At 31.7% G+C, this 57,671-nt stretch carries 43 protein-coding genes and 1 tRNA gene (1 of these 44 running past the window's edge); 21 read left to right on the forward strand and 23 right to left on the reverse strand.

Going from position 1 to position 57,671, the window contains the following annotated elements; genetic code table 11:
• From ABW636_RS17945 to ABW636_RS17985, 9 genes are all read right to left on the reverse strand, one after another.
• A partial coding sequence (locus tag ABW636_RS17945) for a hypothetical protein (protein ID WP_367591450.1) occupies positions 1-1,558 on the reverse strand: 1,558 nt, incomplete at its 3' end.
• A 625-nt stretch (positions 1,559-2,183) separates the two neighbouring features.
• Complete coding sequence (locus ABW636_RS17950) at positions 2,184-4,253, reverse strand: T9SS type B sorting domain-containing protein (RefSeq protein ID WP_367591451.1); 2,070 nt, start codon at positions 4,251-4,253, stop codon at positions 2,184-2,186.
• 721 nt (positions 4,254-4,974) lie between these two features.
• A complete protein-coding gene (locus tag ABW636_RS17955) occupies positions 4,975-5,508 on the reverse strand; it encodes an OmpH/Skp family outer membrane protein (RefSeq protein ID WP_367591452.1) in 534 nt (177 codons plus the stop codon).
• Between the two features lie 229 nt (positions 5,509-5,737).
• Complete coding sequence (locus ABW636_RS17960) at positions 5,738-6,589, reverse strand: class I SAM-dependent methyltransferase (RefSeq protein WP_367591453.1); 852 nt, start codon at positions 6,587-6,589, stop codon at positions 5,738-5,740.
• Positions 6,589-7,098, reverse strand: a complete 510-nt coding sequence (locus tag ABW636_RS17965) for a hypothetical protein (protein WP_367591454.1) — start codon at positions 7,096-7,098, stop codon at positions 6,589-6,591. Before ABW636_RS17965 ends, ABW636_RS17960 begins: the two co-directional genes overlap by 1 nt.
• Positions 7,099-7,160: 62 nt before the next feature.
• Complete coding sequence (locus ABW636_RS17970) at positions 7,161-7,640, reverse strand: hypothetical protein (protein ID WP_367591455.1); 480 nt, start codon at positions 7,638-7,640, stop codon at positions 7,161-7,163.
• The gene (gene mnmG / locus ABW636_RS17975) at positions 7,640-9,511 is read right to left on the reverse strand and encodes a tRNA uridine-5-carboxymethylaminomethyl(34) synthesis enzyme MnmG (RefSeq protein ID WP_367591456.1); all 1,872 of its coding nucleotides are present in this window, start codon (positions 9,509-9,511) and stop codon (positions 7,640-7,642) included. Before mnmG ends, ABW636_RS17970 begins: the two co-directional genes overlap by 1 nt.
• Before the next feature lie 49 nt (positions 9,512-9,560).
• Positions 9,561-9,980 (reverse strand): rRNA maturation RNase YbeY, encoded by a 420-nt coding sequence (gene ybeY, locus ABW636_RS17980; protein WP_367591457.1) that lies wholly within the window; start codon positions 9,978-9,980, stop codon positions 9,561-9,563.
• A complete protein-coding gene (locus ABW636_RS17985; protein ID WP_367591458.1) occupies positions 9,973-13,230 on the reverse strand; it encodes a coiled-coil domain-containing protein in 3,258 nt (1,085 codons plus the stop codon). The genes ybeY and ABW636_RS17985 overlap by 8 nt, the downstream gene beginning before the upstream one ends.
• A gap of 257 nt (positions 13,231-13,487) precedes the next feature.
• On the opposite strand from ABW636_RS17985, the gene ABW636_RS17990 reads away from it, so the two are divergent.
• Positions 13,488-14,537: an alkane 1-monooxygenase gene (locus tag ABW636_RS17990; RefSeq protein WP_367591459.1), complete on the forward strand. Its 1,050-nt coding sequence runs from the start codon at positions 13,488-13,490 to the stop codon at positions 14,535-14,537.
• A 93-nt stretch (positions 14,538-14,630) separates the two neighbouring features.
• Complete coding sequence (gene gltX / locus ABW636_RS17995; protein ID WP_367591460.1) at positions 14,631-16,142, forward strand: glutamate--tRNA ligase; 1,512 nt, start codon at positions 14,631-14,633, stop codon at positions 16,140-16,142.
• A 60-nt stretch (positions 16,143-16,202) separates the two neighbouring features.
• On the opposite strand, the gene ABW636_RS18000 is transcribed toward gltX, so the two are convergent.
• Entirely contained in the window at positions 16,203-17,735 is a 1,533-nt protein-coding gene (locus ABW636_RS18000) for a S1C family serine protease (RefSeq protein ID WP_367591461.1), read from the reverse strand.
• A 384-nt stretch (positions 17,736-18,119) separates the two neighbouring features.
• Here ABW636_RS18000 and ABW636_RS18005 point away from each other — a divergent pair, with 384 nt between their 5' ends.
• The gene (locus ABW636_RS18005) at positions 18,120-19,064 is read left to right on the forward strand and encodes an SPFH domain-containing protein (protein ID WP_367591462.1); all 945 of its coding nucleotides are present in this window, start codon (positions 18,120-18,122) and stop codon (positions 19,062-19,064) included.
• Positions 19,065-19,313: 249 nt separating this feature from the next.
• On the forward strand, positions 19,314-19,823 hold the full coding sequence (locus ABW636_RS18010; protein WP_367591463.1) for a hypothetical protein: 510 nt from the start codon (positions 19,314-19,316) through the stop codon (positions 19,821-19,823).
• Between the two features lie 59 nt (positions 19,824-19,882).
• On the opposite strand, the gene ABW636_RS18015 is transcribed toward ABW636_RS18010, so the two are convergent.
• A complete protein-coding gene (locus tag ABW636_RS18015) occupies positions 19,883-21,922 on the reverse strand; it encodes a glutamine--tRNA ligase/YqeY domain fusion protein (RefSeq protein WP_367591464.1) in 2,040 nt (679 codons plus the stop codon).
• A gap of 161 nt (positions 21,923-22,083) precedes the next feature.
• On the opposite strand from ABW636_RS18015, the gene folB reads away from it, so the two are divergent.
• Positions 22,084-22,440 carry a dihydroneopterin aldolase gene (gene folB, locus ABW636_RS18020; protein WP_367591465.1) on the forward strand — a complete coding sequence of 119 codons (357 nt, stop codon included), beginning with the start codon at positions 22,084-22,086 and terminating at the stop codon, positions 22,438-22,440.
• A gap of 86 nt (positions 22,441-22,526) precedes the next feature.
• Positions 22,527-22,597: transfer RNA gene (locus tag ABW636_RS18025), tRNA-Cys, on the forward strand.
• 48 nt (positions 22,598-22,645) lie between these two features.
• Here the strand turns inward: ABW636_RS18025 and ABW636_RS18030 are convergent.
• From ABW636_RS18030 to rnr, 3 genes are all read right to left on the reverse strand, one after another.
• On the reverse strand, positions 22,646-23,347 hold the full coding sequence (locus ABW636_RS18030; RefSeq protein ID WP_367591466.1) for a LysE family translocator: 702 nt from the start codon (positions 23,345-23,347) through the stop codon (positions 22,646-22,648).
• Positions 23,348-23,430: 83 nt separating this feature from the next.
• A complete protein-coding gene (locus ABW636_RS18035) occupies positions 23,431-24,105 on the reverse strand; it encodes a head GIN domain-containing protein (protein ID WP_367591467.1) in 675 nt (224 codons plus the stop codon).
• A gap of 84 nt (positions 24,106-24,189) precedes the next feature.
• Entirely contained in the window at positions 24,190-26,388 is a 2,199-nt protein-coding gene (gene rnr, locus ABW636_RS18040) for a ribonuclease R (protein WP_367591468.1), read from the reverse strand.
• 991 nt (positions 26,389-27,379) lie between these two features.
• On the opposite strand from rnr, the gene rpiB reads away from it, so the two are divergent.
• From rpiB to ABW636_RS18055, 3 genes are all read left to right on the forward strand, one after another.
• The gene (gene rpiB, locus ABW636_RS18045) at positions 27,380-27,814 is read left to right on the forward strand and encodes a ribose 5-phosphate isomerase B (protein ID WP_367591469.1); all 435 of its coding nucleotides are present in this window, start codon (positions 27,380-27,382) and stop codon (positions 27,812-27,814) included.
• Between the two features lie 51 nt (positions 27,815-27,865).
• Positions 27,866-28,312: a GNAT family N-acetyltransferase gene (locus tag ABW636_RS18050; RefSeq protein ID WP_367591470.1), complete on the forward strand. Its 447-nt coding sequence runs from the start codon at positions 27,866-27,868 to the stop codon at positions 28,310-28,312.
• 669 nt (positions 28,313-28,981) lie between these two features.
• Positions 28,982-29,152: a hypothetical protein gene (locus ABW636_RS18055; protein WP_367591471.1), complete on the forward strand. Its 171-nt coding sequence runs from the start codon at positions 28,982-28,984 to the stop codon at positions 29,150-29,152.
• A 90-nt stretch (positions 29,153-29,242) separates the two neighbouring features.
• Here the strand turns inward: ABW636_RS18055 and ABW636_RS18060 are convergent, their stop codons facing one another.
• The 7 genes from ABW636_RS18060 to ABW636_RS18090 form a co-directional block, all read right to left on the reverse strand.
• Positions 29,243-30,865, reverse strand: coding sequence for a S41 family peptidase (locus tag ABW636_RS18060; RefSeq protein ID WP_367591472.1), 1,623 nt, complete (start codon positions 30,863-30,865; stop codon positions 29,243-29,245).
• Between the two features lie 46 nt (positions 30,866-30,911).
• Positions 30,912-31,289 carry a ribonuclease P protein component gene (gene rnpA, locus ABW636_RS18065; RefSeq protein ID WP_367591473.1) on the reverse strand — a complete coding sequence of 126 codons (378 nt, stop codon included), beginning with the start codon at positions 31,287-31,289 and terminating at the stop codon, positions 30,912-30,914.
• 184 nt (positions 31,290-31,473) lie between these two features.
• Positions 31,474-33,303, reverse strand: a complete 1,830-nt coding sequence (locus tag ABW636_RS18070; protein ID WP_367591474.1) for a M1 family metallopeptidase — start codon at positions 33,301-33,303, stop codon at positions 31,474-31,476.
• An 11-nt stretch (positions 33,304-33,314) separates the two neighbouring features.
• Positions 33,315-34,991 carry a S8 family peptidase gene (locus tag ABW636_RS18075; RefSeq protein WP_367591475.1) on the reverse strand — a complete coding sequence of 559 codons (1,677 nt, stop codon included), beginning with the start codon at positions 34,989-34,991 and terminating at the stop codon, positions 33,315-33,317.
• A 13-nt stretch (positions 34,992-35,004) separates the two neighbouring features.
• Positions 35,005-35,865 (reverse strand): MBL fold metallo-hydrolase, encoded by an 861-nt coding sequence (locus tag ABW636_RS18080; protein WP_367591476.1) that lies wholly within the window; start codon positions 35,863-35,865, stop codon positions 35,005-35,007.
• A 156-nt stretch (positions 35,866-36,021) separates the two neighbouring features.
• Positions 36,022-38,286 carry a SulP family inorganic anion transporter gene (locus tag ABW636_RS18085; RefSeq protein WP_367591477.1) on the reverse strand — a complete coding sequence of 755 codons (2,265 nt, stop codon included), beginning with the start codon at positions 38,284-38,286 and terminating at the stop codon, positions 36,022-36,024.
• A gap of 92 nt (positions 38,287-38,378) precedes the next feature.
• Complete coding sequence (locus ABW636_RS18090) at positions 38,379-39,236, reverse strand: universal stress protein (protein WP_367591478.1); 858 nt, start codon at positions 39,234-39,236, stop codon at positions 38,379-38,381.
• 251 nt (positions 39,237-39,487) lie between these two features.
• On the opposite strand from ABW636_RS18090, the gene ABW636_RS18095 reads away from it, so the two are divergent.
• Both ABW636_RS18095 and ABW636_RS18100 read left to right on the forward strand, forming a co-directional pair.
• Complete coding sequence (locus tag ABW636_RS18095) at positions 39,488-39,898, forward strand: hypothetical protein (RefSeq protein WP_367591479.1); 411 nt, start codon at positions 39,488-39,490, stop codon at positions 39,896-39,898.
• A 179-nt stretch (positions 39,899-40,077) separates the two neighbouring features.
• Positions 40,078-40,338: a hypothetical protein gene (locus tag ABW636_RS18100; protein ID WP_367591480.1), complete on the forward strand. Its 261-nt coding sequence runs from the start codon at positions 40,078-40,080 to the stop codon at positions 40,336-40,338.
• A 79-nt stretch (positions 40,339-40,417) separates the two neighbouring features.
• Here the strand turns inward: ABW636_RS18100 and ABW636_RS18105 are convergent, their stop codons facing one another.
• Positions 40,418-41,464: an endonuclease/exonuclease/phosphatase family protein gene (locus ABW636_RS18105; protein WP_367591481.1), complete on the reverse strand. Its 1,047-nt coding sequence runs from the start codon at positions 41,462-41,464 to the stop codon at positions 40,418-40,420.
• A 135-nt stretch (positions 41,465-41,599) separates the two neighbouring features.
• On the opposite strand from ABW636_RS18105, the gene ABW636_RS18110 reads away from it, so the two are divergent.
• The 5 genes from ABW636_RS18110 (at position 41,600) to ABW636_RS18130 (ending at position 48,062) form a co-directional block, all read left to right on the forward strand.
• Positions 41,600-44,479 carry a TonB-dependent receptor gene (locus ABW636_RS18110; protein WP_367591482.1) on the forward strand — a complete coding sequence of 960 codons (2,880 nt, stop codon included), beginning with the start codon at positions 41,600-41,602 and terminating at the stop codon, positions 44,477-44,479.
• 35 nt (positions 44,480-44,514) lie between these two features.
• Positions 44,515-45,909: a DUF5689 domain-containing protein gene (locus ABW636_RS18115; protein ID WP_367591483.1), complete on the forward strand. Its 1,395-nt coding sequence runs from the start codon at positions 44,515-44,517 to the stop codon at positions 45,907-45,909.
• A gap of 76 nt (positions 45,910-45,985) precedes the next feature.
• Positions 45,986-46,555 carry a transposase gene (locus tag ABW636_RS18120; protein WP_367591484.1) on the forward strand — a complete coding sequence of 190 codons (570 nt, stop codon included), beginning with the start codon at positions 45,986-45,988 and terminating at the stop codon, positions 46,553-46,555.
• Between the two features lie 154 nt (positions 46,556-46,709).
• Positions 46,710-47,474: an enoyl-CoA hydratase/isomerase family protein gene (locus ABW636_RS18125; protein ID WP_367591485.1), complete on the forward strand. Its 765-nt coding sequence runs from the start codon at positions 46,710-46,712 to the stop codon at positions 47,472-47,474.
• Between the two features lie 138 nt (positions 47,475-47,612).
• On the forward strand, positions 47,613-48,062 hold the full coding sequence (locus tag ABW636_RS18130; RefSeq protein ID WP_367591486.1) for a 6-pyruvoyl trahydropterin synthase family protein: 450 nt from the start codon (positions 47,613-47,615) through the stop codon (positions 48,060-48,062).
• A gap of 297 nt (positions 48,063-48,359) precedes the next feature.
• Here ABW636_RS18130 and ABW636_RS18135 read toward each other — a convergent pair whose 3' ends face one another.
• Positions 48,360-48,545: a hypothetical protein gene (locus tag ABW636_RS18135; RefSeq protein ID WP_367591487.1), complete on the reverse strand. Its 186-nt coding sequence runs from the start codon at positions 48,543-48,545 to the stop codon at positions 48,360-48,362.
• 143 nt (positions 48,546-48,688) lie between these two features.
• On the opposite strand from ABW636_RS18135, the gene ABW636_RS18140 reads away from it, so the two are divergent.
• From ABW636_RS18140 to ABW636_RS18160, 5 genes are all read left to right on the forward strand, one after another.
• Entirely contained in the window at positions 48,689-51,568 is a 2,880-nt protein-coding gene (locus tag ABW636_RS18140) for a ligand-binding sensor domain-containing protein (protein WP_367591488.1), read from the forward strand.
• A 106-nt stretch (positions 51,569-51,674) separates the two neighbouring features.
• Positions 51,675-52,283, forward strand: coding sequence for a response regulator (locus ABW636_RS18145; protein WP_367591489.1), 609 nt, complete (start codon positions 51,675-51,677; stop codon positions 52,281-52,283).
• A gap of 528 nt (positions 52,284-52,811) precedes the next feature.
• Positions 52,812-53,567 carry a UDP-2,3-diacylglucosamine diphosphatase gene (locus ABW636_RS18150; RefSeq protein ID WP_367591497.1) on the forward strand — a complete coding sequence of 252 codons (756 nt, stop codon included), beginning with the start codon at positions 52,812-52,814 and terminating at the stop codon, positions 53,565-53,567.
• A gap of 502 nt (positions 53,568-54,069) precedes the next feature.
• Entirely contained in the window at positions 54,070-54,411 is a 342-nt protein-coding gene (locus ABW636_RS18155; protein WP_367591490.1) for a GIY-YIG nuclease family protein, read from the forward strand.
• A gap of 577 nt (positions 54,412-54,988) precedes the next feature.
• A protein-coding gene (locus ABW636_RS18160; RefSeq protein WP_367591491.1) for a CHAT domain-containing protein crosses the window boundary here: on the forward strand, positions 54,989-57,671 show its 5' portion. Its footprint extends 779 nt past the window's final position; only the first 2,683 of its 3,462 coding nucleotides appear in the window; its start codon is at positions 54,989-54,991; its stop codon lies beyond the right edge, outside the window.

Consider the following 57,671-nt stretch of genomic DNA (forward strand, 5'->3'; position numbering starts at 1 on the left):
CACTTGCTTCTATTACAATATCATCTGGAATAAATGCTACTGTGATAGGATCTGAAGAAATATTGGTAAACTCACCCGTTCTTAGATCGGCTCTGAGTACATAAGAAGCATCCTCATCTGATTGGCTAATGTCTATAGAGGTTGTTGTCTCGCCAGTGCTAATACCATCTTTAAACCATTCGAAATCAAAAAATGCCCATTGTTCTTGTAATAACGGAACTTTTAATCCAGTAATGGTTTCGCCAATCATTTCTGTCAATTCTAAGGTAAATGTATCACCATCACAAGCATTTTGATCATTGGTGCCTATTTCTATTTCAAAACCGGTAGGTGCAAAAATCTCTGTTTCAGAAAATAACATACTGTTACATGCATCTGTAGCGTCTACTTCTACTCTATATTGACCCACAAAAGTCGCATCAAAAGTACTGATACCTCCTGATAATGGGCCTTGGCTTTGCAAATTAGTATCTACAAACCATCTTACATCACTACCGTCGGGAGCATCTGTTTCTATCTGCAATGTAATAATTTGAGTAGGTAGAATAATAAGATTTTCTGGTAAGGGATTTGTAATCGATGATCCCTCATTTACAACAGTTACAGGGTTGGTGGTTAACGTACAGTCCTCACTAAACATAATAGTTAGGGTATACTCTCCACCAAAATTATTATCTGGTAAGGTATATGATGGATTTACGGCTCCTTCAACAGGTTCTCCGTCTTTAATCCATTGGTAGGTATATCTAGTATCTTGTATACTAGAATTAAGTATTTTAGATTCGTTGGGACAAAAAGAAAAATCGGGAGAAGGAGTCTCTATAAACACCGTAGAGACGTCTATAATAGAGACGTCTACACGATTAGTTTCTTCAAATGTAAAAAAGTTTTGACACCCACCGAGGGGGATTCTTGCAAAATATTTTCCTACTTGCGATATCTCGATACTAGATCCCGATTCTCCAGGGATAAGTACATCATCTTTAAACCAATCCCAAGAAAAATCATCGGGATTTACGGCACTTCCATCATCAATATCTTCTAACCGAATCGTAAGAGTTCTTGTAAAAGAAGTGACATTACAAAAAATAACATCTTGTCTTTCATTCAAAAATAATTCTAGATCATTTCTAAAAAAATGCATAGAAGTATCATCTGATAATTCACTAATACTTTCTGGTACGGCAGTAGTTGTTCTAACACGCATCTTAAAAGTATCGCTAGTCGCATCTGTAGGGATGGCAAAGTTTTCGAATCGTATTTCTAATTCACTAGCTGACCCATTATTAGGTCCATTTACTGTACTAAGTTGTTGTACTAAGTCTTCATCAGCAAAACTACCACTGGGATCCGATAGTTCTAAAATAAATTGATTGTCTGATGGAAGTGCAGCTCCCGGAGAAAGCGGAGCAATTACTGTAAAACTATTAAAACTATTATCTGCACAGGCCGCAAAACTTTGTAATACTGGTTTACCAATTGGGCGTTGCGCAAAAAGGCTATTAGTACAAACGACTAATAGCGTACATAATAATATACGGTTAAGTTCTCTTTTCATGACATCACACTTATTAAAGTAAGGTGAATATATAATATATTAACACTGCGATTTGGGGCGCTTGTTAATAATATTGTTAATATATTTTTTACCAAGACATAAAATTATAAATTAAATATTTATATCAAACTAAAATTTATTATTTTTTTGTAATAATTTTCTTACTTGTTAATACTTGCTTTACTAAATTAAATTCAAATATAGCCCCGAAACATCTCTCAATATACATAAAATTATGTTAATCAAGTAATTGTACCCATCAAAAAAAATCATATTAGTTTCTAAATAAAACTATAATTTCCCCATATTTTTCATAATACTTTGTGCTAACTTCTTAAAAAAAATAGCAAATCATACGTTTTTTGACGTGATTATGAAGCTCATATCGCCTTAAAAAAATCAATTTTTACCGACGAAATGTATAAAACCATGATGAAAGACTGTTGATTTTTTTAGAATTTCAAACTTTTTAAATTTTAAATTTTCGTAAAAAACTACTGACTTATTAACAGATAAACATCCTATCATTTAGTAAAGAATTTACTCTTTAATTTTTAGTAAAATCAATTTCCTAATTTACTTAGTTTATAAGGATAAATATTAAAAGTAATTTTCTGATCATATATTATCTCATTACCGTTATTGAACCTTTTCTAACTACGGAATTATTTTTTGTGATTATAAAGTAATAAATAGGGTCTTTACCCTGTGATTTTGAATTCTCCATTGGCCAGTTATTTTGATAACTTGTCGATGTAAAGTCAACCTGACCCCTGATATTATATATAGTAACCTCTACTTCTTGTTGATTAAAAAGTGATTCTGGCAACAACCAAGTATCATTCATGCCATCATTATTTAAGGTGATTATATTAGGAATAATCTCCGTTTCACCAACAACACCGCCAATATTAATCTCGGGTATGGTTGCCTGACATATTGCAGATGATATAATTACAAAATAAATCCCATTTTCTGTTACTTCTAAAGTATTAGCGGTTTGACCCTCTAGCAGTACATCCTGGTCATCTACTTTTCTATACCATTGGTAGGTATATGAAGCATTTTGAGGAACTGTAAGTGTTATGGAACCGCCTTCTTCTAAAACCAATGCACTTGCTTCTATTACAATATCATCTGGAATAAATGCTACTGTGATAGGATCTGAAGAAATATTGGTAAACTCACCCGTTCTTAGATCGGCTCTGAGTACATAAGAAGCATCCTCATCTGATCGACTAATGTCTATAGAGGTTGTTGTCTCGCCAGTGCTAATACCATCTTTAAACCATTCGAAATCAAAAAATGCCCATTGTTCTTGTAATAACGGAACTTTTAAACCAGTAATGGTTTCGCCAATCATTTCTGTCAATTCTAAGGTAACTATATCACCATCACAAGCATTTTGATCATTGGTACCAATTTCTATTTCGAAACCGGTGGGTGCAAAAATCTCTGTGTCTGAAAACAACATACTATTACAATCATCTGCTGCTTCTAGTTCTACCCAATATTCTCCAACAAAAGTAGCTTCAAAAGTACTGATACCCCCAGATAGTGGGCCTTGATTTTGCAAGGTCGTATCAACGAACCATTTTACAATACTACCGTCGGGAGCATCTGTTTCTATCTGCAATGTAATAATTTGAGTAGGTAGAATAATAAGATTTTCTGGTAAGGGATTTGTAATCGAAGATCCCTCATTTACAACAGTTACAGGGTTGGTGGTTAACGTACAGTCCTCACTAAACATAATAGTTAGGGTATACTCTCCACCAAAATTATTATCTGGTAAGGTATATGATGGATTTACGGCTCCTTCAACAGGTTCTCCGTCTTTAATCCATTGGTAGGTATATCTAGTATCTTGTATACTAGAATTAAGTATTTTAGATTCGTTAGGACAAAAAGAAAAATCGGGAGAAGGGGTTTCTATAAACACTGTAGAGACATCTATTATAGAAACATTCACATGGTTAATGGTTTCAGTAAATGTAAAAATATGTTGACAAAGCCCATAAGGTATTCTTGCTTTATATTTTCCAATTTCTGATACTTCTAGACTAGACCCCGAGGCTCCAGGAATAACTATACCATCCTTAGTCCATTCAAATTGATAATCGTCAGGATTTAGTTCTGGACCATCTTCGAGGGAACCAGGAATATATTCAAATACCTGAACGTTAAGTGTTCTAGTAAATGAAGTAACATTACATAGGATAATGTCTTGTACATCATTCAATTTCAATGTAATATCATTAGCAAAATAATAAATAGCCTCATCATCCGAAAGCAGACTGATAATTTCTGGTATCGCTGTTGTGGTTCTAACCCGTAATTTATAGGTATCACTGCCAACATTTGTTGGTATAGCAAAATTTTCGAATCGTATTTTTAATTCTCTAGAAGAAGCATTGTTAGGGCCATTTGTAATACTTAATTGTTGTACCTGACTAGCATCATCAAAACTACCACTTGGATCCGACAATTCTAAAATAAATTCATTATCCGATGGTAGCGCAACTCCTGGAAAAAGAGGGGCGATTACCGTATGGCTATTTTCACCATCACCTCTTTGACAAATTTGTTGTCCTTTTTCAAAATCTGGTTTACCAATGGATCGTTGCGCAAAAAGACCATGGGAACAAATGGCCAATAACACACATACTACTATAAGGCTAAGTTCTTTTTTCATGACATCTCTATAAATTATAGTAAAGAGAGTATATAAGAAGTAAAATCTCAATTTGGGGTACTTGTTACTAGCTTTACTCTTTTACATAAATCCAAAAACATGTTTTTGTTTGACCACTAATTTTGGAATCATTATATCTTTAAAAAAGGCAAACCTACTTCAATAAACATGTATGATTCAAGTTTTTATTAATCATATTATAGAGTTATAGTCTTAATTCCAGAATTTCGTGTATACAGACCTTAACAAAATAACATAGCACATAAATATTCTTTATTTCTATGAGAAAACTCTGTTGATTTTATCCTATAAGCACCTATAGAAGAAAGATAAAAACGGGTACTTATAAAATTTACAGACGATAGCATAAATAATAGTTAGGATACTTAATACTCAATTCTTCTGCTAAGTCAATACATCTTTTTTGTTAATTATTACAAGTATTATTGGACATACAATCATACTTTAACATTAAAATTTTTTTTGAGAAGATCAACAAAACACGAATCATAAACCATTGGTATTAAAATAATTAATCCAATAAAAATAAAAGAGGATATTGGGAATGGCAGAGCATTAAAAAAGAACTTAAATCATTTAAATCCATACTTTATTATCTAGAACTAATCAATAACCCCAGTTAACATTATGAATATCATAAAAGAAAAAGACCGTCTAAGTTATTTTAGACGGTCTCTCTTATAATTTTTTCAAAGAAACTTTATTCCTTTGTTTTGGTAGAATCTGCTTCTGCCCCATTTAATTCTTTTAGAATTTTATCGGTCAAATCAAGTTCTTTTTTACCATATAAAATGTTACTGGTTTCGGTATCTCCATAGATGTAAGTATACCCATTTTTCTCACCATATGATTCAATAAAATCTTTTACTTTATTGATAATAGAATCTATTTCTTTTTGACTTCCTTGCTGGATTTCCTGCATTTTTTGTTGTTGTTCTCTCTGCAGTTCCTGCTGTTTGGTCATTAATTCCTTTTCTTTCTTTTCTCTGTTTGAAGCTGTCATGGATTTCATGATCGTTTGATACCCTTGTACTTCAATTTGAAATTGTTTTGCTTTACCTTCCAGCTCAGCTCTTACTTCATTATTTCGCTTTGTCCATTTTTCCTGAGCCGTTTTCATTTCTTTAAAGTCAGAAACAACTTTTGTGTTGTTTACATAACCCGTTTTTTCTATTTGCTGATTACAAGAAGCCAATAAAAGTAGAGCTCCTGCAACACATAAAATTTTTTTCATTTCTTTATAATTAAGTTCTGCGCAAAAATATCAAAGTTAAGTCGATGTTTTTGATATAATATATCAAAAAAACAAACTATAAATAAAAACAATATAAAAAATAAAAACAATATAAAAAAGCTATAAAAAATAAATTGTTTTCAAGCGTTTTAAGGCCTTTAAAAATAAAAAAGACCCCATCACAAAGCACGTGTAATAGAATGGGTTTAAATACCCTTTAAAACAATAATTAATGGTTTTTTAAGACATAAATATGCGAAGAATACTCTCCAGTTGCTCTTCCCTTTATATTTGAGAAGAATCCCACACAAAAAGCCTTCAAAAAATTCATATTATTGGTTTTATATTTTTCTGAAAGCAGTGCAACATAATATGAATCAAATCTCATTGGCAACACTTTTTGAAGTGCTAGATTTTTTTCATTAAAAAGTTTTTGAATGCTTGCTTTTGAAAAATGAGTAAGATGTCTGGGCACATCGTATGCAGCCCAAAATGATTTATAATAATTAGCATCATAGGATTTAAAGTTTGGAACCGCTATGATTACATATCCGTTTGGTTTTAAAAGACGTTTTAATTCTCTTATTTGTTCTTTTACATTTGGCACGTGTTCTAAAACATGCCACATTGTAATAATATCAAATGATTCATCGGGAATGTTCTTTGTGGTATCTTTTAAAAAAACACTTTTTTGCTTTGCCAACTCTCTTGCAGATTCATTAGGTTCTATCCCCGTTACATTCCAACCTTTACTTTTTGCTTTACTTAAAAAATCACCTGTTCCCGCACCAATATCCAAAAGATCTCCTGTTTTTTGATCTAATGAATAAAGTAGCTCAACTTTTTTACGAATGGCATATGTTTTTACACTATGGTATAATTTTTCAAAAATTGATCTCTTTGCATCTGTATGAGAAATATAGTCTTCACTCTCATAATATTTTCCTAAGTCATTTTCACTTGGTTTTGGAACCGTAATCAACATATCATATTCTGCATCGTACAATAATTTAAACTTATCCTTAGATACTGTATAATCTTTACATTCTAAAAAAAATGTAAGTTCCTTTTCTACATTCATTATTTTGGTATGACGTTATTATAATATTTTTCTTTTTGCACAGTATCTCTTATTTCTATTAAAAACGATCGAACTTTATTACAAAAAAGAGATTTTTGAGAAAGACAATTATTTCCCTCACTATCCAAAACAATAATTTTTACGAAAGTTTCAATACTTCCAATTTCATTTTCTATTTCATTTTCTATTTCCTTATCTATTAACGATGAAATTAAATTGGTGTTAACTTGTCTATCAGTTTCAAAACTAATTCTGATATTAAATATAAAATCCAAGTCATTAAACAACTTGGTATCAAAATCAGACAATTTTTGATTATCTAACAAGTGAAATTGTTTTCGTAAAGAACGACGTGCTTCTTCTGGAAGCATTTTAGGTTTAAAAACAAATACCTCTTCATTAAGGTTGTCTTCTGTTTCAATTCTAAAATGATCAATATCTCTTACTTTGTGTGTAGTTATACATGAAAACAACAAAAATGAAACAAAGAACATAAAAACACTTTTCATTAACTCACTATTATTTTCGTTTGAACCAAATGTTACAAATAAACAACATGTTCCACGTGGAACTATTTTTTTGTAGCATCATATATTTCTACGTTTAAAACCTTTTGAATTTCATTAGCTTTTTTTATTGCTTTTTCATGGTCTCTTGCTCTATAGACAGTAAAATGTTTATTTTCCTTAAAAAAACGAATAGCAAACCTATCCTGTCTTTCTTTGGTTCCTATTGCAGCAATTGCACCCCATTCATTATCTATGCTAGATGAAATTGCAAAAACAGAAATATAATCGGGATACTCTACATCTAATTTACTTTTTAGTAACACAATTCGAAAAACAGAAACCACTTTATAATTATTAAAGCCTGAACCAAATTCATAAGAAATAGAATATCCAACCAAAAACAATGAGACTAGTAAAAAAAGCAATTTGATTAAAAGCAATTCTGTTTCTGTTACGAACAACATTATGGTAAAAAATAAAAAAATAAAAGAAACAATTTTTCCTTTTAATGGTTTTTCCTGTTTACAAAATACTTTTTTCATTATCTACCCATATACACTAAAAGAACAGAAATATCACTTGGAGAAACCCCACTAATTCGTGATGCTTGTGAAATAGTTGCTGGTCTAATTTTAGACATTTTCTCACATGCTTCAAACGATAATGATTTTAATTTAGTATAATCAAAATCCTTCGGGATTTTTAAATCTTCTAAACGATTTAATTTATCTGCGTTATTTTTTTCTTTTTCTATATATCCAGAATATTTTACCTGAATTTCTGTTTGCTCTAAAACTTCTTTATCAAGATTATTTTCTTTGATGTATGTTGAAACTTTTTCAAACCCCATTACATCCTTAAGATTAATTTGTGGTCTAGAAAACAGCTTAAACAATTTACCACTTTGCTTAATTGGTGAAGAATCATTTTTTTCTAAAACAGGATTTGCTTCTTCTGGAGAAATACTTGTTTCTTTAAAAAACTGAACAAAGTCTGAAGACTGTTTTTCTTTTCTCTCCATTCTTCTCATCCTTTCTTCTGAAGCCAATCCAATTTCGAAAGATTTTGGCGTTAATCTAAAATCAGCATTATCTTGTCTTAATAACGTTCTATACTCTGCTCTAGAAGTAAACATTCTATAAGGCTCTTCTGTACCTTTGGTAATAAGATCATCTATAAGAACGCCAATATAAGCTTCGCTACGCTTTAAAATAAAAGATTCTTTTTCTTTTACTTTTAGCGCCGCATTCATACCCGCCATCAAACCCTGAGATGCTGCTTCTTCATATCCAGTGGTCCCATTAATTTGACCTGCAAAATACAAGCCCGAAATCAACTTTGTCTCTAAGGTATGCGTTAGCTGTGTCGGAGGAAAATAATCATACTCGATCGCATACCCTGGTCTAAAAAACTTTACATTCTCAAATCCCACCACAGATCGTAATGCTTTAAACTGAACATCCTCTGGCAAAGATGTTGAAAATCCATTTACATAAACTTCTACAGTATTCCATCCTTCAGGTTCTACAAAAAGTTGATGTCTATCTTTATCTGCAAAACGATTAATTTTATCTTCTATAGATGGGCAATATCTTGGACCTATACTTTTAATACTTCCATTAAACATTGGAGAACGATCAAAACCTTCTCTAAGCAAATTATGTACTTCTGTAGAAGTATATGTCATATAACATGATCTTTGCTCTTTTAATGGTTTTGTTAAATTAGAATAACTAAATTTTTCTGGTTGCTCATCTCCCGGTTGTTCTATCATTTTAGAATAATCCAAAGATCTTCCATCTACTCTAGGAGGAGTTCCTGTTTTCATTCTTCCTGCATCAAAACCAAGATCAATTAATTGTTCTGTAATTCCTGTCGCTGCTTTTTCACCAGATCTACCCCCGCCAAATTGTTTCTCTCCTATATGAATTAATCCATTTAAAAAAGTACCATTTGTCAAAACAACAGTTTTTGCTTTTATCTCAAGACCCAATGAAGTTTTTACACCTTTCACTTCACCATTTTCTACAACTAACCCGCTTACCATTTCTTGGTAAAAATCCAAGTTATTGGTTTGCTCCAAAAGCAATCGCCACTCTTCTGCAAAACGCATTCTATCGCTTTGCACTCTTGGACTCCACATAGCAGGTCCTTTTGATTTATTCAACATTTTAAATTGTATTGCAGTTTTATCACTTACAATACCACTATATCCACCAAGTGCATCTATCTCTCTTACTATTTGTCCTTTTGCAATTCCGCCCATAGCCGGATTACAACTCATTTGCGCAATGTTTTGCAAATTCATTGTAATAAGTAACGTGCTACAACCTAAATTTGCCGCTGCCGCGGCAGCTTCACTACCTGCGTGACCTCCTCCTACTACAATAACATCATACTCTATACCAAACATAATCTTTATCCAATTGTTCCACGTGGAACATTTTTAATTCATATTTCTCTTAATGTTCCACGTGGAACATTTTTAATTTTTCATCTTCCTTCCCAGACATTTCCTCTTTCTCTATCTTAGACTTATCCTTATATCCACAATAATGTAACACACCATGTATCATAACTCTTCTTAGTTCTTCGTCAAAAGTAACCTCAAAAATGTCGGCATTTTCTCTTACTCTTTCTATAGAAATATAGATGTCACCTGATAGTTTATTTCCCATAGAATTATCAAAACTTATGATATCTGTAAACGTATCATGATTTAAAAAGTTCTGGTTAATTTTTAATAAATACTGATCATCACAAAAGATAAAATTTATCTCTCCGATGCTTTTAGATTCAGATACTACTACCTTATTAATCCAACTTGTTACCTGCACTTCTTTCGTTAAAACGAAATTAGTTTCATAATAAAAATTAATCATTCTCTATCTTAAAATACTGCTGAACCTTTTGTTTATAATTTTGCCGCAAAGGTAATACTTGTCTATTTAATATCTCTGTAGTATTAAAATATTGTTTTGCTTTATTTATAGCTTCAATATTTTGATCATCAAATAGTGTTCTGTTTGTTTTACTTTCTCTTCTTTCTTCTTCTCCTTGCTCAAAAGCAGCCTCATTAAGTTTTAATAACTGATGCTTCAAGTCCTGCATCTTCTTCAATGTTTCTGTATTAAAACCTTTTTCTAATAACTCTTGTTCCACTTCCTCCATTCTACGTAAAAGATTATTTCCGGTACCTCTTCCTTTTCCAGATTCTCTAATCTTATCGGCCAAGGCATTCCTTAGCTGTTGTTGTTGCTTATAAATTTCATACAACTCACCGTTCATTTGTTCGCCTTGCATTTCAGATTTACCTTCTCCATTTTCACCTCCACTATTTCCATCACCTTCATTTTTTCCATCCTTATCACCTCCTTTATTACCACCATTTTCTTTTCCTTTTTCATCACCTTTCTGGCTACCATTTTCTTTTCCTTTACCTTCACTTTTTTCTTTTCCTTCACCCTGCTGTTTACCTTGTTTACTTCCGCTTTTAGAACCTTCTTCCATCTTATCATTTAGTTCTTCCTGTTTCTTAATGATATCGGGTAACTGAAATTCGCCTTCACCACTTTTTCCTTTACCACTAGATGCGGCCATACTATTTTGCATTTGATCCAACGTCCTGCTTAAAAGATAGGCCAAATCATTAGAACCTGTAACAGTATATTGTTGATTTGCCGAACCCTGTACCACCTTGTTTTCTGCTAACCTTTCTAATGATTTATCTATATTAAACTCGATATCAGAAAGTGTATTTGTAACACTCTCTGTAATCTGAGGAGTTCTTAAAGCCAACGCATATAAACTATCATCAATATGAATAAAATTTTCTCTAAGCACACTTTGCTTTTTTAACTTAGAAGAGTAAGAAGGATTATCCATATTAATACCCTTCAACTCTTTCATAAGGTTTTCTTGTGCCATAGAAAAATCTACCAAATTATCTAATACCTGTCTAAGCATTTCTATATCCTCTTGCTGTTGTTCTGCACCAGACATCTGCATTTGAGAACGCATATTACTACCCATTTGTTTCATCTTTTGGGCAGCACTTTTCTGGTTCTTTTTGGCTTCAGAATTATTTTGCTTCTCTAAATTATCACTCGCTTTCTTCTGCTCTTCCTTTATCTCATTTTCATCTTCTTTCTTTTGATCCAATTTCATAGGCTTTTTTAACGCCTTATTTTCCTTTCGCAAGTCTTCCATTTCCTTTTGAAATTCTTCGAATTCCTTATTCAATTCTTCTTGCTTATCCTTCGTGTTTTCTTCCTTGTTCTTTTCAGATAACTCCTCCTGCTTCTTAGCCATATTGTCCAATTCGTTGGCTAACTTCTCATGCTTTTCAATAACATAAAATCTTTTAGTCAACTCTAACAACTGTTCTAAATTTTTCTTTAAACTTTTATTTTCCTTACCTAATTCATCTAACTTCTTTGTCAACTCTTCTTTCTTAATTTTACCAGCCAATCGTTCTATTTCTTCCAGAAGTTTTTCATTCTTTTTTAGTTTCTCTTCATTACGTTCAAGTCTTTCTTTAAGTGCATCCTTAAATGGTTCTTCTTCCTTTTTATCCTTCAACTCATTCAAATTATCTTTCAACCTTTTTGAAAAATCCTGCATCATTTTCTCCTGCTCCTTTTGTCTATTTAAAAAGTCTTCTAACTTTTTTTTATCATTAAAATCAAGTAACTTTTTTTCTTTTTGTATCTTACTAAGATTCATCAATTCCTTCTCTTGTTCTTTAAATTTATCTAAAGATTTATTGAGTCCTGAAATAGTTTCATTCTGTTTTTGAAGTAACAAATTTTCCTGTTCTTCTTTAGTTTTTTTTCTAAAACTAAAGACTGTACTCTTAGTGCTTTTATAATTATGCAATACATCATTATCAAATACTTCAAAATAAAATTCATAATTAACACCTTCATCCAAAATCAAATTGTTCGGAAAAACATAAATAAATTCATCAAAAACAGATTTATTAATAGCTATACTTTCGATCTTACTACTAGTCACATCATCAACATCGTAGTACACCAGTCTAAGTTTACTCAAACCAAAATCATCGCTTACCTTACCAAAGAAATACATGGTTTCTAAATCGATAGAATCCTTTTTTGATTTCAAGTTAAGCTCTGGGTATTGATCCTTGATCACATTAAGATTAAAAGATAAATTATCATAGTTTTTTACATTGGTATTCGAAGTCGTAATTTCATAATCAAGGTTAGAGAATATTTGTCTATTATGCGCAAAATTTTGGTTCTCTTTATCAAACGCAACTATAGAATCTTTAGTAACGAACTCTACTTTATTAGTATTCCTTGTACTAACAATCCAGTCTACTTTGGTACCTTCTGGAATTGTAGCATTACCAGAACTCTTAATTACTTCATCCTTTTTTTGTGTATACTGTGGATAATCCAATCTCATTTCAAAATCCAATAATGCAGGTATTGGTACTACCTCTAAACTATAATCTTTTGACTTAACATTATTTGCTTCAATTCTAAAATCTAGTCTACTTTTTGGCTGAACAAATGTATATTCAAACTCACCAAGGCCAACATTATTCAAAAAATAAACCTCTTCATTATAAACAATAGTAGCATTCTCTGGTATAATTTCCCCAGTAGTTCTAATTTTTAAAACAAAGTCGGTATTCTCATATGCATTTAAGCTTTTATTAACAATATAGAAATGAAAAGGCGCAGGAGGCTCATATGCCACCTCATAGTTTACAACTCTATTGTAACTATCTGAAATCCAATGTATTTTATTAAAAACAAACAAGCACAACACAAAACCTACTGGTATAGCCGCATATTTTAGGTATTTAACATTCTTACCAAGATTAATAGCCAATCTAAACGGAATAGGTTTTAATTCGTTTGATTTCTGTTCTATACCCGCTATCAATAAATCAGAAGTAGCATTGCTACGTCCCAATTGTAATAAGTTTAACAATCGATCGCTAACTTCAGGAAAGTGTTTTCCGATAATAGTAGAAGCAATATCATAATCTATTCCTTTGGCCAATTTAAAAAGTTTCGCAATTGGTATTGCAATTAGCTTTATAAACAATAGAAACTCTACCCCAATAAATAACCAAAACAAAATGGTTCTACCCATACTATTTAGCCAAAGAAAATTCTCAATTAATAAGGTTGCTAAAAAGTATAAAACTCCTATGGTAAAAAATAATATTATACCCTTTATAAGTTCATTGATATAATACTTTTTAATAAATTTTTCCAGCTTTGTTTTAATGAATTCAAAATTCTTCATACAATAAGTGCACTTTATTCATTACCTTCTAAAACTACAATTTTATTTTTAATAGAATTGTTATATTTATGATAATTCAATTCACTAACATGCAATACGTTATGAAAGATTTAAAATACCTTTGTGCATATACTGTTCCTTTAATGGCAATCATAGGTCATTTACAACTAGGGCTATTTACGTATTTAACACCTATATATGCTTTTGTCTTTATTCCGTTACTAGAACTAATTACACCTTCTACTTCACAAATTTTAGACAATGAAACCAAATTATCTAAATCTAAAAAGCTTGTATTTGACTGGATGTTACATTTAAATTTACCTATAGTTTATGGTTTACTATTTTTAACATTACATACAGTTACTACCCATACATTAAACACCTATGAATTTGTCGGGATCGTACTTTCTAATGGGATCGTATTTGGTGCAAACGGTATTAACGTAGGACATGAACTTGGTCATCGATTTACTTATGAGCGCTTCATAGGAAAAGCACTGTTACTACCCGCTCTGTATATGCATTTCTTTATAGAACATAATTATGGGCATCATCAATACGTAGCAACAAAAAACGATCCAGCAACAGCTCGCTACAATCAACCCGTATATTTATTCTGGATTACTTCTTCTATCGGTCAATATGTTAATGCATGGAACACACAAGCAAAACTATTAAAACAACATAAACATTCATTTTTATCTATCCATAATGACATGTTTTGGTATCTTATTATAACCCTCTCTTATCTTTTACTAATTTTTATGGGTTATGGATTTATAGGTTTACAAATAGCCATAACAAGTGCCATAACAGGATTTTTATTATTAGAAACAGTAAACTATATAGAACATTATGGTTTATTAAGAGCTAAAACTTCTAACAACAGGTATGAACGCGTACAGGAAAAACACTCCTGGAACTCAAATCATACTCTAGGTAGAATCATGCTATATGAATTAACAAGGCATAGCGATCATCATCACCGTGCTTCAAAAAAATATCAAATCTTAGAACACAAAGCACAAAGTCCTCAGTTACCGTTTGGTTATCCAACATCAGTAGCATTAGCACTTGTTCCCCCACTATGGTTTAAAATTATGAACAAACGTGTTCCACGTGAAATGATAGAATTAGCACAAAACTAATTTACATTTTAGCACATAAAAAATATTTCTTAACCTATATAAGATCGTATCTTTGTAGTCCTTTTTAAGGCTTATAAAAGTAAAAACACAATCATGACAAAAGATATCAGGGTACGATTTGCACCAAGTCCTACAGGTCCTCTTCATATCGGAGGAGTACGAACTGCTCTATTTAATTACCTATATGCCAAAAAACATAATGGTACTTTTATATTACGAATAGAAGATACAGATCAAAACAGGTATGTTTCGGGAGCCGAAAATTATATAAAAGATGCATTAGATTGGTGCATGATTCCTTATGATGAAGGTCCAGAAAAAGATGGTGGTTTTGGACCGTACAGACAAAGCGAACGCAAACATTTATATAAAACATATGCAGATCAACTTGTAAACGATGGGTTTGCCTATTATGCCTTTGATACTGCAGAAGAGTTATCTTCTCTCAGAAATAATTATGAATCTGACGGTAAAACTTTTGTGTATAACTGGAATAATAGAACTACTCTTCAAAACTCATTATCCTTATCTAAAGAAGAGGTAAATTCTAAACTAAAAGCAGGAGAAGCGTATGTAATTCGTTTTAAAACACCTCAAAATGAAACTCTTAATTTAACAGACGAAATACGAGGTTCTATAAAAATTGACACTAATATTCTAGATGATAAAATACTATTTAAAAGTGATGGGATGCCTACCTATCACCTTGCTAATATAGTTGATGATCATCTTATGCAGATCACTCATGTTATACGAGGAGAAGAATGGTTACCATCCTTGGCTTTACACGTTTTGTTATATCGTTCATTAGGTTGGGAAGCGCCTTCTTTTGCACATTTACCTTTAATTTTAAAACCTATTGGTAAAGGTAAACTAAGCAAAAGAGATGGAGACAAAATGGGATTTCCTGTATTTCCTTTACAATGGCACGATCCTAAAAACGACGAAATATCTTCTGGATATAGAGAAGATGGCTACCTACCAGAAGCTGTTATTAACATGTTAGCTTTTTTAGGATGGAATCCAGGAACCGAACAAGAATTATTTTCTTTAGAAGAATTGATTCAAGAATTTGATCTTGCGAGAGTCAATAAAGCTGGTGCAAAGTTTGATCCCGAAAAAACAAAATGGTTTCAACAACAACATCTACAAAATACAGACACTCCTATTCTATCTGCAACCTTTAGAAAACTATTAGTTGATAAAGGAATTTCGACAACTTTAGATATTGATAAAATAGTAGAAACTGTAAAAGAAAGAGCTGTTTTTACTGCAGATTTATGGGATCTTAGTCACTTCTTTTTTACATCACCTACACAATATGATGAAAAAGCTATCAAAAAGGCATGGAAAGAAGATACTCCCCTATTGATGCATGAATTAATCAGGATATTACAAGATATATCAGATTTTTCTGAAGATAATGTTTCTACTATTGTAAAAAGTTGGATAAAAGGAAAGGAAATTGGTTTTGGTAAAATCATGATGCCACTTCGCATAGCATTGGTCGGCTCTTTACAAGGACCTGATCTTTTTGTAATCGCCTCTATGATAGGTAAAGAAGAAACTATTGCAAGAATAAAAAATACTATAGAAAGAGCTTAATTATATATATAAGAAAACCCAACTCGTTGAAGTTGGGTTTTTTATAATTTATTAAATCATTTAATAATTAAGAAAAAGGAATTTTTGTACATCTACCGCAGGAATTGCAAAAGCTAATCCTTCTACTCCAAAACCAAAAACCTTTGAGTTTACTATACCTATCAATTCACCTTTTTTATTTACTAATGCACCACCACTATTACCAGAGTTTATACTAGCATCTGTTTGAATATAATTGGTGTTCTTTTTAGGTGTACGCAGACCAGAAACAATTCCCTTACTAAGTGTTTGACCTAAATCAATATTACTAGGAGTTCCTATTGCATATACGTCTTGACCTATTGAATAGTTTTTTGAAGATGGAAGTGTATAAATTTTATCAAAACTTTTTTCAACCTTAAGAAGAGCCAAATCCATAGCTACATTTTTTCTAACGATTTTTGCTTCTAACTTCACACCATCCTGTGTAATTATATAGATATTTTTATTATCACCAGATACTACATGAAAATTAGTAAGAATATACCCATCATTGCTAATTACACAACCGCTTCCATGTCCTTTGTCTACTTTTATTGTTACCGTAGCATTTATAGCTTCCTCCAAAGATTTATTACTCCCATTATTATTAAGTGTTATAAACTCAAGCTTTTCATCCTTTTCTGTACCCAATTCCAATATTTCCTTTACATCATCATTACCAAGTAATCTAAAAAAAGAAGCTTTAAGCATATCCTCCATACATACTCTTAATATATCCTTTCCGTTAAAGCTATAAGAGAATTGTCCAGATTTAGACTCTACCTTAGTTTTATATAAAGATTGGTCATATAAATCAAAAATTTCCCATTCAATCTCTGATTTACCAACCACGAAACTTTTAGTCGATCTTGCAGCCTGTTCGTACACTTCCTCAAAGCTTATTTCGGTAACCTTTGCGCTTATATAAGCAGAGTTAATCCTACTTTTAAAAATAGTTTCTGTAGTATCAAAATAATTATTAGCCAGTAATATCTCGTTAAGTGCGCTATTAAAAATAGAGTTATCAAAATCCAAATCTTCATCAGAAGTAATTACAGATTTATACTTACTTATATTCTTCTCATACCTTCTCTTTTTAATTCTTTTAAATTCTAAATCTTCTTTCTCTACATCAAAAGCAGTATTCTTAAGAAATAAATATTTCATATTATCAGTTCTTGATAATATTTTTACAGGTTTTTCTTCAATTGTAAGCTTCCTAGCGTAATCAAAACTTTTTGGTCCAAAATCCAAAAACGGAGGATAAAAAAGCACTCCAAAAGGAACCCATGACATAATATACAATGGAGATTTTCTATCTTGATAATGAGTAGAATAAACTGTTTTATAGCCCTCCCTTTCAATCTTTACTTGTTTTACACTTTGGTTTCTTTCCATTTTTGTTTTGACACTACTACCCTTACCTTGTAATTTATCATTAACATAAACCTTACAATCGTCTGATACAGTAAAAACCGTAACTTTTTGCATCTTCGAGTTAAGAGTAGATGCACAGTTTGTAAATAGTAATGGAATAAATACCAAAAACAGTTTTAAAATAATTTTTTTCATAATTGACTGATTAAAAATTAGTCGGCAAATATATATAAAATAATTATCGATCAGTAACATGTATATTACACGATCTCTCCTATAACAACAAAAGTTAATTGTAACAGAATTACGTGTTTATCTACTAACTAAAGTAAATACTTTAATTACAAAAAATAGTATAGAGTACTTAAAGCGATTAAATAACTGGTTAATAGAAAAACTAAGGCAAAAAATGGAAGAAAATCTAAATAGTCATGCAAAACAAGGTTGGAGTTTAGAATCTATAAATATGACAGACAGTACATATACCGCATTTATAACATTATCTAAATAAAACTAGATACTATTTAATTTATTAGTACTTTCAAACATCACTAAATTATAACTTTCAAAACAATAACTATGAGTTTATATCTAATACCTTTTATAATCTTCGGTTTTATCATTCTATTATCTGGGATATTTACCGTAAAACAGCAAACTTCTGCCGTCGTGGAACGTTTTGGTAAATTTTTAAGTATTCGTAATTCTGGACTACATTTTAAAATACCCGTTTTTGACCGTATATCAGGACGAATAAATTTAAAAATTCAACAGTTAGATGTACTTGTTGAAACGAAAACAAAAGATGATGTATTTGTTCGCCTTAAGATTTCAGTTCAATTTCAGGTTATCAAAAGCAAAGTATATGACGCTTTTTATAAGTTAGAAAATCCGCACGATCAAATTACATCTTATGTATTTGACGTAGTTCGTGCCGAAGTTCCTAAAATGAAATTAGACGATGTATTCGAACGTAAAGATGACATTGCTATCGCAGTAAAACAAGAACTTAATGAAGCAATGGTTAACTATGGCTACGATATCATTAAAACACTTGTAACCGATATCGATCCAGATTTACAAGTAAAAGAAGCTATGAACAGGATTAATGCAGCAGAACGAGAAAAAGTTGCAGCAGAATATGAAGCAGAAGCAGAAAGAATTAAGATTGTAGCAAAAGCACGTGCAGAAGCAGAAAGTAAAAGATTACAAGGACAAGGTATCGCAGATCAACGTCGTGAAATTGCAAGAGGACTAGAAGAAAGTGTGGATGTTTTAAACAATGTTGGTATTAATTCTCAAGAAGCTTCTGCCCTAATTGTAGTAACACAACATTACGATACTTTACAATCCATCGGTGAAGAAACAAACAGTAATTTAATTCTATTACCAAATTCTCCACAAGCAGGAAGTGATATGCTAAATAATATGATTGCATCTTTTACAGCTTCTAATCAAATAGGTGAAGAAATGAAAAGACAAAATGCAAAAAAAGGAATCGGTAAAAAACCAGATACCAATTAAAAATCTAAAAAAATTCAAAAGTAACCCGATGCTGTCCTGGTATTCGGGTTATTTTTTTGAAAAACCAATTTAATGAGATTTAACAAACTTTAAATCACACATAGATAATATCACATTATCACTTTTTTATTCTTTCTTAAAACGTTTTATATAAATCCATTTATAATAATAAAAATCAATCATTATACAGATTTAATAATAAAAATTTATAGTTATAAAATTAGTATCTTTGTAAGAAAAACTTCCCAAATGAAAACTTACGTACTAATTTTTCTGTTGATCACAGGAAATGTATTTAGTCAAAAAATCGACACTTTAAAAAAAGAAGCTCTTCGTGATGCTAAAGCAACCACACAAGCCTCGTTGGATAAAGATCCTAATGTTTTAGTAAAATATACACATCCAAAAATTATAAAAAAATTTGGTAAGGACCAGATGGTTGATACCATGAAGGATATTTTTAGAACCATGACTGCTCAAAAAATAAAGATAGTCAGTTCTGAAGTAAATGAAGTTACAGAAATAAAAAAAGAAAATAAAGAATATCGCTGTCTTATAAAAACCACAGTCCAGATGGATTTTAATGGTAGACAGATAACCATTAAAAGTTCATTGTTTGGATTTTATGATAAGAAGAAATCGCAATGGTATTTTGTAGAATCGAATAAGCTTTTGAACGATCCGGAAACACAAGCCTTATTTCCGAAATTCAAAACTGAAATACAAATACCCGAAGACGAGCATATCTCTGAAAATTAAACTTTTAAGAACATTATAAAAAAGACCCCAAAGGTTTCGAAACCTTTGGGGTCTTTTTCTTATATATTGTATTTTGAAGCAATTTCTTTGGCTTCTAACTGTAATAATTCATTCTTATCCTCAGATGCTTTTATAATAAAATCTTGCGCTAACTGATCGGGTTGAAGCCCTTTATTTTCTAAAACCGTATCTAGAGCAATTGCAGTGGCAATACGTGTTCCCGCCTTTTTTACTGCAGTTTCATATAGTGGTATTAGTTCTTCTATATCTATTTGTAAAGCAGCCTCTTTAATCTTATTTTTTAAGACTTCTCTTTTCTCCTCTGGCAAATTGGTATACTTCTTACCTGCTCTCTTTATTTCATCTATTGGTAATACTGTATGTTGTTTTTGTGCTGGTTTTTGAGCGTTTTGCTGAGGAGATTTAGGTTTTACCTTTGCCCAGGTATCTCTTAATCCCACTGTTTTATTAAAAACCAAATCATCAGGTTTGCTATCATCATCGACATTAAAATAACCTAATCTCTGAAACTGAAATTGATCTAATTTTGATGCTTCTTTTAAGCTTGGTTCAACATATCCAGTAATAACTTTCAAAGAATTAGGATTTAAGAATTCCATAAAGTCTTTGTCTTTATGACCACCAGGTGCTTCATCACTAAACAATCGATCATATATTCTTACTTTGGCAGGAATAGCGTGAGCTACAGAAACCCAATGTAATGTACCTTTTACATTACGTTTAGATGCTGAAGTACCACTACCCGATTTACTCTTTGGGTCATAAGTACATCGTATTTCTGTAATCCTACCAGAATCATCCTTAATGACCTCCTCACCTTTAATAATATAAGCGTTTTTAAGACGTACTTCTTTACCTAATGTTAATCTGAAGTACTTCTGCCCTGCATCCTCCTTAAAATCCTCTCGTTCTATGTATAATTCACCAGAAAAAGGAACATTTCTAGTACCAGAAGACGCATCCTCTGGATTATTTTCTGATTCTAACCACTCTTCTTCACCTTTTGGATAATTAGTAATTACTAATTTTACAGGATCTAACACTGCCATTACTCTTGGGGCAATTTTATTAAGATCTTCTCTCACACAAAACTCTAATAACGAAACATCAATAACATTTTCGCGCTTTGCTACCCCCACGGTTTCAACAAATTTTCGAATAGAATTTGGAGTATAACCACGTCTTCTTAATCCCGAAATTGTGGGCATTCTAGGATCATCCCATCCTGTTACCACCTTCTCTTCTACCAGCTTTAACAATTTACGCTTACTCATAATTGTATAGCTCAAGTTAAGTCTGGCAAATTCTCGCTGTTTAGGCCTTATATTATCAGTATATATTTGATCTAAAAACCAATCGTATAACTTTCTATGTGGTTTAAACTCTAATGAACATAAAGAATGTGAAATATTCTCTATATAATCACTCTCTCCATGTGTCCAGTCATACATAGGATAAATACACCAAGTATCCCCAGTTCTATGATGTGATTTTTTCAAAATTCTATACATCAAAGGATCACGCATCAACATATTTGGATCAGCCATATCGATTTTGGCTCGTACCACATGTTCTCCTTCATCAAAAACACCATCTTTCATCTTTTTAAAAAGATCCAGATTTTCTTCTACAGAACGATTTCTAAAAGGGCTATTTTGACCTGCTTCTGTAGTCGTTCCTTTTTGTTCTGCAATAGCTTCTGCAGATTGAGAGTCTACATATGCTTTTCCTTCTTTAATTAATTGAATAGTCCAATTATATAACTGTTCAAAATAATCAGAAGAATAACATTCACGATCCCATTGATATCCTAACCAGGCAATATCATTTTTAATAGCATCTACATACTCCTGCTCCTCTTTTGCCGGGTTTGTATCATCAAAACGTAAATTAACTGGTGCTTGATATGCAAGCCCTAATCCAAAACTAATCCCGATAGCCTTAGTATGACCAATATGTAAGTATCCATTTGGTTCTGGTGGGAAACGAAAACGTAAATTTTCTTTACTCATTCCATTTTCGAGATCCTCTTCTATAATATGCTCAATAAAATTGAGCGGTTTCTTTTCTTCTGACATTTTAAAGTAATAAAACACAAAACTACTAAATTTCTAATGGGGACTAACAACAGTATATCATCTTTAAGACAATTTTTTAACAGAACTAAAAACTCAATAAAAAAGCTATATCAACTCTGTATTGGTTGATAAAGATTCTTTTTACCTTTGCAAAAAAAAATGTGGGAATAATAAAATTAAAAAACATCAAGATTTATGCCTATCATGGCTGTCTTGTGGAGGAAAAAAAAATAGGTTCTGACTACCGAGTTGATCTAAAAATTCAAGCAGACTTATCGCAATCTGCTGCTTCTGATATATTATCAGAAACTGTTGATTATGTTCATCTTAATCATATTGTAAAAGAAGAAATGGCCATACGATCAAAATTACTAGAACATGTTGCAGAACGTATTTTGGTTAGAATTCTAGATGAATTACCTTTGGTAGATAAAGTAATTGTCGATGTTTCAAAAATAAATCCTCCTATTGGTGGAAATGTTGAGATGGTGACTATTTCCCGAAGTAAAAAACGTTAATTTTATTGCAATAAAATGTAAGAATTGTACTTTATTATAAGAAGTAATCATAATTTTTTTTACATTTGCCAACCAATATAATAATTGGTGTCGTGGCCGAGTGGCTAGGCAGTGGTCTGCAACACCATCTACAGCGGTTCGAATCCGCTCGACACCTCAAAAAATCCTGTACTCATTGTGCAGGATTTTTTATTTACAAAACTGTTTATTTGTTATTGTACTTGGTTTCTGGAGCTATTCTATCGATTCTATCCTGTATTCGTTGCTCCATTGTATCTGGTAAAACACCTTTCAGAATAAAGAAAATGCCAAAAATAATCATCATTACACTAATAATCCTTTTGGTTAAATAAGTTCTTCTAGGCGTCAGTTTTTTCTTTAACCTTTTTGCTAGTAACATTTTAAAAACATCTACTATCAAATACGTTGCTAAAACCACAGAAAAAAAATACAAAATTCTATTTGTATTCATATCTAATTGAGGTCCAATTACAATAATAATACTCAACCAAAATCCAAGTACTCCTATATTGATAAAATTGAGTAAAAAACCTTTAATAAACAACATTATATAATTATGTTTATTAATGACTTCGACAGAAGTATCCCTAAGTTTATTATAATTTTTTTTTTCTTTTATAAAAGAAATGACACCATAGGTAGCTAATAACATTCCTCCAAAAATAAATAGTGCAGGGTCATCTTTTATTTTTTCTAAAATTTTATTGGTACTAAAATATGCGATTAGAATAAATACTATATCAGCAAAAATCACACCCATATCTACTGCAAGAGCAGCTCTAAAACCTTTAATAGCAGCTGTTTCTAACAGTACAAAAAAAACCGGACCTATTAAAAAAGCTAATAAAAGACCTAATGGTATCGCTGCCTGCGCATCTTGAAGCATAGTGTCAGTAAGATTTAAGACAAAGTTAAAAAACTAATACCAATTCAGCTATTAATTAAATATGAAGTTCTATTTTTATTAAATCAGTTAATTTCTAAAATTTTACCACCCAAAAGTTTTTGAGAATCTATTTCTTTTGGATTTCCATAAATCTTTATGGTTCCTCCTGCATTTGTATTGGCTTTTACATACTTCTTGGCATGTACTTCTGCGATTCCTCCTGCACTTACTTTTACCTGTGTTATTAAGGTTTTTAGTGGTTTGGCATAATACTGTCCTCCAGATGTAATTATCGCCTCTTGTTCTTCTGCTTTACCATGCACTTCTATCTCTCCTCCTGTAATCGTTTTGGTATATAAAAAACCAGTTTCTATTTGTGCTAATATACTACCTCCTTCTTGTGCTCTTAGATCTAAATGATCTGCAAAAAGAACATCCTTTGCTTCTACTCTCGCTCCTTCATTAACATCAATCTTATGGATATTTGTATAATAGACAACAACCTTTGTATTATTAGTATCCCAAAGGTTATTTAACGACATTCTAATTTTAAGTAAATTTCCATTTTGTACTACCACTACTTCTCTTCTCTTAATACCGGTAATTTTTACTTCATTTTTATCAGATTTGATCAAAGTTAGTTGTATTTTATCAAATACCTTCAACTCTGTAAAACTACCAATATCTTTAAGAATCTCCTGTTGTGACTGAGCGCAAATTGTGGTCAATAATGCAAAAAGAAATATTATTTTTTTCATCCTATATTTTAAATTAAACTACTAAAATCCTTTATGTTTTGGATTAAAAGGAAAGCTTATAAAATAAACGACATATTTACATATTTATTCCATCTCATCCTTACTACCCAGTAAGATAAAATCAAGATGGCGTTTTACAAGATCTGCGTTTTTCACTTTTACATACACTTCATCACCTAATTGGTATATTTTTTTGGTACGTTCACCAACTACAGCATATTCATCCTGATCAAATATATAGTGATCATCATCAAGGTCTTTAAGTCGAATCATGCCTTCGCATTTATTATCAATAATTTCGACATAAATTCCCCATTCGGTAACGCCAGAAATAACTCCTAAAAAATGATCATTTTCATGATCCTTCATGAATTTTATCTGCATGTATTTGATAGAATCTCTTTCTGCACTTGCAGCTAGACCTTCCATATTACTACTATGATTACATCTCTCTTCATACTCTTCTTCACCAACAGATTTTCCTTTATCCAGATAATGTTGTAACAAACGGTGTGCCATAACATCAGGGTACCTTCGTATAGGAGAAGTAAAATGTGAATAATACTCGAATGCTAATCCATAATGTCCTATGTTATGTGTTGTATACTCTGCTTTACTCATACTGCGTATGGCAAGAGTATCTACCAGGTTTTGTTCTTTTTTACCTTGTACATCTTTTAATAATCCATTTAAGGATTTGGTGGTAGTGCTACGATCTCTAAGATCCAGTTTATATCCAAATCGACCAATTATATTTTGTAATGCAGCCAATTTCTCATCGTTTGGTTCGTCATGTACTCGATAAACGAAGGTTTTTTTAGGAGCTTGCTTTCCGATGAATTCTGCCACTTTTTTATTAGCAAGCAACATGAACTCCTCAATAAGCTTATTAGCATCCTTAGAAGTCTTAAAAAACACTCCTACCGGCTCGCTATTTTTATTTAAAGCAAACTTCACTTCTACTTTATCAAAAGATATTGCTCCCTGCCCCATTCTCTTTGTGCGCATAATTTTTGCAAGTTCATCTAATTTAAGAACTGCTTCTGCTACACTTGTATCTGCTTTATAAGTTTCTCCTGTCAAAGAAATATCAGCAGGTATCTCATTTTCTTTGGTTTCTATGATATGCTGTGCCTCTTCATATGCAAATCGAGCATCAGAGTAAGTCACTGTTCTACCAAACCATTGATTTTTTATTTCCGCTTTATCATTCAACTCAAACACAGCAGAAAACGTATACTTCTCTTCATGAGGTCTTAAGGAACAAGCATTATTAGATAATACCTCTGGTAGCATAGGTACTACTCTATCTACCAGATACACTGATGTTGCTCTTTCATAAGCTTCATCATCCAAAATTGTTCCTGGTTTGACATAGTGAGATACATCTGCAATATGAATTCCTATTTCATAATTTCCATTTTCTAAAACCTGAAACGATAAGGCATCATCAAAATCTTTAGCATCTTTAGGATCAATAGTAAACGTAAGTGTTTTTCTCATATCTCTCCGCTTATCAATTTCAGATTGTTGGATAGATGTATCTAGTTGATCTGCATAAGCTTCTACTTCTTCAGGAAACTCATAAGGTAAACCGTATTGTGCTAATATGGCATGAATTTCGGTATTGTGCTCACCAGGTTTTCCCAGAACTTTTAACACTCTACCAAATGGAGATTCTGCATTATCGGGCCAATCCTCTACTTTTACAAGGACCTTATCCCCGTGTTCTGCAGACGCTATTTTATTTTTAGGAATGAAAATATCGGTATACATTCTAGTATCCTGGATATTTACAAAAGCATAATTTTTCTGAATTTCTATTACTCCTACAAATTCATCCTTTTTACGTGAAATAATCCTCGATATTTCACCTTCACTTTTCCCTCTACGCTTTCTTCGGTATATGTATACTTCTACTTCATCACCATGTAATGATTTGTTTAGGTTGTTTGCCGGAATAAAAATATCATCATCAAGATCTTCTACAACTACATATCCTGTACCTTTCGAAGTTATTTCTAAAATGCCTGTATACGTATTAATATTTGGGACGAGTCTAAATTTACCTCTTTCTACTTCTTCTATTTGTTTTTTAGCGGCTAGTTGTGCTAATTTCTTAATAATCTGATTCCTACTACTAGCATCATTGACTCCAAACTTTGCAGCAATCTGTTTGTAATTGAAACTTTTAGAAGATTCTGCTTTTAATATTTTAAGTATTCCTTGGGTTATATTCTCTATTTTTGGAGATTTTTTTCTTCTACCTCTCTTTCTTCTCATTAAATATCTGTTCTATATTTATGCTAAAAGTACTGTTTATCTTTTAACATTTAAGGTTTTAGTTTTAAACTTTCATTAACTAATAGATATACGGAAATATATAGTTATCTAAAAATCAATTGATAAGATCATTTTTTTTACACGTATTCGTGTTCTACGAATAGTATATGCTACTTTAATATACAAAATAATAGATTGAATCACAGTTTTTTACTTAATTTATTCTGAAACCAACCTTCTAAAGTACTACTATTTCACGATCAAAAATTTCTAAACCTCACAAAGAACTTTTTAAATACTTCTCAAACTCTAAACAAAAAGAAAAAAGAATTCATTTAACTAATTCGATTTTAAAACAGTTCTTAACATATAGTATTATATATTCTTTTTTCTTTTTAAATTTTAAAATAAATATTGATGATTATTATATAGTGTGAATAGCGGTATAACTTTTTTGAATTTTATTAGGATTTTAAGTTACATCAAATTTCTAGAAACATATGAACAGGATATTAAATATGTAAACTCTTGAAAATGTTCTAAAAATAGATTTTAATTAACAATTGTTGATAGTTATTAAACACATATTATTTTTGATATTATTCTAAAAAAAGTGGAGTTCATAACATGAATTTAATGTTTAAAAACTTCGCCAAAAAAACTAGAGTTATAATTTTGATTTTTGATGATACTGCTTGTATTCTAATAATATTTAAGATTACCAAAAATACTTTCTCAATTTTAGTAACTATTTATTCACTTTCAATGTTAACAGAAGGTAAGGAGTTATTAACATTGGGGTAACATTTACTTAAATTATTGACTTTTCGGAGTTTACTTGTTTAGGATTAAATTATCTTTGCAATGCTAAATGAAATTAAAATAAACGGATAAAATCGACATAATTAAAATAATTATTCAGTTGTATGTTTACTGATTATTTTAATCGTCGAAGATTCTATCTGACCCCTAAAACAATAAAATTAAACAGATGAAAATAGCTATTGGAAACGATCACGCAGGAACAGATTATAAACTTGCCATTAAGACATTTTTAGAGTCTGAAGGAATTGAAGTTATTAATTATGGTACAAATGAAAATTCTAGTGTCGATTATCCGGATTTTGTACATCCAGTGGCAAAAGATGTAGACACCAGCAAAGTTACTTACGGAATTTTAATTTGCGGTAGTGGAAATGGTGTTGCTATGACTGCAAACAAATATGCTAATGTACGTGCTGGGCTTTGTTGGACAAAAGAAATTACAGAATTAACTCGTTTACATAATAATGCAAATATTATTTGTGTTCCTGCTAGATTTACATCCTTACCGCAGGCCGTAGAGATGATAAAAACATTTTTGGCAACAGAATTTGAAGGTGGAAGACACCAAAATCGAGTAGACAAAATACCAATGTGTTTATAATCGAATAAATTGAAGATTATTTAGCATTATTGATTGTACAAGGTTAATACTATGAAGCTTACTTTTGAAGTTAAACGCTTTAAAGAACTTTCTGCGTTAGAGTTATATAAAATTCTGCGCTTACGCGCAGAGGTATTTATAATAGAACAAAATTGCATTTATCAAGATATAGACGACAAGGATCAAAAAGCACTACATGTTATAGGGTATAAAAATGAAGAAATAGTAGCATATACCAGACTTTTTGATGCGGGTCAATATTTTGAAAACCCTAGTATAGGTAGGGTAGTAGTATCACAAGAGGAAAGAAAATATGGCTACGGACATGATCTTATAAAAGCAAGTATCCATGCTATTGATACACATTATAAGGATCATAAAATAAAAATTTCTGCGCAAAAATATTTGAAAAAATTCTACCAGTCACATGGTTTTGAACAAGTAGGAGAGGAGTACCTCGAAGATGGAATACCTCATATAGGGATGATACGAATATAAATTATTCCTCATTTTTTATATTGATTATTCCAGAGTTGCTTTATAAAAAATGAGGGATCTATTAATTAGATTATGAGAAACAGAATGTTGAAATTCTTTGACATAAGTACCTATAGGAGATTTTAAAATTTAGCTTTATAAAACAATTAAATGCTTCTGTGAGCTATGACCTTTCCAAAAACAACAACAATTTGTAAATTAGGCTAACTACGCTCTATTTTTTTGCCATTCTACCTCTAGTTTTGCTTCTAAAGTATTACAAAATTAATAGGTTTTTGGATTTTATGATCAAACAAATAGAATTATTAATCTAATGAAACGATATACAATTTATACAAATACAACTACTTCTTTTAACAAGAACCTTGTTATAATTTGAGATAGAAAACAGGAATATACCTTCATAAAGCTTCTAATTTAGAAGCTTTCTTCACTACACTTAGGTTAAAAAAAGCTTAAAAAAACTGCTGTCTTTTCTCAACACCAAAAAATGAGACTACGATGTTCTACTATTGACATGTAATAAGATTGATACAGAGATTATCTTATATAAATCAAGTTAGAAAGCATATGTTTTTCTATTTGAGGTAACAATATACATGTATAGACATAAACCCAGAGTGTCTTTAAATGTTCAGGGGGAAGAATTAAATTAAATTTTTATTTATTATGTTAGAACAAATTTCAAAATTGGGAAAAACCTTAAACAGGTCAGAGTTAAGAACAGTTAGTGGAGGTACTTATATGCCATATAGACCAGGAAACAGTATCGATCAGGATAAATGTCATCAAGGTGAATGTCCGGATAGAGATAAGGATCGTAAAAACGGTGATGCATAATAAAAAAGAACATCGATCATTTCAAAATTTGATCGATGTTCTGTACTAAAGAAAAAAGAGGGTGTTTAAGATATATTTTTAAACACCTTTTTACTTTAGAATACCTTTATATTTATTTAAACTACCAAGTATTTCTTTACTTTTTGCCACTTCGGGATTGTGCGTTACATAGTAATCGTATAACCCTTCTCTATAGAAATAACGTTTAATAATTTCGTCGGTAAGCAGGTTTACAATTTCTGCTTTGTAGGTGTCTAGTGCAGCTTGCTTAGATTTATTTAGAGAGGCTATAAGCGTATTATAAGTCGATGAGATGTCATTGTCTAGTTTTTCTCTTTTAGCAGTTTCTAAGGCCTTTTTAAACGATTTTTCGGTTTCAGTTTCAAAATTAAACTCTTTTTGATTGACAAACTTTTTAAAATCTTCATAATCGGCATCTGTAAATTTAAAATCACCAGAGTTTTTTAATTGATGCGAATAGAAATATTTTGTTCCGTATTCGAAAATGACATTTGATTTTAACAGGGCAGTAGTAATCTTACTAAATTTTGATGTTTCTAATTCGATATCTGGCTGTATACCCCCACCATCATATACTGTTCTTCCGTTTTTAGTTTTAAAAGCTTTAAAATCTTGTTTATCGATACGTACCGCTTTATTGTTTTTATCTCTATTCCAGTAGTCCAACGCTTGTATACATCGACCGCTAGGGGTATAATATCTTGAAATTGTAATTTTTAATTGTGTACCGTAAGTAAGCTTTTTAGGTCTTTGTACCAAACCTTTTCCAAAACTTCTTGCTCCTATAACCACACCTCTATCCAAATCCTGAATACTTCCAGATACAATTTCACTGGCAGAGGCACTCCTACCATTTACTAACACTACCAAAGGAATATCAATATCAATAGGTTCTTTTTTTGTAAAATATTCTTTGTTGTATTTTTTTACAATAGATTTTGTAGTAGTTATTAATTCTCCTTTAGGCACAAAAATATTTGTGACATTTATTGCCTCACTTAACAAGCCTCCTGGATTGCCTCTAAGATCTAGAATAATTTTATCTGCCCCTTCTGCTTTAAGGTTTTTTAAGGCATCAATAGTTTCGCTAGAAGCTTTACTATTAAATTTTGATAAAACAATGTATCCTGTATTATCATCTAATAATTTATAATAAGGAACTGCTTTTACTTCTATTTCTTCTCTGGTAAGCACAGTATTTTTAAGTTCTCCTTGTCTTTTATAGGTAATGTCGACACTTGTCCCACTAGCACCTTTTAATAGTTCACCTGCATCATCTTTAAAGTCTGCTACTTTTACATCGCCAATTTGTATAATTTCATCACCAGCTTTAAGTCCTGATTTATCGGCTGGGTATCCTTTATAAGGTTCAATAATGATAATTTTATCTTTTATAGTTCTTACCGAGGCACCAATGCCAGTATACTCTCCTGCATTTCTAATTTTTGAAGCTTCGACATCTTGCTCGTTCCAGTATTTTGTGTAAGGATCCAGATCATCTAACATAGCTTTTATAGCCGTATCCATAAGTTCTGCAGGATTCGTTTCGTCTACATAATTCATGTTTAATTCTTTAAACATGGTAGTGAAAATTTCTATTTGCTTTGCAATTTCAAAAAAATCAGATCTAAAACTTGCTGTTGATAGTAAAAGAATAACAGCAATTACGGGATATATAATTCTCTTTTTCATCGATATTTTTAATTATAACGAATTCATTACATTAAAAAATTCGTTCTTATTTTGAATTAACCTCCAATGAGATTAATTGTTGTAATATTTTTTTCATTTTAAATTCGATGCTTTTATAATTAGGCATCTCTTTACCTGCATATAAAAACATAAAATTATACTGAAATGTGGAGTTGGTAACAATATACTTATTTTTTCGATAACTTTCGCGCAGTAAACGCTTTATATGATTGCGGTCTACAGCGTTTTTAAAATTACGCTTACTTACAGATACCGCTGCTTTAGTAACTATTTTTCCTTCTCCTTCTGTTTTTTTATAGACCAATCTAATAGGGTATTTAGAAATTGACTTTCCCTCAGAAAAAAGTAGTTCAATTTCTTTCTTACTTTTTAATCGTTCTTTGTTATGTAAAGTGGCTTTCATTTAATTTACTTAATATCAAAAACTATTGTAGGTAGTAGTAAAAACCTTTGTAGTGAAGTTTGTGACATAAACAGGTAGTAAAAGTAGTAATAAGTAATAAATAACAGAATTATATAAGCTAAAGATCAAAAAAAACGGGTTTTAATCCAAATTAAAACCCGTTTGCACTACTTTATGTTATAAACTAATCTGTATAAAAATCATTACTTGGGTTTATGTCTGCCATAAATTTAGTAATGTCTATTTTAATTGATTTTATTTCAGATTTTGGTTTAGAAATTTTAAACATATATGTTGGATTGGTCCATGACCAATCGGCCAAAACTGTTCTTTTCATGGACGGTATGGGATTTTCTTTTTGACCTCTCATCATACGTAGAGGAACATAAAAAGATTCTACTGTACTATCTTTATATTCTACATAAACATCTATAGGCATAGGGATTAGTCCAATACGCTCTAAAGTGATTTGAGTAGCACTATTTTCTTCTTCTACCGTTTTAATAGCATAATCTATAGTGTTTGTAGTTTGCGTCCAGTCTATAAGATACCAGTCCAATTGTATACCAGATACTTTTTCTGCAACTCTTTTAAAATCGTTGGGAGTTGGGTGTTTAAATTTCCAATCATTAAAGTATCTTTTAATAGTCTTGGCTAAGTTTTCTTCTCCAATGATGTATCCTAACTGAGAAAGAAAAACAGCTCCTTTAGAGTATGCAGAAGCGCCATAAGCTGTATTGTGTGCATATCTATCTGCTTGTGTTGTTTGCGGCTGTTCTATTCCAGAAATTGCTAATTGATAATAGGCTTTATATACACCTCGTAAAGAATTAGGGTTGTTTTGTTTCATTACTTCATTCATGGCAAGGGTAGAAATATAAGTGGTAAACCCTTCATCCATCCATTCGTGTTTTGTTTCATTTGTTGCAAGAATGTGCTGAAACCATGAATGTGCCATTTCATGCGCTGTAACACCTACCAAACTATTAAAATTTCTTTCTCCTGTAATTAAAGTACACATTGCATACTCCATACCACCATCTCCACCTTGTAAAATAGAATATTGATCATAAGGATATTTTCCTATCTTTTCGCTAAAATAGTTCATTAACTCTACCGCTTTGGGCTGTAGATCTTTCCAGTTATCTATGATATCCACTTTATTTTTATACAAAAAATGAAGTGTTGGTCCGTTTGGAACATTTACTACATCATGTATATACTCTGGATCGGCAGACCAGGCAAAATCGTGCACATTAGGAGCAACAAAATGCCAGGAAAGTTTTTTTCCTTTCTTTTTTACCTTAGTACCCGGCTTTTCGTAACCATACCCTATTTCTTGGGGGTTTTTAAGATATCCTGTACCACCTATGATATAACTACTATCCAGTGTTAGCGTGACATCGAAATTTCCCCATACTCCATGAAATTCTCTACTAATGTATGGATTAGTATGCCATCCTTCAAAATCATATTCAGCAATTTTTGGATACCATTGCGTCATAGATAAAGCAATACCTTCTTTACTATTTCTACCTGATCTACGTATTTGCACCGGCACCTGGCCATTAAAATTCATAGAAAAGGTAGTTTTTTCACCAGGTAATAGCGGCTGGTTAAGACGAACCTCTAAGACAGTACCTTCAGTATCATACGCAACTGTTTTATCGTTTTGTGATAAAGAAGTGACATTTAGGTATCCTATTTCTTCTGGGGTAAGTTTGCTTATTCTGTTTCCTACTCTTGGATCAGGATCCGGTAAGTTTGAGGATCTTATATCCATTTCGCTACCAGGTCTAAAAGCATTAAAATACAAATGATAAAAAACTTGATACAGTGTATCCGGTGAATTATTGGTATATATTAATTCCTGAGTTCCTTCATATTGAAATTTTTCTACATCAATATCAACATCCATTTTATAATCAACATGTTGTTGCCAATAGGAAGTATTATTTTGAGCTAGTGCGCAAAAAACTCCAGAGAAGAAAACAAAAGCAATCTTTTTAAACATAACGTACTTAATTATTTAGATAGCTTATCTGCCATAATAAGAGCATTATACAGATTGGCTATTTTACCTGATTTTGATAATTCTGAGAAACTCTTAACATTGGTAGGGTCTCCTCCTACAACAACAGGTGTTTTTGTAGGCAATCCGCTATCCATAAGTATCTTTTTTACTTGCGGTGCTTTTAATTTTGGATAATAAGATCTAATCATAGCAGCAATACCAGCAACACCAGGAGTTGCCATAGATGTACCTTGTAAAAACTTATATGAGTTATTAGGTACGGTAGACCAAATTTTGACTCCGGGAGCAAATACATCTACATTGGTTTGTCCATAATTAGAGAAAACAGCAATCATATCAGTACCATATGCATAGCTTAATGCTCCGATGGTGATAAAATTATCAGATATTTCAGCACCGGTTTTAACCTGGTCGTTAGGATAGATAACATCGTTATCAAGATCTTTTTTGCTATTTCCGGCAGCATTTACAATCAACACATCTTTTGATGCGGCATATTTTATAGCATCTCTTACCCATTCTGGATGAGTACTATATGCTTTTCCAAAACTGGTGTTGATGATTTTTGCTCCGTTGTCTACAGCATAACGAATTGCTAAAGCTATATCTTTATCATATTCATCTCCATTAGGAACTGCTCTAAGTGACATAATTTTAACGTTATTTGCCACCCCATTCATTCCTTTACCATTATTTCTCTCTGCGGCAATGGTACCAGCAACATGCGTACCGTGAGTGATGTCTCCTTTTTCTGGATCTGGTCCCATAACATTGTTGTTACCATATTGGGTATCTGTAAGATCATCTACATTATCACCAACAATATTTCTAGCGTCGAACTCTAAATTTAAACTATATTTTAACTGATCAGCATAATATTTAGCACCGTCTTTTATGTTTGTAATAAACTCATTTATGGTATCTCCAGAACCTATAAGTTCGAACGTATGAGACATAAAAGCAACGTGCTGTTGCATTTCTGGAGTTGTTGCATCTACATTTAGCAGCTCTTCTTTAGTATAATTTTCTTTTCCTAGGGCTTCAGAAATGGTTTTATGAGAAGCTTCCGTTTGTTGGTAAATTTCTTCATATCTTGTTTTTTGAACAAGTTTTTCTTTATAGTCCTTCTCAAAACCAGCTTTAGCTTCTATATATTTTTGATATTCTGCTCTGTCAGATTCTGGGATAGACGCTAAAGTTTTACCTTCATACTTTGATTTGAACATTTTTACAATTCTTGTGTGTTCCAGATTTTCGTCTGAAGAGTCTCCAAGAAAGTTCCAACCATTTATATCATCAATATATCCATTATTATCGTCATCTTTTCCGTTTCCTTTGATCTCTTTAGGATTTGTCCAGATCACATTTTTAAGGTCTTCATGTTCTATATCAATACCGCTATCGATAACTCCAACAATGACAGTTTTACCTTTTCTATTTTTAATAATCTCTTCGTATGCTTTATTAATACTCATTCCGGGAATGGTATCGGAAACCAAATCTGCTTCTCCCCAGGTTTTTAGCTGATCTCTTGTAAGATCAATATTTTTTAATGGGATCGCATCTATGTTTTCTATAGGAGTAGAAACGATCGTGGGAGCACCACAACTCAATATCATCATTGAAGATGCAATTGTAGCAATCATTTTATGAGATGAGGGAATCATTTGTTTTTTTGTTTTAATTAAATATTTCATGGCAAGTAAAAACTTCTTTAAGTCGCACCCCTTTTTCGGTGTGTTTTACAGTTATTATTTCATTATGAGCATCATGTTCAAGAAACAGGTACCATCCTTGGGTGGCGGCAGTATCAAGAAACTGTTTTTTTTCATCAATTGTTAATAGGGGCCTGGTATCGTACCCCATAATATAAGGTAATGGTATATGTCCTACCGTAGGAAGCAAGTCTGCCATAAACACAATTGTTTTACCCTTATATTGTATGTGCGGAATCATTTGTTTTTCTGTATGACCATCTGCATAGAGAATATCAAAGCCCAGTTCGGTATTTTTTTGAAATGTTGCTGAGTTTTTGGATATAAAATTTAATTGCCCGCTTTCTTCTATAGGAGTAATATTTTCGCTCAAAAAAGAAGCTTTCTCTCTGGCGTTAGGTGTTGTGGCCCATTGCCAGTGCTCTTTGTTGCTCCATATTTTAGCATTTTTGAAAGCAGGTTCATATCCTGTTCTATCAGCATTATGTTGTATCACGCCACCACAATGATCAAAATGTAAATGGGTAATAAAAACATCGGTAATATCGTCATTGTGAAACCCTTTTTCTTTTAAGGATTTTTCTAATGTATCATCTCCCCAAAGTGAGTAATGACCAAAAAATTTATCTGACTGCTTATTTCCCATCCCAGAATCGATAAGAATAAGCTTGTTACCATCTTCAATAAGTAAACATCTTGCCGTAATATCGATAAGATTATTTGCATCGGCTGGATTTGTTTTATTCCACAAAACTTTAGGAACTACTCCAAACATGGCACCTCCATCAAGTTTAAAATTTCCCGCTATTATGGGATATAAGTTCATCTTTATATGTGTTTGTTTTTAAGTTTTCTTATACATTAAACGATCCTATATATTTAGGAAATCATTTGTAATATTCATGAGTTATTTTTATAAATCATGACAGTAAACTGCATATAACTATTTAAAATCTTTGCAAAATAGGAAAAATGATAAGGATCAGGATTTAATTTTTAGACTTTTTAACAATAATTCATCATAATGTATGCCAGAGACTACTTTTTCAAGTCGGGTTCCAAAATCGAGTAAGGCTTTAATTTCTTTTATACTTGCCAAACGTTCTTTTCCCATCACCAAAATCGAATGACCATTCGATTCGATATGATAGTAAGGATTGCTTTCAAAAAATAAAACTAACTCGTTAGTAAATAACCGTCGTATTTTCTCTGGATTTTCACCCAAAAGAAAGAATCTTTTAGAAAAATCGGGATGCCCTTTTATAGATATATCTTTAAATCCAGCAAATTTATATACAAACTGAATCAAGCCCTCTTTATCCAAGGTGAATTTTGGAATTTCTCTGTTTAGTTTAATGGTAAGAACAGTAGTTCGCACTAATGTTCTTGCAATAAATTCTCCTTCAGAAAATTCTACATCAGAAATCTTAAAAATTGATTCGGGATCATAAATTGAGTTATTGAGGTAGTTTATTTTCTTTATCTTAAAAAATACAAAATCATGTATTCCATTAACATTAGTATTCTTTTTTGGATCATATTTCCATGAGAAATCCTCTGATATTACATTAAGGTCTTCTTGCCTTTTGGTAAGAGTAGATTTTGCTCCTAATTTGATTTTTTTAGAGAGGGGAATTAAACTTCTTACAGCCAAAGGGTGCTCAGATGCGGTACCATGAATATCAAGCCCAGTGATTTCAAAAGACCCACCTTTTCTTTTAAAAGTTTCCTGGTACCCCAAAAGACTTTCTTGTACCGTATAATCTACAAAGTCACAAAGTGAAAAATCGATAATGGCATCTTTATCTTCTGGAATGGTATCTAATTTTTTTCTTAATCTCGTATAATTTAAAAAACTAGAAAAACCTTTCACACTTACAAAATAAGTAGTACTACTTCCTTCTTTAAACATAAGCACATTGGGCTTAAAAAGGTTTCTAACAAAGAATGAGATACTTTTATTAAGTACAAAATGAATAACCAACGCAGTAAGAATACCTATAAGAATTCCTGTAATTAGATTGGTTGTTATGGTTGCAATAATTGTAGCAAAGAAGATAAGTAACTGTTCTTTTCCGATTTTTGCTACCGCTTTTAAATTTTTGGGAGCGGCAAGTTTATACCCAGTATACACCAAAATTGCTGCTAATGCAGTAAGAGGAATTCTTTTTAACTGATCCTGAAATAAAACTACGAAAAGGATTAGAAAAACTGAATGAAAAAAGTTAGCAGATCTATTAGTTCCTCCGTTATTAACATTTACAGAACTACGTGCAATTACAGTAACGACATTGAGTCCTCCTAAAAAACCACTTACAATAGATGCAATACCCAATGCGGTAAGATCTTTATTTACATTAGCTCTTCGTTTATAAGGATCTAATTTATCAACTGCCTTGATACTTAGTAAAGATTCTATACTAGAAATAAGTGTAATAGAGAATACTACTCCAATAAATTTTAAATCTGTAAGTAAAGAAAAATCAGGAGTTGGAAAATTTGAAAATACAGAATCAGGAATCTGAACCAATAAATCTTTTTCTATAGGATAAGGTTGATTAGAAAAGAGTTCATAATAATAACTTAATCCTATTGCAATAAGAACAATCCACATAGGAGCAGGCACTAACTGAAAATACTTATTTCTTATTTTACCATAAAAAAACATAATAAATAGACTAGATACTCCAACCAGGGCAGCAACGATTATTGTACTGGATCCAGTACTAAATAAAGTGGTTATACTTTTTGGAATATCTGCTAACAAAGAAATGGTATCTCCTTTAATACCAGAATTGGCTAGCATCACATGAAATTGTTTTGCAAAAATACCTATTCCTATAGCTGCTAACATTCCTTGTATAGCAGAAGAGGGAAAAAAATCACTAAGTGTCCCCAATCGTAAAAGACCAATAATAATCATTAATACCCCTGCACATATGATTGCAGCAAGTGTAAAAATATATCCTTGATAAAGATCTCCATTTGCAAGAGTAGTTATCGCTCCTAATAATACTACCACCAATCCATTACCTGGGCCGGTTATGGTAACTTTTGATCCTCCAAAAATACTTACTATAATACCACCTACTACAGCAGCTATGATACCAGAAATTGGAGGAGCTTCAGAGGCTAAGGCCAACCCTAAACCTAGCGGTAATGCTATTAAAGACACTACAAATCCCGAAAAAATATTTTTGGGAAGTTGTGTCATAAATTGCGAAATATTGCTTTTTGAATCTTTCATGGGTTGTTAATTAATGTTTTTTTTAGATGTCACATGTAACACGTCAACTAATCATTTTGCTACATCAAAAATTTGCTTTGACTTGTTTCATTTTATCTCATAATCAAAACATCGGTTGGTAATTCTGATAAGATATACTCAAGATCGTGAGGAAAAATACGATCTAGAAATGTTGTTTTGTTGGGAGCGTTCATGATTAATAGATCTGCAGCTACCACTTTTGCATAATGACCAATCGAGTAACCTCTTTTTCCAAAAATGGATTGGGTTTTAATCAAAATATTTTCTTTTAAATCTTTAGGAACATCATTCAAAATGTGTCGAACTCTTTGATCTTCATTTTTGGCAAGTTGCTCTTTTATCAAAGTATCTTTTAATAGCGTTTCGTCATCTTGTACAACAACGTTGACTTCTTGATGTGAGATTTCTTCTACGATTGTAATTTTTTGAGCACCAATATTTTGAGCAACCTCGAATGAATCTAGAATGGTTTGCTTGGTTTTAACGTCTTTTAATCCATTTACAACAATATGATTGCAAGGTCTTAAATCTTCAGACGGTTTAATAAGTAATAGTACAGAGCAATGCGCTCTACGTGTAATTTTTCGAGCGATAGAACCTATATAAAACTTAACAAAATCTTCTCTTGGGATAGCACCTAACATGATGAGATCTGCTTTTTTTTCTTTAGCAGTTTCAATAATTACTGTAACAGGATCTCCTTGTTGCCAGATAACTTCTACTTTTTCATGATCATTAGAAAAGCCTGAAATCAATTTTTTGATCTTCTGTTCTTTTTCTTCTGTTTTCTCTCCTACATGAACGATAATCATTTTAGAATCAAAAAAATCAACCATTCTCATAGCTTCGAAAATGTTGTTTTTTAAATTAGGTGAAAAAGCTACACCGATAAGAATTGTATTAAATTTGTGACTTAGTGTTTCGTTCAAAACTGTTGTTTTCTAGACAATTTATATTTTAACTGGGGAATATAGGTTTATTTTTTGAAACGCTAAAAATACAATTTCTTTCTTGTAATCAATTTCATACCTATAAAAGTAATTTATAGTGAATAAGGACTTTGTTTATGAGGTTGATTAACCCTTTTTGTTCTTAAAGTTAGCTTGTTATACACCCAAATTACATAATCCGAGTTAATTTTCTTATTTTTGGAGCTACTTAACCCAAATTGGAATATAACATGAAGAAACTTATATATGTTGTTGCATATATCCTTGCCCTGGGTATTGTAGCATGCGGAAGCGATGATGGCGCTGAGCCTGTAGATTGCGGTCAGGCAAGAGTTGAAGTTGCAGACTTAGGAAACACCTATCGCGAAAACACTTCTACTAATAACTGTAGTGCTTATAAAACTTCTATAGAGAGTTATTTAAGTAACAGCTGCAGTCTTGATGATGATGAGAAATTGATATGGGAAAAAGAACTGGCAACATTGGGTGACTGTACTATTGCAGGAAAAATATGTTTGTTATGTACTAATAGTGATATTACAATCGTTGTATGTAGAGGAGAAAATGGGAGTACTTTTATAGACGATAAAGATATTGGTGTACCCTTTGATACTTATGTAGAGCGTTCTACTTGCGAATAAAAAACTAAAATATAAATACAAAAGGTGACTTATAAGGTCACCTTTTTTGTTTTATAACTAAAAGGAAACATCGACAAAATACACATTTACTCTTTTAAATGTAATTTAATTCTTAATTATTTGTTAATTAATTAAATAACGTTTATATTAGATTCCCCCTAATCTATTAAAACTGAATTATGAAAAAAATGATGTATTTGTCAATCTTTATTTTGGCATTAGGATTTGTTGCTTGTGGTAGTGATGATGATGATGAAGGAAGCAAAAACTGTAAAGAATGTGAAGTTCTAAGTTTTGCAACTACTTTTTGTGATAATGGTGATGGTACTATGACTACTACTGTACTAGGACAATCAGAAACCAGCACTATCGAAGAAGGAACTACTTTTGAAGAAGTTACCAATACGGCTTGTTCAAATACTATAACGATTGGACAGTAAAAGTCAAAAACCCTGTATAACCTACTTGTACAGGGTTTTTTTGCATCATATTTTTTAAAATACATGCTCAAAAAACAGGTTATTTTTCCTTAATAAGATATAAGTATACAGGAAAATGATCACTATACCCATATGTATAACTCCCATTAGCATAACTTCTAAAAGGATAACCTTTGTATTTACCATTAGGGTTCATTAAGTAGGGTACATTGTATATTCCTGTTTTATAAAATCGATAAGAAGAATATTCTGGTTGCAGTAGAGAAGCAGAGATAATCATTTGATCAAATAAATGCCATTGATCCCTCCATGCAATAGAACCAATCCCTTTTTTGGCAAGTAATGCCATGGGATTATATAACTCTTTTATTTTAACATCCTTTTTACTGTTTTTGGCAGATAATACTTTTTTTACACTAGGACTATTTGGATTATCATTAAGATCACCCATGGTAATTATTTTTGAATAAGGATCAATCGCAAATAAAGAATCGATAATTCTCTTGTTTAGTAAAGCCGCTTTTTTACGTTTGTAACTACTTTTTGCTTCACCACCTCTTCTAGAAGGCCAATGATTTACAAGTATATGAATCAAATCACCATCCAGATAACCACTTACTAACAATTGATCTCTAGTAAATATTCTTTTTGATGTGTTATTGTCGTAAAGTATAAGTTTATGTGAACTAGAGTTTTTTAGTTTGAACAATGACTTTTGATACAACAGTCCAACATCGATACCTCTTCTGTCTGGAGAGTCATAATGAACAATACCATAATCCTTGTTAATAAGAAGCTTACTCTTAGTGAGATCTTCTAATACTTTTCTATTTTCAATTTCGGCTACCCCAATAATAACAGGAGCGTTAGCAGTAATATCGGCACCAATTTCCGAAATAACACGGGCCATTCTATTTACTTTATCGGTATATTTTTCATAAGTCCAATGATCTTTTCCATCAGGAGTTCGGTCATTATCAAAAGTCATTGGATCATCTTCAGGATCAAACAAGTTTTCGAGATTGTAAAATGCAACTGTTTGGATATGATATTCCTTTTTTTGCTGCCCCAAAAGAGCAGCAGAAATTAATAGAACACAGATGATAAGAAATCGTTTTTTAACCATAAAATAATAATTTAAGAAATACATGAATTGCAAAGATTAATTTTTTCAGTATCAGAAAATGATACTCTGATGTTGTAATCTTGCTTTTTAATAATTATAGATCATTAATAATGAGATGTGTAAATAGAAGTTGTAATGAATAAGAAGCCTTGTTTTTGTAGCATTTGTTTAGGATTAATTTTCTTATGCGGTAGTTTAGTTACAAAAGCTCAACAAACTATTGTCAAAGGAATTATTACTGATGATATCACTGGAGAAAACATTTCTGAAGCTGTTGTAAAAATTAGTGAAACAGATAAAATAACTAATACTAATTCTTTTGGAGTATTTGAGTTTAATGAACCTTCGTTACCACTTGGAGAACAGGTTTTGGTAATTTCAAAGAATGGATATATTTCTAAATATTTTCCTATTGTTATTCATGAAGGAGAACATCTTGACCTAAAAAAAATAGAATTACAATATGCTATTGATCGAGAGCAATTAGGAACTACAATTTATTTATCCAACATCGAATTAGAAGAAGAAGCGTCTTATAGTAATATTCCTTTGCTTCAAGCCACTCGAGATGTTTTTTTGAATGCGGCTGCGTACGATTTTAGTGCTGCATTTTTTCGTATCAGAGGACTGGGAAATGAGAATGGAAAGATGCTAATAAATGGTATTGAGATGAACACTCTTTATAATGGTCGTCCAGAATGGGGAAGCTGGGGAGGGTTAAATGACGTACAACGAAATCAGACGTATACCAAGGGAATTTCAGAAAACGAATACATTTTTGGTGGGCTTACAGGTACATCGCATATTACTATGAGAGCTTCGCAGTATCGTAAAGGTAGTAGGATATCATATGCGATGTCTAATCGAAGCTATCAAGGAAGAATAATGACCACCTATAATTCTGGTCTTACAAAAAACAACTGGGCTTTTTCTACTTCTTTGTCAAGAAGGTATGGAAATCAAGGATATATAGAAGGAACCTTTTATGATGCAAATTCATTTTTTATAGCTGTAGAAAAAAAATGGGGAAGAAAACATGCTCTTAATCTGGTAGGGCTTTATACACCTATTCGAAGAGGAAGGTCTACCGCCATTACAGAAGAAGTTGCTAATCTTAAAGGAAATACTTACAATCCAAACTGGGGGTACCAAAATGGTAAGCCAAGAAACTCTAGAGAAAAGCTTATAGAGCAACCTTTGATAATGTGTAATTATTATTGGGATATTACTAAAAACACAAAAATACAGACCAATATTGCAGTTCAGACAGGTACAATTTCGAACAGTGGTATTGATGTAGGTGGCAAAGATATGGTGTTAGAAGCTGGCGGAGAGCAAACATTTATAGGAGGAGGAAGAAGTACAGCTATTAATCCTATACATCCTCAAAATTTACCAAGCATATTTCTAAAAGGGCCTAATCCAAGCCCTTTACAGTATCAGAATGCTTATCTGGCAACGCAACATCTTATTCAGAATGGACAATTAAATTGGGATGATTTGGTAATAACCAATCAACAAAATAGTAAACAAGGTCAAAATGCTACATATATGTTATATGATCACCAAATAGAAGGTACTCGTATTATGAGTAGTATGATTCTTAATACCCGGTTTAACGAACATATTACTTTGGATGCAGCTATTCACTATCAAAATGAAAAGAATCAGAACTTTGCCAAAGTAAAAGACTTACTAGGAGGGACTGGTTTTTTGGATATAGATGCGTTTGCTGTAAACACTACAGAAATAGCTTCTTCAGATTTTGTTACCAGGATTCAAAGCGATATTCGTAACCCGAATCGTACTGTAAAAGTAGGAGATACCTATAACTATAATTATGAGATCGATGCTTATGTTGGTAATGGTTTTTTGCAAGGGCAATTTAAATATAGAAACATGAACCTCTTTGTAAGCGCAACTGTTTCTCAGACATCCTATCAAAGAAATGGATTATTCGAAAATGGATATTTTTCTGATAACAACTCTTTTGGAAAGAGTAGCGCTACAAAGTTTTTGAATTATGGAATAAAAGCGGGAGGGACATTTGCTATAAATGGGCACCATTTTCTACGTTATCATGGTGCTTATTTTAATAAAGCTCCAACAATAAGAAACGTCTTTGTAAATCCCAGACAAAATAATTATACAGTCTCACAATTGTTATATAAAAATCAAACAAGCCCATCAACAAAATCTTTTGATATTGCTTACATATTTCGATCACCAAGAGTACAAGCAGAATTAGCTGGGTATTATACAAAAATAAGAAATGATAGTCAGGTCTCATCTTTTTTTACAGAGGCTATTACGGGTTCTAATACAGGTTATGTGCAAGAAATTCTTACCGATATCGATAAATTATATTTGGGCGGGGAGTTGGGAATATCATATCAGGTTACTCCAGAATTAAAGTTAAAAGGTGTTGCAGCTATAGGAGACTTTACATTCGATAATAACCCCAATAGTATACTCACCAGTACCAGTGAGTCGTTTATAAAAGATAGCGGGACAAAAAATTTAGGAATGTCCTTTTTAAAAGGATATCATATCGCAACCGGTCCACAAAGAGTAGCGCAATTAGGATTCGAATATCGGGATCCAAATTATTGGTGGTTTGGGATAAACACTAATTATTTTTCTAATGCATTTATAAAAATTAGTCCGTTTGCCAGAACATCCAATTTCTATAAAGATAACGATGGCTTACCATTTGTAAGCTATGATGAAGATGTTGCGAAAAGTCTTTTAAATCAAGAAGAATTAGAAGATTATTTTTTGGTAAATGCGATAGGAGGTAAGTCCTGGAGAGTAAAAAAGAATTATATAGGCTTCTTTGCTTCTGTGAATAATGTTCTTAATCAAGCATATAAAACAGGTGGTTTTGAACAAGCTAGAAATGCAAATTATCAACTGGCCTTAGAAGAATCAAAACGAGCAACACCCATATATGGATCAAAGTACTTTTTTGGTCCAGGAACCACCTATTACCTTACTGTTTATCTCAGATTATAAAATAGTATAAACAAGATACCGTAAAACTTACAACAATGAAAACTTTTAATTACACTCTATTGCTATTAATGTTACTGCTTACCATGTCCTGTACTACAGAAAATGAGTTTAGTGTTTTAGAAAAAGAAATTGAAGAACCTACCATACATGGTACATTAATTACCATAGATGCCATAAAGGGTATTTTGGGACAAGAAATAGAAAAGAATGGAGAAAATGCAAAGGTCATTTTTAAAGAAACGGATAATTATATAGAAGGGTATGTAATATCCAGTGATAAAGCAGGAAACTTTTTTAAGGAACTTATTCTTCAGGATAAACCTACAAAACCAACAGCAGGAATACGTTTATTACTAGATGAAAACCCACTATTTACATTCTACGAATTTGGCCGTAAAGTGTATGTTAAGCTAGATGGTTTATCTCTAGGGATAGAAAATGGTGTTCCTACATTGGGTATTTCAGAAGGAACTACTATAGGAGCAATTCCTTCTTTTGGCAAAGATGATATCATATTGCGCTCTACAGAAATAGCAACTATAGCACCTTTAAAAATAACGTTAGAAGACTTTACAGACCAATTATTGCTTCTTTTTATTAAAGTTGAAAACGTACAGTTTACCAAAAATCAGGTGTTAGATAATAACATATTTACATTTGCAGCAGAGTCTAATGATAAGTTTGATGGAGAACGTATACTAGAAAGTTGTGTGTCAAGAAGAACAACTGTATTAAGCACCAGTACTTTTTCTGATTTTAAGGGACTCAAATTACCCAGTCAACAAGGAAGTTTCGAAGGAATTTTAACTAAAAATTATCTAGGCAACAGGTATAATTTGGTGCTTAACAGCCCTACTGATTTAACCTTTGATAATGAAACACGATGTGATCCTATTGTACTAAAATGTCCAGAACCTTTTATAGTTACCAGAATCATTTTTGAAGAAGATTTTACAGATGCTAAAACAAAAGATTTAGAAACTGAAGGATGGATAAATGTCAATAAAACAGGAGGTAAGTTAACATACAAAACAGGTGATTTTGCAGAGAATAGATACCTTCAAATTACTGGGTATCGATCCAAAGAAAGTTTGTATGAAGTATGGTTAGTTACCCCAAATATAGATTTGAGTATGTCTGCTAACGAGATTTTGAGTTTTGATCTGCAAGCAGGATATGATAATGGTAATATTATCGAGGTTTTCATAACAGATAATTTTACCGAAGATATTACAACTACCACGTGGCATAAATTAGATGTAATTATACCCAGAGCTCCATTAAATGCATTTGGGAGTATTGTACCTATTGGACCAATAGGTATTTCTTGCTTAGGAGAAAACATTAGAATAGGTTTTAGATATATAGGGGGAGATCCCAGAGCAACCACTCGGTATCATATAGATAATATTAAGATTTTAGGAGAGTAATTAATTACGTAAACACCCCAAAGGTTTTCGAAACCTTTGGGGTGTTCTTGCAAGTTTTCTATCTAAATTAAAGTAAATGAAGTATGAAGTTTTAACATCTGGTAGATATTATCATATCTATAATCAAGGGAATAATAAAGAGAACATTTTTATCGAAGAGAAGAATTACTATTATTTTCTTAGGTTAGTAAAAAAACACATTGTTCCTATAACAGAAATATATGCTTATTGTCTACTACCTAATCATTTTCACTTATTGATTATGACTTCTCATGTTGTCGAAAAGAAAGCATTATCACAAGGATTTTCTAATTTGTTTAATGCTTATTCTAAGGCAATAAATAAGACTTATTCCAGATCTGGAAGTTTGTTTAAAAGGAAGTTTTCAAGAAAGGAGATAAAAGATGAAGAGTATATAAAGAATTTGGTTTTATATATACATACAAATCCTAGATATCATAAAATTACCACAGATTTTGAGACATATGTATACTCTTCTTACCGTGCATTTTTGTTAGATAAATCTACAAACATTTCAAAAGAGTATATTTTAAAACTGTTTGATGGTAAAGAAAATTTTAAGCATGCACATCGTCAAAAAGCTTATGTAATAAGGGAAATGCTAGAAGCATATGTTTTAGAATAGTAACTTGTTTTGTAAAGTGTACTAAGACCCCAAAGGTTTTCAAAACCTTTGGGGTCTAAATAACAACTGTTTGATAGGGTATAATGCGTTTAAATTTTTAAATTTCTATATGATACTAAATAAAGTAGTAATTTTACTCTAAAAGCCATATAAAATGACATCAAGACCTAACGGAAGCCTATATACCAGTATAGAAAATAATATAGCCACTATAGAATTTGGTCATCCTGCCAGCAATTCTTTTCCATCAGAACTTTTAGCTCGTTTAGCAAAAGCATTTGATCAATTATCAGAGGATGAATCGGTATATGTGATTATCTTAAAATCTGAAGGAGAGAAAGCATTTTGTGCCGGTGCTTCTTTTGATGAGTTAATTGCGATAACTACTCCCGAAGAAGGAAAGCATTTCTTTTTGGGCTTTGCCAATGTAATTAATGCTATGCGTACTTGTAAAAAACCTATTATTGGCAGAATACATGGCAAAACTGTTGGGGGCGGTGTAGGATTAGCTGCAGCATGTGATTATTGTTTAGCGACCGAAGCGGCTTCTATAAAATTAAGCGAACTTACTATTGGGATTGGCCCATTTGTTATCGAACCTGCCGTAACCAGAAAAATTGGTTTGGCAGCTTTTGAAGTGCTTGCTTGGGATGCTTCACAATGGAAAAATGCGTATTGGGCAAAAGAACAAGGATTATATGTTCGTATTTTTGAAACCATTGCAGAGTTGAATAAAGAAGTACAACTTTTTGCAGAAAAGCTAAGAGGATATAATCCACAAGCGGTACAACAAATGAAAAAAGTAAACTGGCAAAACACATCGCATTGGGAAGAATTATTGCCAAAAAGAGCTATCATATCAGGAGAATTAGTACTTTCAGAGTTTACAAAAACCGCATTGAATACATTAAAAAAATAAAAATGGATATATTAAACTTTTTAGGAGGAAATGGATTATTTCTTATTTTAGGAATCATACTGGTAGTGGTTTATTTTATAAATAAGAAAAAGAAACGTTAATCTTCCGTAACTTTGCAAAAAATTTAGATAGCAGACGATGAGTAAAATTCGTATCACCAAGCAATTTTCTTTTGAAACAGGGCATGCATTATATGGGTATGATGGCAAATGTAAAAATATACATGGGCATAGTTATAAATTAAGTGTAACCGTAATAGGCACACCAATTACAGATGCCTCTAATGTAAAATTTGGAATGGTAATCGATTTTGGTGATCTTAAAAAAATCGTAAAAGAAGATATCGAGGATGTTTTTGATCATGCAACCGTATTTAATAAAAATACCCCTCACTTAGAATTGGCAAAAGACTTACAACAAAGAGGACACAATGTTATTTTGGTAGACTATCAACCTACCAGCGAGAATATGGTGATTGATTTTGCAAATAAAATTAAAGCTAGATTACCAAAAAATATAGAACTACATTCACTTAAATTGAAAGAAACGGAAACATCGTATGCCGAGTGGTATGCTATTGATAATTAGAAACATACTTTTAAGTGTTTATATGTAACAAATATCAAAACGATCATGATCTTTATGAATTATGACCGTTTTTTGGTTTAACCAGAATTATGAATTAGAACTTCGTTATGAAGGTTTCAACTACAATAAAAACAGGTGTTTTCTTAATTTCAGCATAGCAGTTTATCCTGAGCAATGCCGAAGGGCTATGGTTACAATAAAAATAGAGTAAAGCGTCAGTTTTTGAAGCAATTGGAAGCTGTAATAGATTTTCTAATGCGTAATCCTGGTTTAAATGAAGTGTTGTATGATAATGAATTAGCAGTCATAAGGAACGCAAATCAAATATCTTGCATCTTGATCAGGTCTTTGACACACCAAATTTGGGCCACAAGAATCACCTTCTCTAAGTCTATGACAGTCAGGTGATGCACCACCACCATTAATTTGTTGTTGTGCTTTTTTGCTTAAGGTTTTTCCTAAATTTAAAATTTGTTTTTTCATTTTGTATACTCTTTATTTAAGTTAGAATTAAAATGCTAAAATTACTGTATAAGCTATTTAAATTTCCCACCCATAAAGGGTAGTTTTTTCAGAATTCTAATACCTATTTTTGCACTCATTTAATTTAGTCGTTATACAACACTATGACCATAAAAAAACATATTGGGTGGTATCTGGTTTTTATGCTACTATTTTCAAATCACTTATGTGCTCAGATCCAGTTTACTGAATATAAAACAGAAGATGGATTACCTCATGATTTTACATTTCAGATGTATCAGGATAAGGACGGTTATTTATGGATAGGTACAGATGATGGTTTGGCAAAATATAACGGCAAGGAGTTTGAAGTTTTTAATTTAAGCGATGGTTTTAGGACCAATTATATTGTCGATGTCAAAAAGTATAATAAGGATACTATGGCGCTTGCTGTATATAAAGGAGGGCTTCATTTTATGGTAAATGATTCTGTTTTTAAACCAGATATAAAAGATGATGAGATTTCTAGAATTGATAACCTTGCTATACTTGGCAACGATATTTTTACCGTTGGAAATGATGGGATATATCTATATTATGAAAGAAAAAATGATCTGGAATTTAAAAGAGAAATATTGGCGCTGTCTAAAGATACATATGGCGATGTAAAATTTGACAACCAAGGATTTGGTAAGGATATATATAGTAGAGGTAAAATTGTAGACAGTACGTATTATTTTTTTAAAGGGCCTTTTGTATGTCCTCACCCAAGATGCTTAAAAGGAATTTATAAATATGTGTCGAAAGAAGAAACAGTCTTGGTTTTTCCTTTTTTAAAGGAAAAATATATAAGCCTATTCGAAAGGTATGATGAGCATACGTATTTCGCAACAGAAAAAGATCACTTTTTTATCTTTAATAAGGATAGTATTATTAGAGAAATCAAACATGATTTTAATGGTGGGACTATTAATAAGTATAAAAGAACGTCATCTTTTGAAATTTTTTCGGTAAGCGAACGCAAGACAGGAAATGATTTGATTTATATCTATGATAAAAACAACGATAATTGGCAGCTATTTTCTGATCAAATAGATGCTTCGTTTTTAGTTAGCGGTATTCTTGTGGATAAAGATGAAAACATATGGATCACCACAAATGCCAGTGGTTTGTATAAAATAATGAATACCACAAATATTGTTAAAGAAACTCTCCTTAAAGAAGATTCTATCATCGATATTGCTATCGGCCAGGAAGACGAAGTTTTTTTTCTAAAATATAAAAGTATATATGGATACAATTTTAAAACAAAAAACTTATCCCCGGTGGTATTTGACTATCATGTTACGAGGTTTATGCAAAATGAACTCTGTACCAATGTAATACCTTTACAATTTGTAGGAGATGAAGAAAAGAAACAAGTAATTGATTATGATTTTGTTAAATCGATTTTGTTTCAAAGGCAAAAAGGGAAATATACATTTTCTTATGTAGGTGCATTTTTAAGTAAAACAGATCTGCAAACTGATGAGGTCGTAAGTATTTTTGTGAACAATAGAGATAATATTGTTATTAATGACATCGCATTTTTTAAAGATGAGGTATGGGTTGCTACAAACAACGGAATCTATATCTATGATTTTGATTCTTTAGCGTGCCTTAGACACTTAAAAACTAATGAAGGATTAAAAAAATTATATATTAAAAAATTAGCAAGTTTTTCTGATAAAGGAGTTTGGTGTGCAACCTCTGATGGAGTTTCTTTGATCAAAGCAAATAATGAAATCGTTCATTATGGCGAGAAAGAAGGCTTAGCTTCTACCAGGATTAACAATATCTTTTTAGACCATAGAGATGTTTTGTGGGTTGCTACTCAAAAAGGATTTTCAATTTTAAAAGACGAAATGTTTTATAATTTTGGAAATAAGCAAGGCTTCATATCCTCTTACGCATCAACTGTGATTGAAGATCGTAATCATCAAATTTGGGTGGCAGGTAATAAAGGAGTAGCCAGAATCGATAATACAAAACCATTTTCGCCTATAACGCCACCACGATTAATTGCAAAGCAAGAAAAAAGTAATTTTAATTTAGACATCATAGATTATTCAGAAATTCCTGTACTAACAGAATATCGATCCAATACCACTAATGCTTGGGTACCTATAGAATCAAATATTATCAATACCCAAAATTATGCCCCCGGGAAACATTATTTGCAATTTAGAGCCAGAAATTTGAATAGTAACTGGAAGTATTCTAAAGAACATTATTTTACAATACCACAAGTGTGGTATAGGAATATTTGGGTTATTATTTCGACATCTTTATTAGTAGTTACAATAATTACCATTTTGGTGTATTCGCAATTATTAAAAGTATCCCGACGCAATGTATTATTAAGAGATACAATTGCTCAATCAACCAAATTAGAAAAAGAATTAAGTACGGTTAGAGAAAACGTGGCACAAGATTTTCATGATGAGCTAGGAAATAAATTAGCAGGTATTTCTGTGCTTTCAGAATTGATTATGAAAGACAAAGAGATACAAAACTCTAAGTCTATAGAAATGGTGTCTCAAGTAAGAAAAGATGCAAAAGATTTATATTTTGGGATTAAAGATTTTGTGTGGTCCATAGACTCTAAAAGTGATAATCTAAACGAACTTTTGTTTTACTTAACCGATTTTGGCGAAGAATTATTTCAGAATAAAGGAATCACTTTTAAAATAGAAAAAAATCAAATCGAGAAAGACATAAAACTACCATACTACTGGAGTAGACAGTTGTTACTAATGTTTAAAGAGATTATGACAAATAGCCTTAAACATGCTGATGCTACACAAGTAACATTGAGTTTTTATAAAATTGAAAATACCTTAAAAATTACATTTACAGATAACGGAAAGGGGTTTGATATAAATAATCTAAAAAGAAAGAATGGTTTAAATAATATTCATAAAAGAGCGCATAGAATAGGAGGAAAGCTTACCATAAAATCGATCCCAGGAACCAGTATAGAGTTTTTGGGTGATTTAGGATAAAACTACCTTTTTATGGTGGGAGAAATGTTAAAAGTAATTGTGATATTTGAAGTTATGAAAAACCGTGTACTATTTTCGGAATTAAAATAGTTTGAAAACGAGTAAAATGAAACGAGTAATTCTTATCGAAGATTATGATATTGTACTACAATCTTATAAAAAGATTATAGATAACTCAGAGGGTTTTAAAGTAGTTGGAGCCTATCATAACTGTGAAGATGCGTTGATTAATATAAAGAAACTAGCCCCTGATTATGTAATGATTGATATTACATTGCCAGGCATGAATGGCATTGAGGGAATTCGACATATAAAATCAAAACTCCCCAAAGTGTCTATCATTGTAGTTACCGTACATGAAAATTCTAAATATGTTTTTGAAGCTTTATGTGCTGGGGCAGTTGGCTATTTAACAAAGAGTACCGGAACAGATAAATTATTGCAAGCTTTGAATCAGGCCGAAGATGGGGGAGCACCAATGAGTATAAATATTGCACGTATGGTGGTAGAGTCATTTCAGGAAAAAAAGTTTGAAGAATTAACAGAAAGAGAAAATCGTGTATTGACGTTATTATCAGATGGGAAAAGCTATGCCAATATAGGAGAGGATCTAAATGTAAGTTTAAATACTATAAAATACCATGTTCGTAATATTTATGAAAAACTACACGTAAAAAATAAATCAGAAGCAATTCGACTGTTTAAAAGTAAATAATACTTCTTTTTAATACACATTGTGGAGTTTAATTCTCCGAGGCTTGCCTCGAAATGTAAAAACTGTTTTTCCGCTGGATGCCTCGTGAGCTTGCTCTGTGGTAGTTGACTAAGAAATCTTGTTAAACGAGTAAATGATAAGAGTAACAAAAGGGCGCCTAATTTTTTAGACACCCTAGTTTTATTTATGCTAATCTTTTTAAATTAAAACCCCAAAATCAGCATAGTATCGACTTCATTTTATTTGATTGTTACGTATATGTCTAATAGTTTTAATGGTTAATGAATAATTATATCGATATTAGCTTTTAAAGCCCACTTGTTTAAGGGCTGCCCTCTTTTTGGTTAACCGTGTTTGATAAGTGATCAGTTTACAAACACAAGGCAAATGTATAAACAGATCAGACACATTTTCCCACCCAAAAAGGGTAGTTTCCTCTTTTTTTGTGATCAACAATAGTTTCTCATATTTTGCTAAAACAAAACAAGTATATTTGTTCTGGAAATGGAAGAAAAGAATCAACATCACATAGAAATCCCTATTGGGAAAAAGGTATATTTTGCGAGTGACAATCATTTAGGAGCTCCAACATCAGAAAAGAGTTTTCCGCGAGAACAAAAGTTTGTAAGTTGGCTGGATGAGGTTAAAAAAGACGCAGGTGCTATCTTTTTATTAGGAGATCTTTTTGATTTTTGGTTCGAATATAAAACGGTAGTTCCTAAAGGGTTTACCAGAACCATGGGAAAACTGGCAGAAATTACAGATGCAGGAATACCAGTATATTACTTTGTAGGCAATCATGATCTGTGGATGAATGGATATTTTGAAGAAGAGCTTAATATACCTGTGTATCATAAACCACAAGAATTTACCTTCAATACTACTACTTTTTTTATTGGTCATGGTGATGGTCTGGGACCAGGAGACAAAGGATATAAACGAATGAAAAAAGTGTTTACCAACCCAGTATCCAAATGGCTTTTTAGATGGTTACATCCAGATTTAGGTGTGCAATTAGGACAATACCTTTCTGTTAAAAATAAGCTGATTTCTGGTGATGAAGATGTGACATTTTTAGGAGAAGATAATGAATGGTTGGTGCAATACTGTAAAAGAAAACTAGCAACTAAACATAGAGATCATTTTGTTTTTGGTCATAGACATCTTCCTATGGAAATAAAATTAAATGAAAAATCCAGTTATACGAATCTTGGAGATTGGATTCTTCATTATACCTATGCAGTTTTTGACGGAAATGAACTGAAATTAGAGAAATTTGAATAACCGAAGATGAAAGAAACATCCTCCCAACTCTTCTAAAGGGGAGAAGAAGTTTTTTGATGTTAGTTGCCGGTATTAATATTACCCGTGTCATTCCAGCGTAGGCTGGAATCCAAAACATAGAAACAAATAGATTCTGGATCAAGTCCAGAATGACATAAAATAAGAAATGCCTATAATTAAGTTCTTATCTTATTAATATTTTCCGTGTCATTCCAACCCTTCGATAAACTCAGAATAAACTAAAGGCAGGAATCTATGATATTAGGATTATAGAGGTTAACCCTTATTTCATTATTAAATTTGTTTAAAAAACCAAGAAAAGTAACAAAAACAATCCAAATGACATTAACTATAAAGAAACATACTTCGACGGTGCCTGTCTTGAGCTTGTCGAAAGGTTCAGTATGACAGTTGTTTTTTAACACTGACAATCATAAAACGTTTGTCACACTGAGCTTGTCGAAGTGTTACCAAAATGTTCTCGAAAGATAAAAACCATAAAATGAAATACTATTATACCTATATTATCGAATGTAAAGATGGTTCATTTTATATAGGAATGACAAATGATTTAGAACGTAGATTGAATGAACATCAAGACGGACATAAACCTAATTGTTATACCTATACCAAAAGACCTTTGCGACTCAAATGGTTTAAAATTTACACCAACCCAAGTGAAGCAATACTAAAAGAAAAACAACTAAAAGGATGGAGCAGAAGAAAGAAAATAGCGTTGATCGAAGAAGATTGGGAGCAATTAGTAAAATATTCGAAAAATTTTACTCAATTTAAACATACTTCGACAGTGCCTGTCCTGAGCCTGACGAAGGGCTCAGCATGACAGTGTAACTTATAATTGGATTACTGCTAAAGTATTAATATGTAATTTTAAATACAGTTAAAAAAACGTAGTGTCACCCTGAGCCTGTCGAAGGGTATTCAATTTATAAAAATGTAAATACAAAAAATATGCTTCGACAAGCTCAGCATGACAGTGTAACTTATAATTGGATTACTGCTAAAGTATTAATATGTAATTTTAAATACAGTTAAGAAACGTAATGTCACACTGAGCTTGTCGAAGGGTGTTCAATTTATAAAAACGTAAATACAAAAAGCATGCTTCGACAAGCTCAACATGACAGTGTAACTTATAATTGGATTACTGCTAAAGTATTAATATGTAATTTTAAATACAGTTAAAAAAACGTAGTGTCACCCTGAGCCTGTCGAAGGGTGTTCAATTTATAAAAACGTAAATACAAAAAACATGCTTCGACAGGCTCAGCATGACAATATAGTTTATAATTGTATTAGTGCTAATAAAAAGACTAAAATGAAGTACAAAATACAGTTAAGAAACGTAATGTCACACTGAGCTTGTCGAAGTGCTATCGAAGTGTAAAAACAAAACAAAAATGAATACACATATACCCCATACATCAAAAAACCAAAGTCATATGACCGAACAAAAACACCTCGGACATCCGACATCCGACTTCTGGCCAATAACAACCATACTATGGTGTATCTTCCTCCTAACCATCACCCCAACCCACAGCCAAACCCAAAACGATACCCTGGTAGCCTATAGGCACTTTAAAAAAGCAGATTCATTACTTACCTATAGAGTTTTAGACAGTGCGATTGCTTATTTTAAAACAGCATTACCCATCTATGAGCACCATAAAAACTGGGAACGGGTCGCTGGCTGTTATAATAAGATTGCAGAAAGTAAAAGGTTAAATACTAATTATGAAGAGTCTTTAAATACAGCGAAAACAGCTTTAGAAATTTGTAAAAAGTACCTGCCAAAAAACAATAAAGAAGAAGCTAATGCATATGATAACTTTGGAGATTATCACTGTTGGGGAATGCGTGATTTTGATACCGCATTAAGTTATTATAAGAGAGCATTAAGTATTAGAAAAAAAATCTTTTCAACCGACCATCTGAGTTTTGCAAAATCATATCTACTGATTGGAAACATATATCTTCTAAAAGGTCAATATATTAACTATGATATAGCCGAGAATTACTATCTAAAATCATTAGAAATTAAAGAAAAAAAATTAGGACTACAACATTTTAAAACAAGATATAATTATTCAAACCTTGCCATTGTTTACTATCGAAAGCAAAAATACAACAGAGCATTAGAACACATTAAAATTAACCTAAAGATTCAAGAAAAAGTGTTTAAAAAAAATCATTTTGAACATACTAAATCTTATGAGATTCTAGGAAATATTTATGAAAAAACATCAGATTATAATAAAGCAATTAATTACTTGAAAAAAAATCTAGATATATTAACTAAAGCTCATAAAAAAAATAAAGTAAAAATCACCTTTTTACTTACGCAGATTGGAATTTGCTATAAAAAAAAAGGAGAATATGAAAAAGCATTAGAGTTTTACTATCAAGCATTAGAAATTAATGAAGATCTAAAAAGATCAATGTTATACAACAATATTGGTATTATATATAAATACAAAGGAGAATATAATAAATCTTTACAATACTTGAAGAAAGCACTTTATGTTAATAATTCAATTAATGGAGAAATAAATAAAAGGTCTGCTCTTAATTACAATAATATAGGAGTGATTTACAAATTAAAAGAAGATTATAAGCAAGCTGTATTTTATCTTAAAAAGGCACTAGGTCTACGCTTGCAACTCCTGGATCAATATCATATAGATATTTCATATTCTTATAACGATTTAGGAGAAGTGTATGCTGCACAAAGAAGCTTCTCTAAAGCATTAGAATATTTTCAAAAAGGACTACATATAAGAATGACTATTTTTGGCAAAAATCACCCTGACATCGCCGATTCATATGATAATTTAGGAGATATCTATTTTGACAAAAAAGAATATACTACTGCATTAACAAGTTTCCAAAAAGCATTAAGCATACGGTTAGCTGTATTTAATACCCACCATCCCAAAGTAGCACAATCCTATAATACCATAGCAAAAGTGTATTGGGCACAAAAGGAGTATACCATAAGTTTATCATTTTATGACAAAGCCATCGATGCCAACAAAAATTTACAAAAGCAAGATGGTACAGATCATTATTATGATCTTAACATCCTATTAAACTCTTTACAAGGGAAAGCCAAGGTATACAACCTGCTTTATCAACAAGATCAAAATCAAGAACATTTGGCTAACGCTATAGCAATATACCAACAAGCCGATGTACTAATCGATCAAATTCGAGGTACGTATACCGCTTATCAAGACAAAGTAGCTTTTTCACAAAAAGCCAAAGCCATTTATCATGAGGCTATGGCTACACAATTACTGTTGTATGAATTACAAAAAGATCAAAAGGCCTTGGCACACGCCTTTTATTATACCGAGAAAAGCAAGGCCAATACCCTAAAAGAACTCTTAAACAACGCCAATGCCAAAAAATATACAGGATTGCCCAGTGATCTGGTAACCCTGGAAAAAGAACTACGTACCGATCAGGCATTTTACCAATCCCAAATCACCAAAGCACATGCCCAGCAAAAAAGAGATACTGCCAAAATCACGCGCTTCGAAAATCAATTGTTCGAGATCACCCAGCGGCAGGATTCTGTAATCCGTATCTTAGAAAAAAACTATCCTGCCTATTACCAATTGGCACATCAAAAAAAGATGATTTCGCTACAAGAAATCCAACAACAATTAGATGAGCATACTACCATCCTCGAGTTTTTTACTGCCGATACGCTTACCTATGCTTTTATCATTTCTAAAAAACAGGTAAGTGTACAAGAATTGGTAACCCCAGATCTGGTGAAACGAGTAGAAGCGTTTCGTAATCATATCACCTCAAAAGACTTACAAGCTTATAAAACGTTAGGGCATGACTTATATCAACAATTGGTAGACCCTATACGTCATCAATTGGTAGGTGATCAATTGGTCATTATCCCAGATGGGCCGTTATGGCATCTTAATTTTGAGATATTACTTACACAAAACGATGCTTCTAACAATCCGGTAAACTTATCCTATCTGCTTAGAAATTATGCTATCTCTTATGCCAATGCAGCCAATTTGGTATTTACACAGGACCGTCAGGCAACAACAGCAT

This window comes from Aquimarina discodermiae (assembly GCF_040786235.1).
Lineage (GTDB): Bacteria > Bacteroidota > Bacteroidia > Flavobacteriales > Flavobacteriaceae > Aquimarina.

Coding starts and splice junctions, on each gene's coding strand:
- ABW636_RS17950 (WP_367591451.1), bottom strand. CDS start 4,253: ATGAAAAAAGAACTTAGCCTTATAGTAGTATGTGTGTTATTGGCCATT.
- ABW636_RS17955 (WP_367591452.1), bottom strand. CDS start 5,508: ATGAAAAAAATTTTATGTGTTGCAGGAGCTCTACTTTTATTGGCTTCT.
- ABW636_RS17960 (WP_367591453.1), bottom strand. CDS start 6,589: ATGAATGTAGAAAAGGAACTTACATTTTTTTTAGAATGTAAAGATTAT.
- ABW636_RS17965 (WP_367591454.1), bottom strand. CDS start 7,098: ATGAAAAGTGTTTTTATGTTCTTTGTTTCATTTTTGTTGTTTTCATGT.
- ABW636_RS17970 (WP_367591455.1), bottom strand. CDS start 7,640: ATGAAAAAAGTATTTTGTAAACAGGAAAAACCATTAAAAGGAAAAATT.
- mnmG (WP_367591456.1), bottom strand. CDS start 9,511: ATGTTTGGTATAGAGTATGATGTTATTGTAGTAGGAGGAGGTCACGCA.
- ybeY (WP_367591457.1), bottom strand. CDS start 9,980: ATGATTAATTTTTATTATGAAACTAATTTCGTTTTAACGAAAGAAGTG.
- ABW636_RS17985 (WP_367591458.1), bottom strand. CDS start 13,230: ATGGGTAGAACCATTTTGTTTTGGTTATTTATTGGGGTAGAGTTTCTA.
- ABW636_RS17990 (WP_367591459.1), top strand. CDS start 13,488: ATGAAAGATTTAAAATACCTTTGTGCATATACTGTTCCTTTAATGGCA.
- gltX (WP_367591460.1), top strand. CDS start 14,631: ATGACAAAAGATATCAGGGTACGATTTGCACCAAGTCCTACAGGTCCT.
- ABW636_RS18000 (WP_367591461.1), bottom strand. CDS start 17,735: ATGAAAAAAATTATTTTAAAACTGTTTTTGGTATTTATTCCATTACTA.
- ABW636_RS18005 (WP_367591462.1), top strand. CDS start 18,120: ATGAGTTTATATCTAATACCTTTTATAATCTTCGGTTTTATCATTCTA.
- ABW636_RS18010 (WP_367591463.1), top strand. CDS start 19,314: ATGAAAACTTACGTACTAATTTTTCTGTTGATCACAGGAAATGTATTT.
- ABW636_RS18015 (WP_367591464.1), bottom strand. CDS start 21,922: ATGTCAGAAGAAAAGAAACCGCTCAATTTTATTGAGCATATTATAGAA.
- ABW636_RS18030 (WP_367591466.1), bottom strand. CDS start 23,347: ATGCTTCAAGATGCGCAGGCAGCGATACCATTAGGTCTTTTATTAGCT.
- ABW636_RS18035 (WP_367591467.1), bottom strand. CDS start 24,105: ATGAAAAAAATAATATTTCTTTTTGCATTATTGACCACAATTTGCGCT.
- rnr (WP_367591468.1), bottom strand. CDS start 26,388: ATGAGAAGAAAGAGAGGTAGAAGAAAAAAATCTCCAAAAATAGAGAAT.
- rpiB (WP_367591469.1), top strand. CDS start 27,380: ATGAAAATAGCTATTGGAAACGATCACGCAGGAACAGATTATAAACTT.
- ABW636_RS18050 (WP_367591470.1), top strand. CDS start 27,866: ATGAAGCTTACTTTTGAAGTTAAACGCTTTAAAGAACTTTCTGCGTTA.
- ABW636_RS18055 (WP_367591471.1), top strand. CDS start 28,982: ATGTTAGAACAAATTTCAAAATTGGGAAAAACCTTAAACAGGTCAGAG.
- ABW636_RS18060 (WP_367591472.1), bottom strand. CDS start 30,865: ATGAAAAAGAGAATTATATATCCCGTAATTGCTGTTATTCTTTTACTA.
- rnpA (WP_367591473.1), bottom strand. CDS start 31,289: ATGAAAGCCACTTTACATAACAAAGAACGATTAAAAAGTAAGAAAGAA.
- ABW636_RS18070 (WP_367591474.1), bottom strand. CDS start 33,303: ATGTTTAAAAAGATTGCTTTTGTTTTCTTCTCTGGAGTTTTTTGCGCA.
- ABW636_RS18075 (WP_367591475.1), bottom strand. CDS start 34,991: ATGATTCCCTCATCTCATAAAATGATTGCTACAATTGCATCTTCAATG.
- ABW636_RS18080 (WP_367591476.1), bottom strand. CDS start 35,865: ATGAACTTATATCCCATAATAGCGGGAAATTTTAAACTTGATGGAGGT.
- ABW636_RS18085 (WP_367591477.1), bottom strand. CDS start 38,286: ATGAAAGATTCAAAAAGCAATATTTCGCAATTTATGACACAACTTCCC.
- ABW636_RS18095 (WP_367591479.1), top strand. CDS start 39,488: ATGAAGAAACTTATATATGTTGTTGCATATATCCTTGCCCTGGGTATT.
- ABW636_RS18100 (WP_367591480.1), top strand. CDS start 40,078: ATGAAAAAAATGATGTATTTGTCAATCTTTATTTTGGCATTAGGATTT.
- ABW636_RS18105 (WP_367591481.1), bottom strand. CDS start 41,464: ATGGTTAAAAAACGATTTCTTATCATCTGTGTTCTATTAATTTCTGCT.
- ABW636_RS18110 (WP_367591482.1), top strand. CDS start 41,600: ATGAATAAGAAGCCTTGTTTTTGTAGCATTTGTTTAGGATTAATTTTC.
- ABW636_RS18115 (WP_367591483.1), top strand. CDS start 44,515: ATGAAAACTTTTAATTACACTCTATTGCTATTAATGTTACTGCTTACC.
- ABW636_RS18120 (WP_367591484.1), top strand. CDS start 45,986: ATGAAGTATGAAGTTTTAACATCTGGTAGATATTATCATATCTATAAT.
- ABW636_RS18125 (WP_367591485.1), top strand. CDS start 46,710: ATGACATCAAGACCTAACGGAAGCCTATATACCAGTATAGAAAATAAT.
- ABW636_RS18130 (WP_367591486.1), top strand. CDS start 47,613: ATGAGTAAAATTCGTATCACCAAGCAATTTTCTTTTGAAACAGGGCAT.
- ABW636_RS18135 (WP_367591487.1), bottom strand. CDS start 48,545: ATGAAAAAACAAATTTTAAATTTAGGAAAAACCTTAAGCAAAAAAGCA.
- ABW636_RS18140 (WP_367591488.1), top strand. CDS start 48,689: ATGACCATAAAAAAACATATTGGGTGGTATCTGGTTTTTATGCTACTA.
- ABW636_RS18145 (WP_367591489.1), top strand. CDS start 51,675: ATGAAACGAGTAATTCTTATCGAAGATTATGATATTGTACTACAATCT.
- ABW636_RS18155 (WP_367591490.1), top strand. CDS start 54,070: ATGAAATACTATTATACCTATATTATCGAATGTAAAGATGGTTCATTT.